Raw genomic sequence first — 56,296 nt, 5'->3', positions numbered from 1 at the left:
GGCCGGACGGCTCAGGCTGCGGCTGCGCGACGGCGCCTGTCCGCTGCTGCAGGCGACCGGCGGCAGGCTGAAGGACTCCGACGACCCCTACCAGCTGACCGTCGAGTCCGACCGCTACGGCGTCGCCGAGTACGTGGCGGACGAGGTGCGGGATGCGCTGACGCTGGAGCAGGTGCCCTCCGAGCCGGTCGACCGCTATCTGCTGCCCGGCCCGTCCGTCCCGCTGTCCGTGTCCGCCGGGGACGGCACGGCGAGCTTCGACGGCGAGCAGGTGCGCCTGGAGTGGAACTGGAAGACGGAGAGCGCGAAGGAGGCCGCGGGCCCCCGCACGCTGCCCGTCGCCGACATCACCGCCGTGGAGTGGCAGCCGGCGGTCGGCCTGGAGAACGGCTGTCTGCGCTTCACCGTGCGCGGCGCCGAGACCAAGGCGCCGCCCAAGTACGACCCCAACGCGGTGGAGCTGTGGGGTTTCAGGAAGGACCCGCTGATGGCGCTCGTCGCGGCGGCCGTCCAGGCCCGGCTGCCGCACCCGGCGGCGCCCGTGGACGCCGTACCGCCGCCGAAGGAGCTGCCCGCGCCCGCCCGGGGCGCCGCGGAGAACGAGCACGACGCCCTGCTGCGGCGGCTGCGGGAGCTGGGCGAGCTGCACCGCGCAGGGGTGCTCACCGACGAGGAGTTCGCGATGGCCAAACAGGCGGTCCTCAGGAGGATGTGAGGACCGCCCGCCGCGGGGTCTCGCTACTTGGCCCGGCGCGCCACCGTGAAGTGGTCGATGCGGTCACCGGTCTCGGCGATGCCCGAGACCCTGAGCTTGGCGTAGTGGCCCCTGGACGCGGGCTCGACGTCCACGCGCAGGAACGAGTAGTTGAGGTAGCGCACCCGGGACCAGGCGACGGTCTCGTTGACCTTGCCGTCCTTGGTGTTGATGAAGGAGGCGACGGAGTCGACCTCGTGCTCGTGGCCCTCGTAGGAATCCGGCGCGCTGAACGCGTACAGGCTGCGGCCCGCTGCGCCCGCCGTCACGTAGACGACGCCCTCGGTCTCGGGGTAGGCCGTCTCGCCGATCGGCAGCTTCTTGGCGACCTTGTCGCCCTTGATGACGTCGGTGCGCTCGTACTGGTGGTTGTGGCCGTTGATGACCAGGTCCACCGTGTACTTCTCGAACAGCGGCACCCACTCCTGTCGCACGCCCCCCTCCGAGGCGTGCGCCGTGGAGGTGCAGTACGCGCAGTGGTGGAAGAACACGATGATGAAGTCGACGTCTTTCGACGCGCGGTACTTCTTGAGCTGCGCCTCGAACCACGTGGTCTGCGTGCCGCCGGAGATGCCGAGGTTGGCCGGGATCTCGAAGGAGACGTCGTTCGGGTCCAGCGAGATGATCGCGGTGTTGCCGTAGACGAAGGAGTAGACGCCCGGCAGGTTCTTCTTGTCCGGCCCGTTGTCGGGGAGCGTGAAGCGGGCCTCCTCGCCACCGTAGCCGTTGGGCGAGTACCAGGCCTCCATGTCGTGGTTGCCGTAGGAGACCATCCACGGCACGGACTTGGCGACCGACTCGGTCTGGGCGAGGAACTGGTCCCACACCCGCGAGTCGAAGCCGGTGTCGGCGGTCTTGCCGGCGCCGGACGGGTCGGCGTAGGCGATGTCGCCGGCGTGCAGGTGGAAGACGGGGTCCTGGCCGAGGATCAGGCTGTCGTTGGCCAGACCGTGGTAGCTGACGCCCTGGTCGCCGAAGGCCGTGAAGGTGAACGGCTCCTTGTGCGCGGGGGCGGTGGTGAAGGTGCCGAGGGTGCCCAGCAGGTGGCGCTCGGCCGGGTCGAAGCCCTGGTGGCCGACGCCGTAGTAGTACGTCCTGCCGGGGCGCAGGTGGGTGAGCTTGGCGTGCAGGTAGTACTGCGTGTGGTCGCCGCTCGCGCCGACGCCCGCCGGGGTGTAGAGGGTGCGGACCTCGGCGGGGATCTTGCGGGACAGGTCCCAGGGGTGGGCGCCGATGCGGATGAACGGGTTCTTCACGGCGACCGGGACCTGCCAGGAGACGGTGATCTCGGTGCGCGGGTCGTTGCCGAAGGCCAGATGGCGGCCGAAGGGGGCGACGAGGGAGCCGTCGACGGTCTCGACGGCGGGGGCGGTGCCCTGGGTCGGGACGGCGGCCTGGGCGGTGGCACCCGGTACGAATGCGCCACCCGCGACGGCGCCCAGGGTGACGGCACCGCCTCTGATCATCGTGCGCCGGGAGAATCTCGCGCGCAGGTACTCGTGCTGCTCCGCCATGCTCATGCGGGCCGCGAGCTTCTCCGGTACTCCCATACGAGGTATGTCCATGTGGCCAGAAGTTCCTCCACATAATCAACGTGGCGCAGGACACAGGGTGGACAGAGGTCGAACGGCACGCCATAAGAAATCCAACAGGCATCTGCCCGAAATCGGGCACGATTCTTGCGATTCCGGCGCTCGTACCTCAGGATCTACCGGGTGCACGACGAACTTGTTGATCATCTGACGCGGACCACGCCCCTCGGCCGGGGCGAGGCGCTGCGCGTGGTCCAGGACGTGCTCGCCTACTTCGACGAGACGACCGAGGAGTTCGTCCGTCGCCGCCACCGCGAACTGCAGGGCCAGGGACTGGTGAACGCGTCGATCTTCGAACGGATCGAGGCGGACCTGAGGTACCGCGCGGTGGCACCGCCCGAGCTCACACTCCGGCAACTGAGGCGCATCGTGTACGGCTGAGTCCACGACTTCCACGACTGAGCCACCGGACGACTGCCCCATCCATACGGGGTCAAAAGGGACTTAAGGAAACATATGTGCGGAATCGTCGGATACATCGGTAAGCGCGATGTGGCCCCGCTCCTGCTGGAGGGTCTGCAGCGGCTGGAGTACCGCGGCTACGACTCGGCGGGCATCGTCATCACCTCGCCCAAGTCGGCCGGCCTGCGGATGGTCAAGGCCAAGGGCCGGGTCCGCGACCTGGAGGCCAAGGTCCCCGCGCGCTTCAAGGGCACCACCGGTATCGCCCACACCCGCTGGGCCACCCACGGCGCCCCCTCCGACGTGAACGCCCACCCGCACCTGTCGGCCGACAACAAGGTCGCCGTCGTCCACAACGGCATCATCGACAACGCCGCCGACCTCAGGAAGAAGCTCGAGGCCGAGGGCGTCGAGTTCCTGTCGGAGACCGACACCGAGGTCCTCACCCACCTCATCGCCCGCTCCCAGGCCGAGAAGCTGGAGGAGAAGGTCCGCCAGGCGCTGCGCCTGGTGGAGGGCACGTACGGCATCGCCGTGATGCACGCCGACTTCCCGGACCGGATCGTCGTGGCCCGCAACGGCTCCCCGGTCGTCCTCGGCATCGGCGAGAAGGAGATGTTCGTCGCCTCCGACGTCGCCGCCCTCGTCGCCCACACCCGCCAGATAGTCACGCTGGACGACGGCGAGATGGCGACGCTGAAGGCCGACGACTTCCGCACCTACACCACCGAGGGCACCCGTACGACGGCCGAGCCCACCACCGTGGAGTGGGAGGCCGAGTCGTACGACATGGGCGGCCACGACACGTACATGCACAAGGAGATCCACGAGCAGGCCGACGCCGTGGACCGGGTGCTGCGCGGCCGCATCGACGACCGGTTCTCCACCGTGCACCTGGGCGGCCTGAACCTGGACGCCCGCGAGGCGCGGCAGATCCGCCGTGTGAAGATCCTCGGCTGCGGCACCTCCTACCACGCGGGCATGATCGGCGCCCAGATGATCGAGGAGCTGGCCCGCATCCCGGCCGACGCCGAGCCGGCGTCGGAGTTCCGCTACCGCAACGCCGTGGTGGACCCCGACACGCTGTACGTGGCGGTGTCGCAGTCCGGTGAGACCTACGACGTGCTGGCGGCCGTGCAGGAGCTGAAGCGCAAGGGCGCGCGGGTGCTGGGCATCGTCAACGTGGTCGGCTCGGCGATCGCGCGCGAGGCGGACGGCGGCATGTACGTCCACGCGGGGCCCGAGGTGTGCGTGGTGTCCACCAAGTGCTTCACGAACACGACGGTGGCGTTCGCGCTGCTGGCGCTGCACCTGGGCCGCACCCGGGACCTGTCCGTCCGGGACGGCAAGCGGATCATCGAGGGGCTGCGGAAGCTGCCCGAGCAGATCTCCGAGGTCCTCAAGCAGGAGGAGGAGATCAAGAGGCTGGCGGAGCAGTTCGCGGACGCCCGTTCGATGCTGTTCATCGGGCGTGTGCGCGGCTACCCGGTGGCCCGTGAGGCCTCGCTGAAGCTCAAGGAGGTCTCCTACATCCACGCCGAGGCCTACCCGGCCTCCGAGCTCAAGCACGGCCCGCTGGCGCTGATCGAGCCGGCCCTGCCCACGGTCGCGATCGTGCCGGACGACGACCTGCTGGAGAAGAACCGCGCGGCCATGGAGGAGATCAAGGCCCGCAGCGGCAAGATCCTCGCGGTGGCCCACCAGGAGCAGGAGAAGGCCGACCACACGATCGTCGTGCCGAAGAACGAGGACGAGCTGGACCCGATCCTGATGGGCATTCCGCTGCAGCTCCTCGCCTACCACACGGCGGTGGCCCTGGGCCGGGACATCGACAAGCCGCGGAACCTGGCGAAGTCCGTGACGGTGGAGTAGTCCGAGTCGGCCGACCGCGCCGCGATCTCGCGGGTTCGAACGCCGGCAACCCCCTGTGTGCCACCACCACAGGGGGTTGCTCTTTCGGAGGGGCCGGGGCCGCCCAAACCCCGGCCCGGTCGCTGCCTCAGCCGGCGGCCGTCACCCCCCGGCCGGCAGCGCGTCGCGGAAGGGCGGTCGGCCAGTGGGCGAGGGCCGCGGTCGCCGCGTACCAGGCCACCGCTCCCGCCGCCACGGCGAACCAGCCGCCGGCCTTGCCGAGCGCGTCGCTGCCGGCGAGACGGCCGATGGCGAGCAGCAGCAGCGAGACGAAGAACAGCCCGTAGGCGCCCTGGTCGAGGAGACCGCCGGACGCTCCGAGCGCCAGGCTCAGGGTGACCAGGGCGAACAGCAGGAGGAAGAGTCCGGCGGCGTGGTCGGACATCTGGTTGCCGGCCGTGACGGCCCAGGTGAACCACAGGGCGCCGAGCGCCGAGAAGGCGGTGCCCGTGGCGGTGTCACGGTCGCGGAAGGCGAGCAGGCCTGCGACGAACAGGGCCACACCGCCGACGTAGTGGGCCAGTGACACGGCGTCGGCCGTCGTCACACCGTCGATGACCTTGGTGGATCCGAGCCCGAAGGCCAGCAGCGTGATGCCGAGCGCGAGCCGGCCGACGATGGTGGTGGTGCCTCCCGCAGAGACGTCGTTGTCCACGGCGGGCTCCCTTCTTGTCCTGCGTGTAGGGTGCGCGGTGACCGATATATGCCCTTCACAAGGGCACAAACACCTCCGCGGACGAAGAATTTGAGGGGCCCGGAAAAGCGGGCCTGCCCTACCCACTCCACATCTCACCTGGGCCGACGGGGAGTTGCGGTATCACAACGGCGGGGGCACGGGGTGGGGGCGTACGCGGTGTCCCTGGGGGGCGCGGGGTGGCTGTAAATGCACGCCGGGCGGGGAGTTGACGGGGGCTCGGCCTTGGGGTGACCGCAAGTGGGCGTCCCCAGGGGGTGGTTGACGCAGGCGCGGTCTCGGGCGGGCGGGGTACGCGGCATGGCGTGATCAGGCGGCGTGCGGGGGCGTCGGAGAGAGAGTGGGCGCGCGCGAGTGTGGGCGCGTGAGTGCAGGACGCGCGAGAGGGCGTGCGGCACGAGTTCACGGTCGCGGTCACCCGGCCGTGCGAGGCGCGGTCGCGGTCACCCGGGGCGGTCGCGATCAGCCGGGGCGGTCGCGATCAGCCGGGGCCGTGTGAGGCGCGGTCACGACCATGCGGCGCACCGCCGCTCGACGCGACGCACGATCAGGCGACGCGCCGTTGCCGGGCGCGTGCGGCGGCACCCGTGCCGTGGCGACGCCCGTAACGGGGGCCGGTCAGGGAATGACGATCACAGGGCGCTGGGCGCGCTTGGCGAGGCGGCCGGCGACCGAGCCGAAGATGCGGCCCACGATGCCGTGCGTGGAGCCGACGACGATCGCGTCGGCCTCGTACTCCCGGCCCACCTCCTCGAGTTCGTGGCAGATGTCGCCGCCACGCTCGACCAGGATCCAGGGCACGTCGGCGAGGTGGTCCGCGCACGCCAGCTCGAGCCCCAGGACCTCCGTACGATGGTCCGGCACGTCCACGAAGACCGGCGGCTCGCAGCCCGCCCACACCGTGGTGGGCAGCCGGTTGGCGACATGGACGATGATCAGACCGGATCCGGAGCGGAACGCCATGCCGACCGCGTAGGCGAGGGCGCGCTCGCTGGAGGTCGACCCGTCGAAGCCGACGACGACGCCGTGCTTGAACGCGGGATCGCACGAAGGACGTGGCTCTTCCGCCGCCAGGGGATCGGCCGCCGGGTCGGCGACCGGCCGCTTGCGGTCCGCGGGTTCGAAGAATTCGTGACCGGCCATGGCTGTCTCGGCGATGTGATCCTTTGTCGGGGACGACGGTGTGCGGCGGAGCTGTGTCCGGGAATCGTCTTCCCGTCCCCATACCCCCAAGGGTACGGCGGCACGCCTCCTTAGCCCAGATCCCGCGCAGGCCGCACGGGGTTCCAGGGAGCATGCACGAGGGAACACCCGTAACGCAATGGTTGCTGCCCCGTACAGGCGGTTTGCACGGCGTTCACCCACGCGCCCGAACGGACCGCGCACCAGGGGCAACAGCAGTGACCGACCGGTCGGACCCGCGTTGAATCCGGTGACCACCGCCGGAGGGAGCACACAGTGTCCGGACCCCGCACCGCCCCCCGGAAGCGCCCCGCACCGAACAGGGTGAGCGATGTGACCCGCTGGGCCGCCTTCTGCTGCGTCCTGGTCCCCGTCGTCCTCGTCTGGTACGGCACCTCGATCGCCGCCGCCATCAGCACCGCGCTCGGTCTCCTGGCCGTCACCCTCACGTGCGGCGCACTGCTCAGGCAGTCCGAGCGGGGCGCCGCGTGCCTGCGGGCCGAGGAGATCGCCCCGCACCGAGGGCGCCACAGCAGGACCGGGACGGGGGCGCACAGGGGCGGACGTCACACTGGTGGAAACACTCCGGTCGACTGACCGGTTTCCGCGCACGCCCCCGTATCTTTTCAGCCAACTTCTCAACCCCGTGCATCACACCGCCGAACGGTCCCCCACCCCCCGTTCGACCTGCGCCGAAAGGGTCCCGGACGGCGCGCGCACCCTACGTGGATTGGCCACCGGGACGAGGCGCACTTCCCTGCACGCCCGACGAGTGCGACGCTTCGTGATCGAATGCTTCACGCCAAGTTGCCATGTCGACAATGTGCCGGATCGTGAACTGGTCACGCCGGCACCGCGGGACACAGTAGATTCGATCATGACTGTCTACGGCGGGGGACTCGTGCAGGACCGAGGGGAAACGTGCAGGAGCGACACAACCGAGGAGCCGCGACCACCGAGGGGGGCTTAGCAGGATGAGCCACGACTCCACTGCCGCGCCGGACGCCGCGGCCCGGAAGCTGTCCGGGCGACGCCGCAAGGAGATCGTCGCGGTGCTGCTGTTCAGCGGCGGCCCCATTTTCGAGAGTTCCATTCCGCTTTCGGTGTTCGGGATCGACCGCCAGGACGCCGGAGTGCCGCGCTACCGCCTGCTGGTGGCAGCCGGCGAGGAAGGCCCGCTGCGGACCACAGGGGGCCTGGAACTCACCGCGCCATACGGCCTGGAGGCGATCTCGCGGGCGGGCACCGTCGTGGTGCCGGCCTGGCGGTCGATCACCTCACCGCCGCCGGAGGAGGCGCTCGACGCTCTGCGCCGGGCGCACGAGGAGGGCGCCCGCATCGTGGGGCTGTGCACCGGCGCCTTCGTGCTGGCCGCCGCCGGGCTGCTGGACGGCCGGCCGGCCACCACACACTGGATGTACGCACCGACGCTGGCCAAGCGCTATCCGTCGGTGCACGTCGACCCGCGCGAGCTGTTCGTGGACGACGGGGACGTCCTGACGTCGGCCGGTACGGCGGCCGGCATCGACCTGTGCCTCCACATCGTGCGCACGGACCACGGCAACGAGGCGGCGGGCGCGCTCGCCCGACGCCTGGTGGTCCCGCCGCGCCGCAGCGGCGGGCAGGAGCGCTACCTCGACCGTTCTTTACCCGAGGAGATCGGCGCCGACCCGCTCGCGGAGGTCGTCGCCTGGGCGCTGGAGCACCTCCACGAGCAGTTCGACGTGGAGACGCTGGCGGCGCGCGCGTACATGAGCCGGCGGACGTTCGACCGGCGCTTCCGCTCGCTCACCGGGAGCGCGCCGCTGCAGTGGCTGATCACCCAGCGGGTGCTGCAGGCGCAGCGGCTGCTCGAGACCTCCGACTACTCGGTCGACGAGGTCGCCGGGCGCTGCGGCTTCCGCTCCCCGGTGGCGCTGCGTGGCCACTTCCGGCGCCAGCTCGGCTCGTCGCCCGCCGCCTACCGGGCCGCGTACCGGGCACGCCGCCCGCAGGGCGACCGGCAGACGGACGCCGAGAGCCCCGGCGGCCCGCCCGTGCCGCAGCCCCCGCCGGAGTCCGCCCAGGTCCCGATGCAGACCCGGCGGACGGCGGCGTCGAACGGCATCGGCCCCTCGGCGCCCCTGCCCCCGGACCACCCGGGCAAGCACGTGCCCGAGCTGTACGCGGCGAGCCGCCAGAGCGTGCCCGGGCCGCGCAGCGCGCCGTAGCACCACCGCCGCACCGGCGTACCGGCCCACCGGCGAGCGCGGGCGGGATCAGGGGTCGTACGACCCCGGGTCCCGCCCGTCGCCGTATCCGCCCGTGCACACGTCACATGCACGGGCGGTCCGTACGCCAGGCCCTGGCCATAAGGTGGGACACATGAACGATCGCATGGTGTGGATCGACTGCGAGATGACCGGACTCTCGCTGTCGGACGACGCGCTCATCGAGGTGGCCGCCCTGGTCACCGACTCCGAGCTGAACGTACTCGGCGAGGGGGTGGACATCGTGATCCGGCCGCCGGACGCGGCACTGGAGACGATGCCGGAGGTGGTGCGTCAGATGCACACCTCCTCGGGACTGCTCGACGAGCTGGCGGCCGGCACGACGCTCGCCGACGCCGAGGAGCAGGTCCTGACCTACGTACGGGAGTGGGTCAAGGAACCGGGCAAGGCCCCCCTGTGCGGCAACTCGGTCGGCACGGACCGCGGCTTCCTGTCCCGCGACATGCCGACGCTCGAGGACTATCTGCACTACAGGATCGTCGACGTCAGCTCGATCAAGGAGCTGGCCCGGCGCTGGTACCCGCGGGCCTACTTCAACAGTCCGGAGAAGAACGGCAACCACCGGGCCCTGGCCGACATCCGCGAGTCGATCGCCGAGCTGCGCTACTACCGTGAGGCGATCTTCGTACCGCAGCCGGGCCCGGACTCCGACACGGCACGCGCGATCGCGGCCAGGCACGTCCTGCCCGCCCGGTAGCCGCCTGGACAGGGCCCGAGGGGACCGCCACGCCGACGCGGCGGAAACGCTGGCGCGAGCACCCCTTCGGACCCTGTACACTTTTTCTCGGCCGGTGGGGGAAACCACTGCGAAAACACCGGTCATGGTGGGTGTAGCTCAGCTGGTAGAGCACCTGGTTGTGGTCCAGGATGTCGCGGGTTCGAGTCCCGTCACTCACCCTACGAGATAGGCCCGTGACCTGCGGTAACGCAGGTCACGGGCCTATCTGCCGTTTGGCCACGGCCTAACCACGGCCCATCCGCCCGCGATTCGAGTCGTCCGGGAAGGAGTGACAGCCGTAAGTACACATGGAACCTCACTTAAGGCATGCACCGAGTCGCACACTGTGCAGTTTTTCGTGCATCGATCCGCCGCTGAGTGACGGGTTCTGACCTGAGCCATGGGCCCGTCCACGTTTCGAGGTCCAGCAGCCGAGCCACCGCGGCTGCGGCCGACAGGGATGTCGGGCCTCCGCGCTGACCCCGTTCCGTGGAGCGCCGAGGCAGGAGTGCGATGAGGAAACGCCGCTGCGCTGGCGCCGGCGCATCACGAGGGAACTACAGGAGCTGGGCGGCCCCGAGCGGGCAGCACGACGTGAAGTCGACCGCCCGCACCATCTGGCGGGGATCGACTGGCGACAGTTACTCGTGGAGCAGACCCGCGACGGGACACAGCGCACGTGGTGGCTGCCGCGCGCGGTGGTCAGGCTGCTGAATGCGGCCGAGCACGCCGAAACGCAGTGGGTGCAAGCCGCGCGGACCCGCCAGGCAGGCGCAGCCGCCGTCGAGTCGCCCTCCCACCCCCGGCAGGCCCGAGCCGCCGGCGGTCGGCAGACGACGAGCCCCGGGGCCCCCACCGCCTCACTGCGCCCGTACAACAAAGAACTCGAAGGCCAGCTGTACTCGGTGCTCACCAGGAAGCCCGGTACCTCCCGCAGGGTGGCCGGGTGGGCGTGCGCCGTCTGCCGCACCGCGCCCGCCACCGTCCTCGACCACTGCCACGAACACGGCTACGTCCGCGCCCCCGTCTGCCAGTCCTGCAACACACAGGAACGCCCCGACCACCTGTACAGCAACGACATCCGCGTGGCCAACCGCTACACACGCCTCTTCCACACCGACACCGACGACTGGCTCCGCCACTGGCACCGCTGCCCCGGCTGCCGCGCACGCACCACCCTGCCCCTGCCGCACCTCGCCGCATGGACCGCCCACATAGCCCGCCGATCGCTGCGCCCGAGCCACCGCGCCCCCCGCGGGCGCAAGCCCTGCGGGATCCTGCGCGTGTCCTGGACCGGCAGTCAGAACACACCCCGTTCCTGCCTGCTCACCGTCGCCGTCGACGCCTGCCCCTCCGGCGAACACCGCGTCCTGACACAAGTCCCCTACCGCGAAGCCGCCGAACGGTTCCGTGCCTGGTTGGCCGAGACGGCCCCCGCCGTGGCCGCCGCGGCCGGCCCCGACCGCCTGGACGGCCTCCCCGCCCAGTTCCGGCCAGTCATCGCGGACACCAGCGGTGAGGACCTGGAACTGTTCTGAGCGGGCACCGAAGCCGTCGAAGATCTACGGATTACTCCCGGTACATACTCGTTGACGTGGTATCGGGCGTTTCGATGAGTTGATCAGTCCGTTGCGGGCGAAGCCGGAGCGGCGGCATCGCACCTGAACGAGCGTCAGCGTCGTCTGCCGTACGGGCACCGCCATACCCGACGGAGAGATCGCCCTGGAACTCGCCGAACTCCGCCGCGCCCTCGAAGTCGGGCTCGCGCGCATCGACGGCCAACTCGCGCTCCTGGTCCAGCGTTCCGACCAGATCGACAAGGCTATCGAGGAGCTGGACAGCCGCGTCACCGCCCTCGAGCGCTCCCGCTGGCCTCTCCCAGCCATCAGCGCTCTCACTGGTGTCGCTGCGTTCGCTGTCGCTGTCTGGTCGGCACTCGTCCGGTGACCCTGTCGTGGTGCAGTGATCAAACCGAGTCGGTGCGTGACGGTAATCACGCCCTTGCTCGGAGCAACGCTTTCTTACGCACATGCCATGAGATCACGTGTTCGATAAGTTGTGCGGCGACCACCATTTCAGTCCCAGGGGGAACAACTTTGCGTGCACGCAAGAGACTTGCGGCCCTCATGACCACCGTGAGTCTGGGCATAGCCATGCCGCTCACCGGAGCGGCACCGGCCGAGGCGGCCCCTCCAACGACCGCCTGCAACACCGTCTACAGTGCCCAGATCATCTTCTGGGCCATGACGTGCAGCCGACCGGGCCAGCCCGTTATCGGAGGCTTCGCCACCTGGCGGAACGTACCGATCACCTACGACCAGGTCAGCGCCGACGCGACCGTGCAGACGGCGAACTACTCGCCAAGGTCATCTCCCTGCCCACCTGCAGCAGCAGGGACAAGCCGCCGTACTGCTTCAACAGCAAGCTGACGGACAACACGAACTTCACGCAGTGGACAGTGAGCAAGCCACGCAAGCCGGCTGCCTCCGTCGCCGCCACGCAGGCCGCAGACGACCCGACGTCGTGGGCTTCCCTGCTGGAAATCGAGGGCGTACCGGCCACCTTCAACGGCGTCGACCAGAAGGCCCTGTCCGCGTGCCTGGACCAGGACCCTGACAGCTGCCTGCAGACGGTTCCCGGCCTGTCCGAGTGCGTGCAGACCGCCCAGGTGTGCAACGCCGTCGCCCTACAGGCCAAGCCGCAGGCCATGGCCGCCCGCACCGCCAGCGACACGCCCAGTGCAGAATCCCTCCGCGAGCGCGCCGCGCACTCCTTCGCCGTCGACCCGCAGCACGTGGACCTCACCCGGTCGTCAACCACCGCAGTGCGGGCCCTGGATGCCGGGACGACGCCGACCTGGACCGTCAGCTCCCAGCAGACGACGCCGGGACTCGAGCACGACCACCGGCGCTACCGCGGCTTCACCGCCGTCTACTCCGCTCAGACCGGCCAGCTCCTCGAAGCGTGCTGGGGCGAGATGTGCCGTTCCTGACCGGACGGAACCAGTAAGCCTCCGTCCGCCACGGCCACCACGAGCAATTCCGGCCGACGCCTTCCGAATCCGAGACTTCGCAGTGCTTCACAGGGAGCAGCTCCGCATGCAGCACCTCAACCACCGAATACGACTGGTCCGCTGGGCCCGCAGAGCGGCAGCCGCCTGCGCCGTGACCCTCCTGACCACGAGCGCAGCGACCGCGGCACCCGATCAGGCTCGCACCTCACCACACGCGACAACTGCAGGGTTCATCGACGCCGCGTCCGTTCCCAAATCCGAGCTCCAGAAAATGAACCACCCGGTACCGTTCGCGGCCTACCAGCGTTCACACGGAGAGCAGGCACCGCTCGGGCACGCAGTCCGGCGCGCACCCGCCGACGAACAGACCGACCTGCGCCAGCAGTGCGAGAAGCAGGCGGCAGCCGCGAAGACCCAGACCGGCTGGATCAAGAGCCGCTTCGAGAGCTGCCAGAAGAAGCCGTATGACCTGATTCTGCGCGACAAGAAAGGCACCGAGGCCATCGGTCGTCTCTGGTTCGACATGTGGACCCTGGGCTTCGCCTATGACGGAAGCCGCAGAGTCGACTACGTCGCCAGCGTCGAGAACATCCGTGTTCAGACCGCGGGTACCGAGGACGCCACCAAGTGGAGCATCGGGCAGTTCTTCCGAGACAGCATCGACGCCAGCGACAGCGATCCCAACCCGCAGATCACCGCTCCCAGCACGGTTCAGCGTGACGAACTCCTCGGCGCCTGGAACAACAAGCCCACGTGGACGCTCACGTACACATCCCCCGACCTAGGCGCCCAGTTCAACAACGGCAACCAGCAGAAGGTCGCGGCGACGGTCTTCCTGGACATCAACGTCCAGTCGCCCAGCGTCTCCCCCTACCAGGAGGTCGACGCCTACCACTCCGCCGTCCGCTTCGACTACGCCGGACCCGTGGCAGGCAAGCACAAGGGTACCGTCTTCACCGGAGCCCGCGTTGAACTCGTTATGAGCCGCAAGGACCCCGAGGTCAAAGAGAGTGCACTGCACATCTACGACGCTTTGAATCACCCGGAGCGCACCTTCCCGTCCTTCGCAGGCAAGACCATCCCTGGGGAGAAGGAGCCCCTTCACCGGCTGATCGACAAAGACAAGCAGGCGGCGAACCGCAAAAAATCCATCTCGCAATGCAGGGCGGTGTGGGGCGACTACTCCGGGACCGGCCTGGAGTGCGACGAGTACCCGTTCGCCAGCACGAAAGAAGGGTCGACCAAAGGTGACAACCGGTACTCCGTCCGCCTGATCAGCGGCACGGACAACGGCAACGGTGGTAACCGGATCGACGCGATGTACACCCTCAACCGCGTCCTGGACGGCGACCCCTTCTATGTGAAGCTCACCGACTGACAGAGAGGCATCCCATGGCGCTCCTCGCCGAATACAGCGTCACCGCAACCCCCGACCGTCGAATCGTCGAGATCTATGACGCCGACGCCTACCTCGGCGACCAAGCAGCCCTGAGCGCCGCTCAGGTACAGGTGGTGGCAGGCAACGGCTACCACCTGTACCTGCTCAGCCGCCAACCCGACATCGACGTGCGGGTCACCGTCCGCATCTGGGACACGCCCCCAAGGCCTCCCGCCGACGCCGAGGGCCACGTCCCGGTCAGCATCGAGTCCGAGACCGGCACTCTCGTCGTCAACCAGCTGACCATGGGGCCTGCCGGCGAGATGACCCTGCCCCGCCCGGGCATGTACGAGGGCTACGCGTGGTGGGCCGGACGGGACGCGGCGTCCGCCTACTACGACGAGGTCCTGAGAAGCATCAACGACGACTGGTCCCCGGAGCAGATCGGGCAGGCCTGGTCCCGGTGCCCCGCTGACGAACGTTACGTCCTTGATCTGGCCTTCATCCGGGAGCCTGAACCGTACGACGAGGATGACGACTGACAGCCCGCGTTTGTCGTGCACCGGGACTCCACGCTACGAGGGGAACATCACCGTTCGGACGGCGACGGAAGCATGGAGGGCAGGACGGCCCTATCCGGTGTACAGCGCAGGAAGGTACGAACCCCCCGCCTTGCGCGCACCCGCAGTCCTCAACGGGAGCGTTTGGCCATGGCCAAACCGGATGCCGCACAGCGTCATCCAGCGCCATCACCCGTCACCTGTATGCCCGGATTTGCCTACGTGGGCAGCAAAGACGCAGGTCACGATAGCGATACGAAACAGGTTCGAGTCCCGTCACTCACCCTCTGCGAAGAGGCCGATGATCCGGGTAACGGAGCATCGGCCTCTTTCGTTCCCCGGCCTCTTTCGTTCCCGGGCCCTCGGGTCACTTTCGTCGGGGCCTTGGCAGCTCATCGATCGCACCGGATCTCCCGGCTGCGGCGGGACGGCCGAACCGGGCGGGACGGCCGAGCCGTTGCCGGCGGCCGTCAGCACCTGATGTCACAACGTCTTGGCCTGGCCGCCGTCGATCGTGAACTCGGCTCCTGTGATGTCGCCGGCGAGCGGGGTCGGTGGTCGCGCCGGCACGTGCGGCCGACCCGCTTCACCCTCTACGCGAGCAGACGCTCGGCCAGCAGCAGGGCGCCGATCAGGATCATCGCGGCGCCCGAGCAGCGGGTCACCGATCGGGCGACGGTCGGGCGTGTGCGCAGCACTCGTCGCGCGGCGGCGCCGACGCCCGTGTAGACCACGGCGCAGTTGGCCGTGTGCACGAGGCCCAACAGGGCGATCTGTACGGGGAACGGCCAGCTCGCGCCGTGTGTGAGGAACTGCGGCAGGAGTGCCAGGAAGAGCAGCAGCGCCTTCGGGTTGAGGCCGCTGATGCCGGCCCCCTTGGTCGCCCGCCTCACCCAGGAGCCGACGCTCTCCTCCGCGGCGGCCTGTGGTGTCGACGGGCGGGCCACCGTGGTTGCCCCGAGCCAGACCAGGTACACCGCGCCGGCCGCTGTCAGCACGGTCAGCACCAGGGGGGAGCGGGCCACCAGTGCGGCCACCCCGGCGGCGACCGCCGCGGTCAGCGCCAGATAGCCGGTGAGCAGGCCGCCGACGGCGGGCAGGACCGTACGGTCGCGCAGACCGGCCGCGATCGCATAGGCCCAGTCCGCACCCGGGACGAGCACCAGCAGGAACGACACTGCCCAGAAGGCGGCGATGCTGCCGATCGCCATGGTTCCACCTCCGTCCTTGGACCGGGCTCGTCGAGCCCTCGGCCTCCTGGAGGGGAGATTAGGCGGGTTTACGGAGAATGTGTTTCCAACTTTTCCACGGTGGGTGCGCAGTAGTGGAAGAATGTTCCCCGTGGACGACGTGGACAGGAAGATTCTTGCCGAGCTGCAGCGCGACGGGCGGCTGACCCTGACCGAGCTGGCCGAACGGGTCCGCCTCAGCGTGTCCCCCTGCCACCGCCGCCTTCGCGCCCTGGAACGCTCCGGCGCGATCAGCGGCTATCACGCCCGGCTCGACGCCGGCGCTCTCGGCCTGACCTTCGAGGCGCTGGTCTTCGTGACCATGCGCTACGAGGACCGGGAGACCGTCGCCGCCTTCGAGCACGCCGTGGCCGACGTCCCCAACGTCCTGCAGGCCCAGCGCCTGTTCGGCGACCCCGACTACCTCCTGCGCGTCGTCGCCCGAGACCTGGCGGCCTATCAGCAGCTCTACGACGACCGCCTCGCCACTCTGCCCGGCGTCCAGCGCCTCAGTTCCACCCTGGTCATGAAGAGCGTCGTGGAAGCCCGCCCCTTGCCTTTGTGAAGGGTGCGGACGGGCGCGCGCCGCAGGGGCGGCGCCTGGGGCCGACCGGGTGGCTCCGGCCAATCCGCCCGGGCCTGCGTCAGCGAGGCATCCACGTCAGCAACCGACGCCTCGGCACGGTGCTCCAACGTCGGCGCGCCGAGCGCGACCGAGAGCCCGAACCCTTGTGCCAGGTTCGGGCTCGACTCATATCAAAGGTTCAGGCACGACCCATGGACCTTGACACTGTCGGTTCGGATACAGGAGGTGCCGGCGGTGTACTTGCCGCCGCGGTCGAAGACCTGGATCACCGATGGCTCATCTGCTTGCCACCACGAAGCGAAGGCCTCGGCGATGTACTGGGACTGCTCTTCCAGGGCGAGGGTCTTGTCAGCGGCGCCATCGGCTTCGTAGTCGACCGTCGGGTAGTCGGAGGCCACCTCGATGGCCGGGTACGCCTTGCGGGAGTACCCCCGCCACTTCTTCAGGTGCTGGACCGCCTTCTTCTGCTCGGTGGTCCCGTGCTCCGCGACGAACTTCTCGAACTGCGCCAGGGTGCCTGGCGTGTCGACGATGTCCGCGAGGCTCATCGTGACCTTCTTCGGCTCCTGCCGGGCGGGCTTCGACGAGTCGGCCGTGACGCTGACGGAAGGGCTGGGATCGGCCTTTGACGCGGTATCCGACTTGCCGTCGTCGCCCCCGCACTGAGTCGCCACCGCGAGGATGAGGGCGACGACCGCGAAGACACCGCACCCCATGGCCGTCTCGTTCATGCTCTTGCTCTTGCTGCTGCCCACGTACACGATCTCCGTCGAGTGCCGGAGGGATCACCGACAGACGTCACCGCAGGTAGGTGCCCCCCTCATCCAGTGACGCGTGATCGTACATGTGACCGACCTGTGAAGAGATCGCACCCCTGACATGGAGGGGCCCGAAAGGGCCTGACGGAATCACCCTCTCCGCACCCGGATCCTCGACAGGATGGCGCCATGCAGGCAGAGACGTTGGCGGGGCTGATGGGTCTCACCGGTGCCGTGGTGGGCTCGGGGGTGTCCATGGAAGGGGTCAGCCGGCAGCAGCGGAAGACCGCTCGCCAGGCCGAGCGCACACATCTGCCGGGTCTTTCCGAGGTGGCCGCAGGAACCCTGGGCTACTTCGGCATGACCATCCCCTGGTCCGTCACGGTGTAGCTCCCCATGCACGTCGGGAACGCCGAGCTGTCTCCCGGCTGGCCCCGCATCTGGGAAGAGTTGCAGAACTTGAAGAGGATCTGCTGCTTCTGCTGGTACGTCAGCCCGGCAGGCCGGCTGTTCTGCGACTGGCCGTCCGTCTGCCCCTGCACCCACGCGTCCGGGGAAGCGGCGCCCCCATCAGAGCCCAGAACCGCACCGCCCAGGAAGAATGAAGCGACAGCGACGGCGACGACACCGCCCCACAAGGCCGCCGGCCGCTTCCACCAGGGCGTCTCCATCCTCGCCAGGATGGCCTGGTACTCCGGGTCGTTCTCGTACTCGTCCCGCCACCGGACCCGTCTCACGGCAACCCCCCTCAGCCCCGACCGGCACCTGGAGCGTGCGCGACGAGTCGGGCGCCACAGAGTAGGCACGAGTTATAGATGGGATCTACACATAGGTCCCCGTCGTGATCTAGCTGTGAGCTTTGTCGATCGGTCGGCTCTCGCACCGCTCAACGAGACGGCGCCGGCCTTCGATCGTCAGAGGGGCATGGCGATGCACCATGGGTCGCGAACCCCTCATTCGTGCGCGTTGGCGCGGTAGGCGGCCACGCCGAGGAGCAGGCCGAGGACCGCCAGGGTGGCCGCGAGGGCCGTGGCCGCGGGGCGAATGCCCCATCCACTGACGGCGTATCCGGTGGCGACGGTGAGGATCGCGGCGGGGAGGTAGGCGCTGATGTTCAGTGCAGCGTTGGCCTCGGCGCGCCGATTGCCCTCGACGTGGTGGGCAATGAGCCGGAGGCCGCTGAGCTGGCCGAGTCCTTGCCCGCTGCCTGCGAGGACGGCCGAGGCGACGAAGAGTGCTGGGTTTTTGGTGAAGAGAGTGACCACGACGGCGCTCATCGCAAGGACGGTGCCGGTAGTCCCCAAGGCGAACAGGCGATGCACGGCAAGCCTGGTGAGGGCGATCTGCGATCCGGTGGCGGCGAGGAACATCACGCATGCCGCGCCGCCGGCCAGGAGCGGCGAGGTGTTCCCGACAGCGAGCATCAGCAGGGAGGGGCCGAGGGACAGCACGAACGACGTGGCGGTCAGGCCGGGGGCGAAGACCGCCGCACCGCTGGCGACTTGCATGCGATTCCGCGCGGGCACACGGGGAAGACGCGGCCACAAGAACCCTGACGCTTGGCCCGATGGACGTTCCAGCGGCAATCCGATGTACCCGAGCAAGGCGACGACCAGCAGCACGATGTTCACAGTGAAGACCCATCCGACCGGTCGGGGTGTGGCCTGGTAGACGATCCCGCCCAGGAGTGGCCCGAGACCGGCGCCGAAGACCATAGCGATCGAGGCCAGCATCGACGTCACATGACGGCGGTCCTCCCCACCGAGGTCGACGACCGCAGCCATGCCGGCGGACACAACAATGCCGACCGCGACGCCGACGAGCAGCCTCGCTACGACCAGGGCCGCGACGCTCCCGGCAGTCATGAACAGCAACGCCGAGACCAACGCAATCAGAATCCCCGGGACGACCACCCGCTTGCGGCCGTACCGGTCGGCCGCGCGTCCCGCGACGAGCAGCGTCACCACCAGACCCGCGATGTAGGCGGCGAAGACGAGTGTCAGGGTCCCTGAGGAGTACTTCATTTCACGCTGCCAGTACACATACAACGGAGTCGGTGAGTTGGACAGGGCGAACACGGCCGTCACCGCCCATGCCGCCCTGACGAGCTGCCATCCCGCTCCGGCCCGCACCCGGACCTCATGCACGACTGCCACTGCCAACCCCCTTGTACGAGAAAATTCGTACAGGACCGTAGCAGTACGAGAATCCTCGTACAACTCGCTAGGATGGCCGCATGCCTGACGCCGTAACCGGGACCGAGAGGCCGCCGCTCCTGCCAGAGCCGCCCGTTGATGCGCTACGACTCGAGGTCGTGATGGGTGCGCTCGCCGACCCGCTACGCATGACGGTGGCGCGTAAGCTCCTGCTGGACTCCGATGAGTTCGACCATCCCTGCGGCTGGTTCGGCTTCAACCGCCCGAAGTCCAGCCTCACTCACCACTTCAAAGTCCTGCGCGAAGCCGGCGTGATTCACCAGAGGCAGTACGGACTGGAGCGGCGCAGCCGCCTTCGGGTCGACGACCTCAACCAGCGATTCCCCGGCCTTCTCGACCTCATCGCCTCAACGGGCCAGGACTGACAGCGGATCACGTAAGGCTCATGATGCCCGCCGGGGCTGACTAGAGCCGCCCCCATCCTTGGTCGGGATGGGGGCAGACGCTACCGGAGCGGAACACAGACACGCATTCCACGACAACGGCGTCGGCCGCAACGGTTCGCCTACGAGGAACCGGCGGGTCGGAGGCCGTACTCGGCCAACCACCCGAGCAGTTCCCGCCGAGAGGTCCGCACGAGGCGTCCTCCGGTGAAGCGGGCGTCATCGGTCACCTCCGCCACGCACCCGGCAGGCGGCACGAAGGACCGCGCTTCCTCGTCGGTGGTGAACTCGGCCTCGGCGAGAACCAGGCCCTGAAGGTGACCGTCGAAGACGTCGACTCCCAGAGGGGGGACGCTGAGACGGGTCTTGGACAGCAGCACGGCCGGCAGCGAAGCGAGCGCGTCGTACTCGGCCGGCGACAGGTACATGTTCGTGATCAGTCCCTGGGTGGCGCCGGGCCGAGGGACCGGGACCTTCTGGGTGAGCTTGAGCTCCCGATGGCCGTCCGGGTGTTCGGCCCGCCGTAGTCTCAGGCGCGTTCCCAGCAGATACCGGTCGGTGATCACCCGGGTGACGGTCACTGACGACGGTGCGGGCGCTTCGGCCATCAGGAACCGTCTCTCCCGCTCGACCCGTGCGTACTTGCCCGGGCGAACCGGCCGGCCTTCGAAACCGCCTGTCTCGTCTGCCATGAGGACAGGTTCTCAGCCGTGCCGGAGGGGCACCGGCTGGGCTGCCTTCCGCCTTTCCACGCCCCCGGTGTCACAGCGTCCCGATGAGACCGGGCCGGCTCAGCAGATCGGTGCTGTCCGCCCACTGGTCCACGCCCCCGACCAGGGGCAGGGCGCGGAGTTCCGCGTCCGTGACCGTGCGGGCCAGTGCCTGTGCGAAGCGCTCGGCGCGCAGGACGAGGAAGGGACGCGAGTGGTAGGGGCGACGCTTCGGATCCACCGGGGTGGTCAGTCCGGAGGCGTTCTGCAGGGACGCCACCGCTTCGTATGCGTCGCACAGGTGTTCTTCACGGGCCGGGTAGTCCGTCGCCGCCAGCGCACCGCGCAGTGACGGGGCGAGCGACGCGGCCACGGGCAGTCGGCCGAACGTGCTGCCGAGCCACTTGCCGTACGGGGCGTACCGGCGCTCCAGCAGCAGGCACAGCCGCATCAGGTCCCGTACGAGGCGCGCGGCCACGACGGCCGAGCCGATGTCGTCGCCGACCTCCGCGCAGCGGCCCACGAACGCCTCTTCCTGCGAGATGCGCTGCCACTGGCACGCCAGGAGGTACCGCCACACCTGCTCCGGGTACCAGGCCAGCCGACGCCGCGCGGCGGTGAGGGTGCCGAGCCCGTCGTGGAACACCGCGCCGCCGGTGGTCTCCGCGAGCCGTTGCTGGGGCATCGCCAGCCAGGCGCGCACGCTCGGTTCCGTGTCGGCCGGCCGCAGCCCGAGCCGCTCGGCGAGCCAGCCTTCGACGTCGTGCACGTCCACACGGTGGTTGACCGGCCCGTCGGTCGGTCCCATGCGGCCGACGGGGTCGAGCGGGTCGTCGCTCTCCTGGAAGTGGGTGGGCCAGCCGCGGAGCTGCTTCGGCAGCCGCTCGGCCAGCAGACGGCGGATGGCGTCGCCGTGCCGGGCCCGGTCCTCGGCCGTGAGGAAGAGCTCCAGCCGGGGACCCCACTCGTGATCCGCCGAACGGGGCGTGTCGAATCCCAGCACCTCCGAACCGCCGCCGATCCGCGCCGCCGCGTACCGCAGTCCCGGGAAGGTCTCGTCAAGGAGCGGCCGTACGGCCTCCTCGTACAGGATTCCGGACAGCTTCAGGCCGGGCATGAACCGGGCGTCGGAGGTCGCCATGGCCTCACTGTGCTCGACCGGCGCGCGTCGGGGCCACCGGTTATCCGCGGACGTCCGCCGGACGCCCCGTCAGGCCTTCAGGTCCGTCCTGTCGCCCATCACCACGACCGGGTGCTGCTTCGGGTCGAGGGTGCGCAGCAGGTACCGCATCGCCGGCTCGGGCAGGCTCACGCACGCCGATGTGCCGCTGCCGTGGTCCATGTGCAGCCAGATGTCGCCGCCCTTCGACTGGCCCAGGGGCCGGGCCGGGTCATCGGGCGGGGTGCCCCTGACCCGGTTGTAGTCGATGGCGATGACGTAGTCGAAGTCGTGCCAGTAGGACCTGCTCCAGGTGTGGGGCGCCTGGAACGACGCGGACCGGGTGTACGGCAGCTTGGACCCCGGGTCGGCCAGGACCCCGCCCGCGTCGCTCAGCGTGAACACGCCCACGGGGCTGCGCCGGTCGCCCTCGTGGTGGTCCGTCGTCCAGCCCTTCCGCCCGTTGTGCGCGGCCCAGGAACGTTCCTGCTTCCAGGTGGAGCCCTGCTCGGCGAAGAGCACGACGGTCGAGTCGGGCGAGTTGCGGCCCGCGCCGTAGACGGCGACCACCTGGCGGGAGTCCGTCGGCACGCGCCGCCACAACCGGTCCCCTATGCCGGGTATGCGCGTCATGTCCGTGTGGCGCGCTGGGGCGCGGTCCGCCCAGCCGCCGGCCGCGGAGGCACGCCGGTGGTCCGAACTCCCGCACGCTGCAAGGGACATCGTCACCACACCGCAGGCCGCGACCACGACCGCCCGTATCGCACCGCTTTTTCGCATGCGCCCCATGGTCGCAGCCCGTCCCCGAACGGCTCCGCAGGCCCCCGCACGCGGCCGGCGGCGACGACTTCGGGCGCGTCAGGACGAATCCCGCGCCACCAGTTCCGTGGGCAGTACCACCTGCCGTCGGTCCAGTGTGCGGGAAGCCGCCGGGCGGTGGTCCGCTATCTCGTCCAGGAGCAGGTCGATCATGGCCCGGCCCATCTCCTCGATCGGCTGGCGCACGCTCGTCAGGGGCGGGTCCATGTGGCGGGCGATCGCCGAGTCGTCGTACCCCACCAGCGCCACGTCGTCCGGGATGCGGCGCCCCGCCTCCCGCAGGACCTGGCGCGCGCCCGCCGCCATCACGTCCGACTCAGCGAACACCGCGTCCAGGTCGGGGCGGCGCGCCAGCAGTTCCGCCATGGCGCGCCGGCCGCCCTCCTCGGTGAAGTCGCCGGGCAGGATCAGCGCCTCGTCCACCGCGCGGCCCGCGTCCCTGAGCGCGTCCCGGTAGCCGTCGATGCGCCGCTGGGCTCCGTACACGTCGAGGCGTCCGGTGATCGTGGCGATGCGGGCACGCCCTCGCGCGATCAGGTGTTCGACCGCCGAGCGGCCGCCCCCGTAGTTGTCCGAGTCCACCGACGGCAGGGTCTCCGACTCCGAGCGCGGGCCGCTGATCACCGCCGGGATCTCGAGCTGGGCCAGCAGGTCGGGCAGCGGGTCGTCCGCGTGGACGGAGACCAGCAGGACGCCGTCCACCCGGTGCGCCGCCAGGTACTGCGCCAGCCTGCGCCGCTCCCGGTCGCTGCCCGCGAAGATCAGCAGGAGCTGCATCTCGGTGTCCGACAGCGCGGACCCGACGCCCGTCACCATGTCCGAGAAGTACGGTTCCGCGAAGAACCGCGTCTCCGGCTCGGGGACGACGAGCGCGATCGCGTCCGTACGGTTCGCGGCCAGCGCCCGGGCCGCCGTGTTCGGCACGTAGCCCAGCTCGGCGACCGCCGCCTCGACGGCCGCGCGCGTGGCGTCGCTCACCCGGGGTGAGCCGTTGATCACCCGGGAGACCGTGCCGCGGCCCACGCCGGCCCGGGCGGCGACCTCCTCCAGGGTCGGCCGCCGGCCACTCCGGCCCCGCGTTCCGTGGCCTGTCATGGTCGCCTCCCGTCACACCGCGCGTCGCGCGCCTGGCCTGGAATGTAACAGTCCCGCGCCGCCGAGCCACCGCTGCCGGGCCCGACCGCCGGGCCGACCGCCGGACCCCGCGCCGGGGCCGGCTCCGCCCGGGCGCCAGTTAACGTCCCGATAACTGAACGCTTCTGACACCGCCCTCTCCCTTGACACCCCCGCCCGGACCCACGACTCTTCAACACATCACTTGTGGGAGCGCTCCCACGGTACCCGCCCCATACACATCCCGCACGTTCCCCGCCCGAGCCGCAGCGATAAGACACGGGCCCAGCAAGGAAGTTGGCCGGGGGGTCGGCACGTCAGGGCAACTGGAGGACGACATGCGAGCACGTATCCTCCCCCACTCTCGACTTCGCTCGAGCGGGGGGACCCCCATCGGCCACAAAGCGGTGGCCTTCGCGGCCGTCGCCGTGCTGGGCGCCGGGCTGCTGGCCGGCTGTGCCGACGACAGCGGCGGGAGCGGCAGCGGCGGCAGCGGTTCGGGTGGCGACAGCAAGGGCAAGACCACGATCACGCTGGGCCTGTTCGGCACCCAGGGGTTCAAGGAAGCCGGTCTGTACACCGAGTACGAGAAGCTCCACCCCAACATCAAGATCGAGGAAAACGTCGTCGAGCGGAACGAGAACTACTACCCGGCCCTCGTCAACCACCTCACCACGGGCAGCGGTCTGCAGGACGTCCAGGCCGTCGAAGTCGGCAACATCGCCGAGGTCACCCAGACCTTCGCGAGCAAGCTCGTGGACCTCTCCAAGGTCTCCGGTGTGAGCAAGAGCAACTGGCTGGACTGGAAGTGGCAGCAGGCCACCACCAAGGACGGCCAGACGATCGGGCTCGGCACCGACATCGGCCCCATGGCCATCTGTTACCGCAAGGACCTCTTCCAGCAGGCCGGCCTGCCCTCCGACCGCGACAAGGTCGGGCAGCTCTGGGCGGGCGACTGGAGCAAGCTCGTCGCGGCCGGCGAGACGTTCAAGAAGAAGGCGCCCAGCGGCGTGTCCTTCATGGACTCCCCCGGTGGTCTGCTCAACGCGATCATCAGCAGTGAGCAGCAGAAGTTCTACGACTCCTCCGGCAAGGTCGTCTACAAGTCGAACCCGGCCATCAAGAACGCCTTCGACCTGACCGCCAAGGCGGCACAGGAGGGGCTGGTCCAGTCGCAGACGCAGTTCCAGCCGGCCTGGGACACGACGATCGCCAACAGCAAGTTCGCCGCGATCGCCTGCCCGCCGTGGATGCTCGGCTACCTCAAGGGCAAGTCGAAGCCGGACGCGGCCGGCAAGTGGGACGTGGCCGCCGCGCCGAAGGCCGGCAACTGGGGCGGCACCTTCCTGACCGTGCCCAAGAACGGCAAGAACGTCACGGAGGCCGAGAAGCTGGCCGTCTGGCTGACCGAGCCCGCCCAGCTCGCCAAGCTGTTCAGCGTGCAGGGCAGCTTCCCGAGCACCCCGGGCTCCTACAGCCTGCCCCTGGTGACGAACGCGAAGAACGAGATGACCGGTGACTCGCCCATCGGCAAGATCTTCGCCGAGGCCGCCAAGTCCATCCCGACCCAGGTGATCGGCCCGAAGGACCAGATCATCCAGCAGGGTCTGACGGACAACGGCGTCATCCTCGTCACCAAGGGCAAGTCGCCCGCCGAGGCCTGGCAGACGGCCACCAAGACCATCGACAACAACCTGGAGAAGTGACCGGCATGGCAACCCGGCACGACACCGCCGCGCCCCCCGCCAAGGAGGGGGGCGCGGCCCCGGCCCGCCCGCCCGCCGTACCCACGGAGGCGGAACTGCGGCGCCGCGCCCGGCTCTCCCGTCGCTGGCAGCGGGACATCCGCTGGAGCCCCTACGCGTTCATCTCGCCGTTCTTCCTGCTGTTCATCGCCTTCGGGCTGTTCCCGCTGATCTACACCGGCTGGGCCTCGCTGCACACGGTGGAGCTGACCGCACCCACCGACATGCAGTGGTCGGGCCTGCACAACTACACCCGGATCTTCGACGACGACTTCTTCTGGAACGCGGCGAAGAACACCCTGACCATCGGCATCATCTCGACGGTCCCGCAGCTTCTGATGGCGATGGGCCTCGCGCACATCCTCAACTACAAGCTGCGCGGCTCGACGTTCTACCGCGTCGTGATGCTCGCGCCGTACGCCACCTCGATCGCCGCGGCCTCCCTGGTCTTCGTGCTGCTCTTCGGCCGCGACTACGGCATGATCAACTGGGCGCTGCACTTCGTCGGCGTCGACAAGATCGACTGGCAGAACGACAAGTGGCCCTCGCAGATCGCGGTGTCGTCGATCATCATCTGGCGGTGGACCGGCTACAACGCGCTGATCTACCTGGCGGCGATGCAGGCGATCCCGAACGACCTGTACGAGTCGGCCGCCCTGGACGGCGCCTCGCGCTGGCAGCAGTTCTTCCATGTGACGCTGCCGCAGTTGCGCCCGACGATCCTGTTCACCTGCGTGGTGTCGACGATCGGGGCGAGCCAGGTGTTCGGCGAGCCGCTGATCTTCGACGCGAACAAGGGCGCGTCGGGCGGCGCGGAGCACCAGTTCCAGACGCTCGGTCTGTACCTGTACGAGCAGGGCTGGGTGAACCAGCACCTGGGCCGCGCCTCCGCCATCGCCTGGACGATGTTCCTGATCCTCATCCTGATCGGCGTCGTCAACTACGTCATCTCGCGCCGGCTGCGCGCCAGTAGTTAGGAGACCCGGCCGTGACGACGACCCTGACCCCTCCCACCGACGCGGCGGCTAAGGAGCCGAAGCGCGTACGGCGCCCCAGGTCGGCCCGCGCGGGCGGGCAACTGCACGCGGGCCCGATCGCGTACGCCGTCCTCGTCCTGTTCACCATCGGCTCGCTGTTCCCCCTGGTGTGGACGGCGATCGCCGCCTCCCGCACGACCAACCGGCTGGCGCAGACGCCACCGCCGTTCTGGTTCGGCGGGAACCTCTTCCACAACCTCGACGTCGCCTGGAACGAGGCGAATCTCGGCAAGGCCTTCCTCAACACCACGATCGTGGCGGGGACGTCGGCGGCGACCATCGTCTTCCTGTCGACGATCGCCGGGTTCGCCTTCGCCAAGCTGCGCTTCAGGGGCCGCAACATCCTGATGCTGCTCGTGATCGGCACCATGATGGTGCCGCCGCAGCTCAGCATCATCCCGCTGTACATGATGGTCGCGAAGCTGGACTGGACGGACCAGTTGCAGGCGGTCATCTTCCCGTCGCTGGTGAGCGCGTTCGGCGTGTTCTTCATGCGTCAGTACCTGCTGCAGGCGCTGCCGGACGAGATCATCGAGGCCGCCCGGGTGGACGGCGCGAGCAGTTGGCGCGTGGTGTGGCACGTGGTGTTCCCGGCGGCCCGCCCGGCGATGGCCGTACTCGGCATGCTGATGTTCGTGCAGGCCTGGAACGACTTCCTGTGGCCGTTCCTGGTCCTGACCCAGAACGGCAACCCGACGGTGCAGGTCGCCCTCAGCGGTCTGGGGCGGGGCTTCACCCCCGACCAGTCCCTGATCATGGCCGGAGCCCTGCTGGGCACGCTGCCGCTGCTGCTGGTCTTCGCGGTCTTCGGCAAGCAGATCGTGGGCGGCATCATGCAGGGCGCCGTCAAGGGCTGACGCCCGTACCGGAATCCGACCACGGGAATGCCCCACCCCAGGGGCCGGGTCACCGCCGCCTCGGCCCCTTCGTCCCTCTTCCCCCTCCACCTCCGGTCTCCCCGGACATGAAATGGGAGCGCTTCCATGCCTGAGTCCGCCACATCGGTGACGCCCGTGACCTTTCCTCCCGCCTTCCTCTGGGGCGCGGCGACCTCCGCCTACCAGATCGAGGGGGCGGTGCGGGAGGACGGCCGCACCCCCTCCATCTGGGACACCTTCAGCCATACTCCGGGCAGGACCGCCGGCGGCGAGACCGGTGACATCGCTGTCGACCACTACCACCGCTACCGCGAGGACGTCGCGCTGATGGCCGAGCTGGGCCTGAACGCGTACCGCTTCTCGATCTCCTGGTCGCGCGTGCAGCCGACCGGGCGGGGCCCCGCGGTCCAGCGCGGCCTGGACTTCTACCGCCGTCTGGTGGACGAACTGCTCGCCCACGGCATCAAGCCGGCGATCACCCTCTACCACTGGGACCTCCCGCAGGAGCTGGAGGACGCGGGCGGCTGGCCGGAGCGCGACACGGCGTACCGGTTCGCCGAGTACGCGCGGATCGTGGGCGAGGCGCTGGGTGACCGCGTGGAGCAGTGGATCACCCTGAACGAGCCCTGGTGCAGCGCGTTCCTGGGCTACGGCTCCGGGGTGCACGCCCCGGGCCGCACGGACGCGGCGGCGTCGCTGCGCGCGGCCCACCACCTGAACCTGGCCCACGGCCTCGGCGCCGCGGCCCTGCGGTCGGTGATGCCGGCCCGCAACGCGGTGGCCGTCAGCCTCAACTCCTCCGTGGTGCGCACGGTCTCGCAGGACCCGGCGGACCTGGCGGCGGGCCGGAAGATCGACGACCTGGCGAACGGCGTCTTCCACGGCCCGATGCTGCACGGGGCGTACCCGGAGACCCTGCTCGCCGCGACCTCGCCGGTGACGGACTGGTCGTACGTCCGCGACGGCGACCTGGCGGCGATCCACCAGCCGCTGGACGCGCTGGGGCTGAACTACTACACGCCCACGCTGGTCTCGGCGGCCGAGGAGAAGGTGAGCGGCCCGCGGCCGGACGGTCACGGCGCGAGCGACTACTCGCCCTGGCCGGGCGCGGACGACGTGACGTTCCACCAGACGCCGGGCGAGCGCACCGAGATGGGCTGGACGATCGACCCGACCGGCCTGCACGAGCTGATCATGCGCTACACGCGGGAGGCGCCGGGCCTGCCGCTGTACGTCACGGAGAACGGCGCGGCCTACGACGACAAGCCGGACCCGGACGGCCGTGTCCACGACCCGGAGCGGATCGCGTACCTGCACGGGCACCTGTCGGCGGTGCGCCGGGCCATCACGGACGGCGCGAACGTACGGGGCTACTACCTGTGGTCCCTGCTGGACAACTTCGAGTGGGCGTACGGCTACGGGAAGCGGTTCGGGGCGGTGTACGTGGACTACACGACCCTGGAGCGCACCCCGAAGTCCAGCGCGCACTGGTACGGCCGGGCGGCGCGGACGGGGGAGCTGCCGCCGCTGCAGGACTGACCACCGAGGTCACGGGATGCGGGGCGCGGCACGGGAGGGGGGTGCCGCGCCCCGCAGGTGGTGGCACCGTGGGGGCCCCGCGGGGTCGCCCCCGCGGGGCACCGGGGGGACTACTTGTAGGCGCCGAACGCCTTGGAGAACGCGAACGTGTCCTGGGTGATCGAGCTGCACGTCGGGTCCGCCGTCGGCTTGGGGCCGCCGGCGCACTGCTTGTCGCGTGCGGCCGACCACATCGACAGCCCGCCGATCCCCTTGGACCTGGCGAAATTCACCAGTTGGGTGGCGTCGTCGACCTTGAAGACCTCGGAGGAGACGTCGTTGACGCCGATCATCGGGGTGACCGCGACCGTCTTCCAGGCCGCGCTGTCGGTCAGACCCAGCACGCTCTTGATCTGCGCCTGAGTCGCGGTCGCCGCCTGCTCGGCGTAGGTGCCCATGTCGCCGCTGTACGCGGGGCCGTAGTCCATCGCCATGATGTTGACGGTGGAGATCTTCACGCCGTGGGACTTGGCGTCGGTGAGGAGGTTCACTCCGTCCTGGGTCAGGCCCTCCGGCATGACCGGGAGCGTGAACGAGACGTCCAGGCCGGGGTGTTGCTGCTGCAGCTTGGCGATGGCCTGGGCGCGGCGGGTGTTCGCGGCCGTGTTCGGCAGCGCGCCGCCCTCGACGTCGAAGTCGACCTTGGTGAGTTTGTACGCGTCCACGACCTTCCCGTACGCCGCCGCCAGCGCGTCCGCTGAGGAGCAGGTCGTGGCCAGCTCGGAGCCGGAGGCGCCGCCGAAGGAGACCCGGACGTCGCCGCCCTTGGCCCGCAGGGCGCCGATCTGCGCGGCCACCGCGTCGTTGCCGAGGTCGGAGACGCCGCCCCACTTGGGGGTGCAGCCGCCGCCGTCGGTCACGAACGCCAGGTTGTAGTTCTTCACGCCCGTCGCGTCGGCCGCGGCGACCAGGTCGAAGGCCGGGTAGAGGGACGTGTCGACGTACGGGGAGAAGCCGGCGTTCGTGGTGGATCCGGTGCCCGTGCCGCCTCCCGTGGTCTGCGTGGCGGTGGGCGAGGGCGTGGCGGTCGGAGTCGGGGTGGTGGTCTGCGTCGGGGTGCTCGGGGTGGGGGTGGCGGTCGGGGTGGGGGTGGCGGTCGGGCGGCCGCTCGGCTGCGGGGTCGGGCCGTCGTCGGCGGAACACTTCGCGCCGTCGATGAGACAGCCGGTCGGGTCCCCGGAGCCGCTCACGACGAAGCCGACGGTCACGGACTCGCCCGCCGCGAGCCCGTCCTTGTCCCAGGACGGCGGCTTCACGGTGACGTGCTGCCCGCTCACCGTGGAGGTGCCGTCCCACAGCGAGCTGAGTTTGGCACCCGAGGGCAGGTCGAACTGCAGCGTCCAGTCGTTCTCGGCCTGACCGCTGTCGTTCGTGATCACGTACTGCGCGGTGTAGCCGGTCGACCAGGAGCTGGTCTTCGTGTACGCCGCGCCGACACCGGCCGCGTGCGCGGTACCGGTGAGCACCAGGGCGCCACCGCCGACCACGACGGCGGCGACCATCCCGCCGATCGCCTTGTTCCTGCCGCTGATACCGCGCCGGTGCGCCTTGCTCATCACGTGCCTGCCTTCGCTGGTACGGGGGGTGAATGCGGCAGCACGCTAGCGAGGCGGGAACGGGCAAAACGCCTGATCCGGGCGGTGGTTGGGGATCTTAGGGTGCGCTTAAGGGAGGGATCGGGGGCGGTTAAAGGTAGAGACCAATATGTGTCGGCGCCGGCGCCGGACGCGGTGCCCCCGCCGTATCGGGGCCCGTCCGTCCAGTTGGAACCAGATCCGCACCTCCGTGCCGCCCAGCACCGAGGAGCCGATCCGTACGTCGCCGCCGGTCGACTCGGCGAGCCGGCGCACGATGTCCAGGCCGAGGCCCGTCGAGCCGTCGCTGCCCGAGCCCCGGCCACGGGCCATCGCCGCCTCGGGGTCGGTGATGCCGGGCCCGGCGTCGGACACCAGCACGATCACCGCGTCCTCCGCGTTGTGCACGTCGACCGCGAACGCCGTGCCCTCAGGGGTGTGCCGGAAGACGTTCCCGAGCAGGGCGTCCAGCGCGGCGGCGAGGTCGGCCCGGGCGACGGGTATGCGGACCGGGCGGTCGGCCCCCGCCACCCGCCACTTGCGGCCCTCGTCCTCCGCGAGCGCCGACCAGAACTCCATCCGCTCGCGCACCACCTCCGCCGCGTCGCACCCGGCGCCCGGTCCGGCCGCCACGGTCTGCGGCTTGGCCTCGCGCGCGGTGCGGATGATCGTGTCCACCTCGCGCTCCAGTTGCGCGACCGCCTGACGGGTCTGCTCGGCGGCCGGCCCGTCGCCGAGGGAGGCCGCGTTCAGCCGCAGCACGGTCAGCGGCGTCCGCAGACGGTGGGACAGGTCCGCCGCCAGCTCCCGCTCGTTGGCGAGGAGTTGCACGACCTGGTCGGCCATCGAGTTGAACGCGACCGCCGCCGCCCGCAGTTCGGCCGGTCCGTCCTCGGGGACACGCGCCCCGAGCTGCCCCTCTCCCAGGTCGTGCGCGCTCGCGGCCAGGCGCCGCGCGGGCCGCACCATCCGCACGCCCAGCCGGTCGGCGACCGCCACCGAGCCGATGACCAGCGCGACGCCGACCGCGGCGAGCACCGCCCAGGCCGTGCCGACGCCGTGCGTCACCTCGGACTCGGGCACGTAGACCTCGATCACGGCGATCGCCCCGGAGCTGAGCGCGGTGGGCTGGAGCAGCGTGGAGCCGCCCGGGACCTCGGTGGTGGAGGCCCGGCCCAGCCGGCGCGTGGCCGCGATGTCCTGGGCGGCGGCCCGCCGGCGGCCGATGTCGAGCGCCTTCGTGCCGTCCCCGGCGGGGATGTGCACGGCGATGCCGTCGTCGGAGCCCGCCGAGGCGACGACCCGCTCCAACTGGTCCCGGTCGGTGGTGATGGACAGCGCGGGCGCGATCGCGGCGGCCTGCCGCTCGGCGTTCGAGAAGGCGCGGTCGCGTGCCATCTCCTTGACGACGAGCCCGAGCGGAACCGCGAAGGCGACCACCACCATCGTGGTCACCGCCAGGCACACCTTGACCAGTGCCCACCTCATGGCAGCGGCTCCGTCCCCGGCGGCTCCAGCTTCACCCCGACACCCCGCAGGGTGTGCAGATAGCGCGGCCTGGCCGCCGTCTCGCCCAACTTCCGCCTGAGCCAGGAGAGATGGACGTCGATGGTCTGGTCGTCGCCGTAGGACTGCCGCCACACCTCGGCGAGCAGTTCCCTGCGCGGCACGACGACGCCGGGCCGGCCGGCGAGGAAGGCGAGCAGGTCGAACTCACGGCGGGTCAGGTCCAGGGGTGTCCCGTCCAGTTCCGCGTGGCGGCGCAACGGGTCGATGGCCAGGCCGCCGACCCGGATGACGGCCGGGGACGCGGTGTCGGCCGCGGCCGTGCGGGCGCGGCGCAGCACCGCGGCGATCCGTGCCGAGAGGTGCTCGACCGAGAACGGCTTGGTCAGGTAGTCGTCCGCGCCCGCGTTGAGCAGGCGGACGATCTCCGTCTCGTCGTCGCGTGCGGTGGCGATGATGACCGGCACGTCCGTGATGCCGCGCAGCATCTTCAGCGCCTCCGAGCCGTCCAGATCGGGCAGTCCGAGGTCGAGGATGACGACGTCGAAGGGGACGTGCGCGACCTCGCGCAGCGCCTCCAGCGCGGTGCCGACGCTGCGCACGGTGTGTCCGGCCTCCGTCAGATGCCTGATCAGGGCCGAGCGTACGAACTGGTCGTCCTCGACCACGAGCACACTTGCCATGGGCGGCACCGTACGCCATGCGACCCGGGCCGTTCGGGGGCTGTGGACAACTCCCCGCGCCACAACGGAAGAAACGGAACTGTGTGCGAGCCTTGAGACACCGGTGGGACTGGTGAGGCAGTATGGCCGGGATGCTCAGAGGACTCCTGCACGTACTGGCGTGGACGCTCGCCACCGGAGCGGCGGCCGCGCTGTCGTGGTGGGGCGTCCACACGGTGCTGGCCGGCACCGCGTACGACCCGCCGCGCGCCCTGCCCGTCACGGCGGCCGGCGCGACGACGCAGGGGTCCAGGCCGCTGACCCCCGCGACGCACCGGCCGGCCCCGTCGCGGAGCCCGTCCCCGACGCCCGGCACCAAGGCGCCGAAGCCCACGCCCGCCCCGCCCCGGACCACGAAGCCCAGCCCGTCCACCACCGCGTCCGGCCAGGTCAAGAGTTACGACACCGCCGGCGGTCGCGTGGCCTTCGCCCTCGGCACCACGTCCGCGACGCTCGTGTCGGCCACCCCCGGCACCGGCTGGTCGATGCAGGTCTGGAAGACGGAGACGTGGATCCGCGTGGAGTTCACCTCCGGCGCCGACCGGGTGTCGGTGTTCTGCACCTGGCACGACGGCCCGCCGCACGTGGACATCGGGAACTACTAGCCGCCTACCGGGGTGGCGGCCCCGGGCCGTTCAGCGGAAGACGGACGGCGGGGGCGCCGGGGACGCCACGGCGGCCGCGTCCGTGACCGCCGCGGCGCCGCCCGTGAAGTCGGTCAGCGCCCTGCCGTGCTCCACGCGCGCGGGGTGCGGGTCCGAGGCGGCGCGGCGGGTCAGTTCGGCGAGCGGAAGCGGGTGGGCACAGGCGGCCAGGACCGCGTTGCCGAAGCGCTTGCCGCGCAGGACGGCCGGATCGGCGACCAGCGCGAGTTCGGTGAAGACGGCCGCGGCCGTCGATATCTGGCCGCGCAGGTGGGCGAGCGGAGGGCCGTCGGCGAGGTTGGCCGCGTACACACCGCCGTCCTTCAGTACCCGGCGGACGTCCGTGAGGAACTCGACCGACGTCAGGTGCGCCGGGGTGCGCGCCCCGCTGAACACGTCCACGATGACGAGGTCGGCCCAGCCGTCCGGCACCTTGGCGAGCCCTTCCCTGGCGTCCGTGGAGCGCACCCGGATGCGGGCGTTCGGGTCCAGGGGCAGGGCCCGGCGCACGAGTTGGACGAGCGCCGCGTCGCGCTCCACGATCTGCTGGGTGGAGCGTGGGCGGGTGGCGGCGGTGTAACGGGCGAGGGTGAACGCACCGCCGCCGAGGTGCACGGCGTGCACGGGACGGCCGGGCGGGGCGGCCAGGTCGATGACGTGGCCGAGCCGGCGCTGGTACTCGAAGGACAGGTACCGCGGGTCGTCGAGGTCGACGTGCGACTGCGGGGCGCCGTCGATGAGGAGGGTCCAGGCGCGCGCCCGGTCCCGGTCGGGTATGAGCTCGGCGAGTCCGCCGTCGACCGTCTCGACGACGGCCTCGGCTCCCTGCCCGCGCCGTGCGTTCCGTGACCTGCCCATCCCGCCATTATCGGGGGCGGCGCGAAGGGCGGCCCATCCGCGGCCCATCGGCGGCTCACCGGAGCTGCCGGGCCTAAGAGCCCGACCCGGGGTGTGGGCGGAGGCCTACCGACAGTTGTCGGCGGCCTCGATCATGCGGGCCGCCTCGCCGAGGGCCACGCGCAGGACCGCCGGGTCCGTGGCCGGTTCCGCCTCACCGGGCGGCAGCAGCCAGCCCGAGGCCGGGGGCAGCGGGGTGACGAGGCTCATGCCGCGCCCGTCGGTCTTCGTGCACGTGCTGCCGGGGACGTCCCAGGCGTCCGCCGTGCCGGGCGGTACCAGGAAGCCGAGGGTGTCGCAGTCGTCGTCGTGCAGAACCGGCCCGACGCGGTCGCCCGCGCCGCGGCGGAGGATGTCCACCGCCTCGAGCCCCTGCCGGGCGGGCACGGTCACGAGGTCGGGGGCCCGGTGCGGCGGTGCGGCGCACTCGGGGGCCGGCGCGGTGGTGGCGGCCTGCGGCCGTGTACGGAACTCGGTGCTGTACGGGGTCTGCGTCCCGGTGTCCACAGCGGAACCCTCCTCGGCGGTGAGTTGGGTCGGGAGTTCGGGCGGCTCCCGGTCCGCAGGGTTCAACGCCCCGGGAGCGTCAACGGCAACGGCGCAACACTGCCGCAAAGGATGGCAGTTCATGGCAGATCACGCATGAGATATCCGGTTTGTAGCCAAACCTCGCATGACCACTCCTGCGAGGAAGGTACGTTCTTGCACCGCCGGACGCAGGGAACCAACTGCCATCACGCGGACAAGCCACCCCAATCCGGCATGGTTCGACGGTTCGCACGAGAGGGCCCGGCCATGACCTCGTCCCAGACCCCCCGGCCACCACGGCCGAACCTCGCCTTCCGGCAGTTGCGCGGATCACGCTCGCCGGGCGAGTTCGCCGCGGCGGTCCGGCGCGCCGCACGCGAGATCGGCGAGCGGGTGAGCTGTGACGCGCGGTACATCGGACGCGTCGAGGCGGGCGAGATCCGTTGCCCCAACTACGCCTACGAACGAGTGTTCCTGCACATGTTCCCCGGGCGCACGCTCGCGGACCTGGGTTTCGCGCCGCGCTCGGCGGTGCGCGGCCGGGGGGCGCGCACCGCCGAGGAGGCGCCCCCAGAACACACCAGCCGCCGTCCGTATGCCTCCGGTGAGCACCATCGGGCGTACGAGACGTATGACCCATCGGATACCTACGAGTCGCACGAGTCGTACGGCACCCACGCGTACGACGCACAGAACCACGAGGAGAGCGACGTGCAGCGTCGCGCATTCATGACCGGCGGCACCGTGACGGTGGCCGCCGCCTCCCTGGGCCCGTTCGGGCTCACCTTCGGCGGCCCGGCAGCGGCCGCCGAACGCCCCGTCCACCGTGCGGGCTCGGCCGAGGCGAGCGCGCTCGAGGAGGCCGTACGCAAGATCCGCCTGCTCGACGACCGGCACGGCGCGGACGGCCTGTACCGGCGCGCGGCGGCCCCGCTGCGCGCCGCGTACGCGCTGCTCGACGCGGGTACGACCCGGCAGGCGGTCGCCGACCGGCTGTACTCGGGCGCGGGTGAACTGGCCATCTCCGTGGGATGGCTGGCGCACGACTCCGGACGCTTCGACGACGCCCGCTCGCACTACGCGGAGGCGCTGGCGACGGCCCGGATGTCCGGGGACCCGGGCCTGGAGGCGCACGCGTTCTGCAACACGGCGTTCCTCGCACGCGACGCGGGCCGGCCGCGGGAGGCCGTACGGGCGGCGCAGGCGGCGCAGCGTGTCGCGCGCCCGCTCGGCTCGCACCGGCTGATGTCGCTGCTGGCCCTCAGGGAGGCGGGCGGCTGGTCGGGGCTCGCGGACCGGGCGGGCTGCGAACAGGCGCTCGCACGGGCGCAGGCGCTCTTCGAACGGGGGCCGTCGGACTCGGACCCCGAGTGGATGACCTTCTACGGCGAGGCCGAACTGGAGGGCCTGGAGGCGCAGTGCTGGTCGACGCTGGGCGACTGGGCTCGGGCGGCCCGGCACGCGCGGCGCGCGGCGCACCTGCAGGATCCGCACTTCACCCGGAACATCGCCCTCTACACGGCGGAACTGGCCGACGACCTGGCCCGCGGGGGCCGTCCCGACGAGGCGGCGGAGGCCGGGCACCGCGTGCTGGATCTGCTGGACCAGGTCCAGTCCTCCCGGGTCCTGACCATGCTGGCGGGCACGGCGAGGGTACTGCTGCCGCACCGGCGGGCGTCGGGGGTGTCGGCGTTCCTGGACCGGCACGCTTCGCTGCCGCGCGGTGCGTGAGCGGCCGTCGTAGCTGCGGGCAGCCGTCCGCCGCCGCGGGCAGCCGTGCCTCCCCCAGTGCCTCGACGGCCTGGAAAATCCCCGGGGCGGCGCGGGTGGGCGCTGGAACACCCCGGCTCGAAGCGGCTTGGGGGACGCACCCCGTCGGCGCCGGGACGCACGGCCGACCCCAGGCGGCGGCACCGGGTGGCTAACCGGCCAGGTGCCCCAAGTCGTTCCACGACTCGATCGCCGGCTCGCCGTAAGCCCACCCCAGCACCGAGAGCGACGTCGGATTCAGCCGTATCCGCGCCGCGAACTCCAGCGGCAGCCCCAGCCACCGCGCCCCGATGGACCGCAGGATGTGCCCGTGCGCGAACACCAGCACGTCCCGGTCCTCCGACCGCGCCCAGGCGACCACCTCGTCCGCGCGCGCGGAGACCTCCGCCAGGGTCTCCCCGCCGGGCACGCCGTCCCGCCAGATGAACCAGCCCGGCCGGATCTCCTGGATCTCGGCCGGCGTCATCCCCTCGTACGCCCCGTAGTCCCACTCCACGAGCGTGTCCCAGACGCCCGCCCGCTCGCCGAACCCGGCGAGTTCACACGTCTCACGCGCGCGTGCCAGTGGACTGGTGCGCACCTCGACCCCGGGCAGTCCGTCGAACGGCGCCCGGTGCAGCCGCTCCCCGAGCAGCTTGGCGCCCCGCCGGCCCTCCTCCAGCAGTGGCACATCGGTCCTGCCGGTGTGCTTGCCGGACAGCGACCATTCCGTCTGTCCGTGCCGGGCGAGCAGGATGCGCGGTGCCATGAGAGACCTTTCCGGGAGAAATGAGCCAGACGTCACTCCATCATCGCCCACCCGGTCCCGGGGCAACCCGGGGGGCGATCTCTGCGTCTTTGAGGGCCGGGGCACCCCACGGGGGCGGGCGTCCGCACCGTAAGGTGGCACGACCGGACCGCCGGGAGCCGTGACCAGGATCAGAAGGGGAGGGTCGATCGGATGCCGCAGGCCGAGACACCAGGCATCGGGGTGCGCCCGCTGACCCTCCTGCGCTGGTGGACCGAACTGCCCCTGATCCTGGTGGTGTACGCCTCGTACTCCGCGGGCCGGCTGCTCGCACGGGGCGATGTCGCCGGCGCCGTCGACCACGGCCTGGCGATCCTGCGCCTGGAGAAGCTCCTCCACATCAACGCCGAGCACCCGCTGAACCGTCTCTTCACCCGCGAGGCCTGGCTCGGCGTACCCGCCGACTTCTGGTACGCGTCGCTGCACTACCTGGTCACCCCCGCGATCCTGGTGTGGATCTTCCGGCGCCGCACGGAGCACTACCGGGCGGCCCGCACCTGGCTGCTGACGTCCACGTTCATCGGTCTGATCGGGTTCTCCCTGATGCCGACCTGCCCGCCACGCCTGCTCTCCGCCGGCCACGGGTTCGTCGACACCATGGCGCAGTACAGCTCCTACGGGTGGTGGGGCGCCGAGGCGAGCGCCCCCCGGGGCCTGGGCGGGATGACGAACCAGTACGCCGCCATGCCGAGCCTGCACGTCGGCTGGGCGCTGTGGTGCGGAGTGATGCTGTGGCGGCACGGCCGCTCCCGGTGGGCCAGGGCGGCGGCGGTCGTGTACCCGCTCGGGACCACGTTCGTCGTGATGGGCACCGCCAACCACTACTTCCTCGACGCGGTCGCGGGGGTCGCCGTCATGGGCGTCGGCTTCCTGCTGAGCCGGCCGGTGATGCGGGCGGCGGACGCGGTCAGGGCCTGGCTGCGAGCGCGCTTCGCACCCGTCGCGGAGCCCTCACCTGCCGCCGGTTCCTCAATTGTCAGTGCGGGATGCCAGACTTCGGCGGGTGAGCGAATTCCCCGACAGTCCCTCTCCCTCCCCGGACCGGGAGCCGGGCCGGGTGCCGCTCCCGCGGACGCGGGGGACGACGCCGCGGCTTGGGATCTCCCCCGCTCGAGCGAAGCCGAGAGTCTGGGGAAGGCTCGCTGAGCTGCGCGGACCGTCCGTACCGCCCAGGGCGCTGGACGCGCGCGCCCTCGCCGCGCTCGCCGCGAACCCGGGGTGCCGGCGGCGCGCGCTGCTGGACGGCGCCGGGGTCGACAAGGCGGCGCTGGCCGGTGCCCTGGGCGCGCCCTCTGCGTTCGGGCAGTCGCAGTTCGCCTTCATGCGGGGCAACGCGTTCGAGGCCCGGGTCAAGGCGGACGGCGGCGCCGAGCTGCTGCGTCTGGTCCGCGAGAAGCTGGACCCGACCGCCGACGCCCCGGAGGGGGCGCTGGTTCCGGACCTGACCGCGGTCGGACCCGAGGGGCGTGCGGAGCGTACGGCGCTGGCGCTGCGGGAGGCCACCGAGGCACGCGGCTGGGCGCTGCTCGACCATCCCCTGCTCGCCCTGGACGTGGCCGGCTCGCCCGCGTTCCTGGAGCCGGACGCGGTGGTGGTGCACCCCGACGGCGGCTGGACGGTCGTGGAGATCAAGTCCTTCCCGCTGCTCGACGGTTCGGCGGACCCGGCGAAGGTGGGAGCGGCGGCCCGGCAGGCCGCGGTGTACGTGCTGGCACTGGAGGAGGTCGCCTCTCGTCTCGACCCCGCGCCCGTGGTGCGCCACCGGATCCTGCTGGTGTGCCCGAAGGACTTCTCCAACCTGCCCACCGCCTCGCCCGTGGACGTGCGCAAGCAGCGCGCGGTCACCCGACGCCAGCTCAGCCGCCTCACCCGCATCGAGGAGATCGCGGACACCCTCCCCGAGGGCACGTGCTTCGCGCCGGACCTCCCGCAGCAGGAGCTGCGGGACGCGGTCGAGTCGGTTCCGGCGGCCTACGCGCCGGAGTGCCTGGCCGCCTGCGAGCTGGCCTTCCACTGCCGGGACCGCGCCCGGACGCAGGGCGCGGTGGCGGCCCTGGGCCGGTCGCTGCGGGCCGAGCTGGGCGGGCTGAACACGGTGGACGACATCCTGGCCGCCGCCCACGGCACGGCCGGGGACCCGGACGACCCGGCGGTGGCGGCCCTGCGCCGGGCGGCGCGGCTGCGGGCGGAGGCACTCGCCGGACGGGAGGGCGCCGCATGTCCCTGATCACCACCCTCGCCCGGCTGGAGGCCGTGCGGACCGGCCGGGCGCAGCCCGCCGCCACCGTCCGCCACCGCCACCTGTCCGAGCGGCCCCTCGTCTTCGTCCCGCTCGTCACCGCCGGCGAGGCCGGGGCGCCGCTCGGCGCGCTCGTGGGCACCGACCGGGACGCCCCCCGGCTGCTCGTGGTGCCGCAGCCCCGCGACCGCGACCTCCGGTTCGCGTTCCTCGCCGACCTCGCCGACGTCGTCCTGCCCTACATCGACGCGTGCGCCGACGCCGTGGAGCCCGCCGAGCGCACCGAGACCGACCCGGAGACCGGCAAGCGGGTCAAGGTGGAGGTCGAGCTGTGCGCCGACGCCCCGCAGCTCATCGTGCCGAGCCGGGCGGGCATCGACTTCGTACGGCTCCTGGGCCGCTCCATGCGGTTCCGCCGCACCGCCGAACAGGACCCGGAGACCCCGCACCCGGCGCCCCCGCGCGTGCCGCTCCTCGGCCGCTGGCTCACGCACTTCGGCGAGCGCGCCCGCGTCCCCGGCTCCTCCCTGCTGCTCGCGCTCACCGATCTGCTCGGGCGGCACTGGGCGACCGGACAGTCGAACCTGGAGGACCAGCATCTGGGCGCGCTCCTCGCCTGGATCGACCCGCCCGAGGGCACCTCCGGTGCGGACGCGGCGTTGCGGGCCGAGCTGGCGCGGGACGCGGACGGCCAACTGCTGTGCCCGCCCGCCGGACCGGCCACCGACCCGGCGTTCGACAACCAACTGCTCGCCCCCGCGATCGAGCGCTACGACCGCGCCCGCACCCGGCTCGCCGCCGCCGAGGACGGCGTGGAGGCGGACGACCGCTTCGGTGAACTCACGGCCGCCGAGCGGGAGATCCGCGCCCTGGTGGAGGGCCGTACCCGCCCGACCTGGGACGCGGTGTGGCGGGGGCTGGACCTGCTGCGCGCGCTGCCGGAGGGCGCGCATGTCGCGGACCGCTGGACGCGCGACCGCTGGTCGTTCACCGGGCACCGGGACCGGGTCGCCGCCGGGGAGCCGCCGCAGCCGCGCCACGACGACGCGGTCACCGCGGCGAACAAGCTCGCCACGCGCGAGCGCGAACAGGCCCGTCTGGACGCCCAGGAGGCGCTGGACGACCCGCTCGTCATGGCCGGGCGCCGGCTCGCCGGGGAGGCGTTCGCGGGCGAGGTCACGGAGGTCGTGATGGCGTACAGCGAGGGCAAGCGCCCCAGTCCGCGCCCCCTGGTGACCGTGCGGACCGAGGACCGGCCGCACCTCGGGGAGCGCACGAAGGTGTACCGGTCGCTGGGCGGGAAGCCGCAGGCGGCCGAGTTCGTGGGCCACGAGGGGGACGGCCTGGTCGTGCTGCGGATCGTCGACAAGATGGGCCGCGGCAAGGAGCCGGAGGCCGGGTCGGTCCCCGAGAAGGGCGACCACGTGTGCTTCACGCTCTTCGAACACGAGCAGCGCGGCGGGGCGAAGCTGCCCGACCCCGAGGACACGCCGTGGACGCACGGCGGGCCGCCGGGTGAGCCGGACGCGCTGCCGCAGCCGGATCCGGTGACCGAGGAGGACCTTCTGTGACCGTGTTCGCCGTGCCGGACAAGGGCTTCGACCCGGGGGCCGCGGCCGCCCGCGCCACGGAGGCGATCCTGCGCGACACGCTGCACGGCACGCACCGCGGAGTCGTCGTCGACTCGCCGCCGGGCGCCGGGAAGTCGACGCTCGTCGTCCGGGCGGCGCTCGAACTCGCGTCGGCCGGGCGGCCGTTGATGGTGATCGCGCAGACCAACGCGCAGGTCGACGACCTGGTGCTGCGACTGGCCGAGAAGGAGCCGGACCTTCCCGTCGGGCGGCTGCACAGCAGCGACCCGGACCCCTACGACAAGGCGCTCGACGACCTGCCGAACGTCCGCAAGTCGGCCAAGGCGGGCGACCTGGCGGGCCTGGACGTGGTCATCTCGACAGCCGCCAAGTGGGCGCACGTGAAGGACGTCGAGCCGTGGCGGCACGCGATCGTCGACGAGGCGTACCAGATGCGCTCCGACGCGCTGCTCGCGGTGGCGGGCCTGTTCGAGCGGGCGCTGTTCGTCGGCGACCCCGGGCAGCTCGACCCGTTCGCGATCGTCGGCGCGGAGCAGTGGGCCGGGCTGTCGTACGACCCGTCGGCGTCCGCGGTGACGACGCTGCTGGCCCACAACCCGAAGTTGCCGCAGCACCGGCTGCCGGTGTCCTGGCGGCTGCCGGCGTCGGCGGCACCCCTGGTGTCGGACGCTTTCTACCCCTACACGCCGTTCCGCAGCGGTACCGGGCACGGGGACCGGCGGCTGACCTTCGCGGTCGCGTCGGACGGCTCGGGGCCGGACCGGGTGATCGACGAGGCGGCCGAGTCCGGCTGGGGGCTGCTGGAGCTGCCCGCCCGGCACACTCCGCGCACCGATCCGGAGGCGGTGCGGGCGGTCGCCGTGGTCGTACGTCGTCTGCTGGACCGGGGCGGGGCGGCGGCCTCGGAGCGGGCGGACGAGCCGGTACCGCTGACCGCGGACCGGATCGCCGTCGGCACCGCGCACCGGGACCAGGCCGCGGCGGTGCGCTCCGCTCTGGCGGACCTGGGGGTGCCGGACGTCACGGTGGACACGGCGAACCGGCTGCAGGGCCGCGAGTTCGATGTGACGGTGGTGCTGCATCCGCTGTCGGGCCGCCCGGACGCGACGGCGTTCCACCTGGAGACCGGCCGCCTGTGCGTCCTGGCGTCCCGCCACCGGCACGCGTGCATCGTGGTGTGCCGCGCAGGGGTGACGGAGCTGCTGGACGACCATCCGTCTACGGAGCCGGTGCAGCTCGGGGTGACGGTGAAGTTTCCGGACGGGTGGGAGGCGAACCATGCGGTACTCGCACACCTGACCGAGCACCGGGTGGCGTGGCGCCCCTGACCGGCCCCGGTCCAGGTCCGCGTCGCCCCGCCGCCCCTTCCCCTCCCGTCCCCAGGGGCTCCACCCTCCGGCTCCCCGCTCCTCAAACGCCGGAAGGGCCGACTTCAAGCGCCTGTCGGCAGGAAACAGCCCGTCCGGGCGCCGCACGCGCTCGTGGCCCGGCGCCCTTGCGTCGGCGCGCGACAATGGACGGTGGCCCACCCGAACGGGGCGCCACCCGAACCGTACGAGGAGGACAAGACATGGCGGAGCCCACGCCGCGTCGGAACGAGCCGCGGCTACGCCCCGCGCCCCTGCTGTTCGAGCCCGCGGAGGCGGGCTCCGACCCCGAGCACTTCTTCGACCTGGAGTCGATCGACGACCCGCGGGAGCTGCTGGCACGGGCCACGGAGCTGACGCAGGCGTTTCGCGCGGCCACGGACCGGGCGGTGGAGTACCAGGCGATCGCCGCGGCCCAGCTCGCCGACCCGCGCCGCTTCGACCGGCTGACGCCGGCGGCGATCGCCGAGCGGGCGGAGTGGACCGAGGACTACGCGAAGAAGATGGTGGAGTTCGGGCGGGACCTGCTCACCGGGGTGGACTCGAACGGGCCGGAAAGCCTGGGCTGACCGGCCCGGCGCCGTGCAGCGCCGATGACATCGAATGATCATGCGGCATATGCCGCGGCGCACCTTACCCCCTCTCAACCCCTTCCGTCCCCGTTTTCCGCAACTCTCGGGGACCGACCGCTCACCCCCGGTAGACCTGACCGTCATGAGCAGTCGAACGCCGTCCATCGAAGCCTCTCGCGACGTCTGCGGTGTCACCTCCGAGGGCGCCGCCTGGCTCGCCTCCGCCGGAACGAATCCGCGCAGCACCCTCGCCCACTGGGCGGAGCGCCCCACCGCCCCGGTCGTCCTGCCGTGCGGCACCGCGTTCGACGTCGTCAACGCCCCCGCGATCTTCGGGCGGCGGATGCTCGACCGGCTCTGGGACGAGGGCCCCGGCTCCGGACCCGTCGCCGTCCACAGGGGCCGCACCCTGCTGTTCACGGCCCCCGGCACGGCCCGGCGGCTGCCGGCACTCCTCGACTGGGAGGAGTGGGGCGGCCGTACCCCCAGGATCCCGCCGCTGCTGTGCCATGGGGTCGGCGACGCGGTGACGGTGCCCGCCGTCCACCCCGCCGACCCCGCCGACCCCGCCGCCACCAGGCTCGATTCCCGCTGGCTGGTCGCCCCCGACACTCGTCACCCCTGGCTGCCCGGTCCGGAGATCGTCCTCTGGGCGGCCGTCCGAGCCGCCCGCGCGGCGGCCTCCGGCCCCGTACGCATATCGATTTTTCCTCCCGCCGACCAGGGTGCTAAGGTCTACGACGTCAGCAGGCGCCGCTAGCTCAGTTGGTTAGAGCAGCTGACTCTTAATCAGCGGGTCCGGGGTTCGAGTCCCTGGCGGCGCACGATGGCGATGGCGAGGCGTGTTCGCAGAAAGCGCGAACCGGTCTCGCCATCTCTGTTTCTGCGCGGCTTCGCCGCGCGCTGTGGGGGCTTCGCCACCCACACCCCCCTTCAGGTCGGCCGCCGTCGCCGTCCGGCACATACGGCACCCGATCCGCGCACGCCCCAGTCCCCGGCCCCGCCCCGCGCCACACCTTCCTCAGGGGCCCCACCCCTTGGTGACCCGCACCGTCCACCCCCCGGAAGCCGTCCTCTCCTCCACCTCCACCCGCACCCCCTCCCCCGACACCGTGAAGGTCTCCCCCTCCCGGATCGGCGCGTCCGCCAGGGGCGGGTAGACCGACGTACCGACGCAGGCCGAACTGTGCGGGTGGGCGTCCAGGACCTCCACGGGCCCCCCACCGGACTCCGTCTCGCCGCGCACCCGGTAGACCAGGACCCCCTGCGTGCAGGCCGCGCTGTCGTTGCCCACCGCCCCGCGCGCCTCGATGGCGATCACACTGTCGGTCCCCGTCCGCACCACCGCCAGCTTGGTGCCGTGCCCGGAACCGAACGCCTCCACCCCGCGCCCGAGGGCACCCGCCGCCCCGGCGTTCACCGGCGCCTGCGGCACCCCGCTCGGCCCCGCAGCCACCGGCTCCAGCGTCAGCCGGGTGCTGCCCGGCGCCCGCACGCACACCACCTGGCGTTCGTCCAGCCACCCCAGCTTCCACTTGTGCCAGGCGAAGAGATCCGGCGCCAGTCCGAACTGGCTGCCCATGAGGTCCCAGTCGCCGACATAGGTGTCCCAGTCCCCCTTGCCGTCGGTCGGGCGGTGGTAGAGGTCGGGCAGGTCGAACACATGACCTGTCTCATGGGCGAGGACGAGCCGGTCCGGCGGGTGCTTCTCGAAGACCGTGACCACCCGGCGGATGTCCGTACCGTCGGCCCGCAGCGGGGTGTCCAGGTTCACCACCTTCGTGGCGTCCGAGTCGACGCCCGGCGCGTCCGGGTCGGCCACGAAGTACACGATGCCGTACCGGGAGAAGTCGACGTCCTTGTCGGCCGCGGCGAGCGCGTCGCGCAGATACGCGGCCCGGCTCTCGGCGCTCCAGTCGCGCCGTATGGCGTAGAAGGTGGACGGGTGCGGCATCCGGATCCAGTGGTCCACCGGATGCGGGCGGAGCGTGAACCGGCCGTAGGAGGCGCGGTCGAAGAAGCGGCTGGTGTCCGGGAAGTAGTCCGCCGTCAGTTCGGTCGGCGTGGTCGCCGGGGGCGCGTCCGGGAAGGACAGGAAGACCAGGACCGCGTCCAGTGCGCGGGTGGGGCGCGCATAGGCGGAGTTCCACGTGTCGACACCCTCCGAGTGGTGCGCCCGGCTGCGGGCGAGCCGGCAGGCCGCCGCCAGGGGTTCGGCCAGCGCGGGCCCCGTCACGAGCGAGGTCGCGACCAGCGCGGTCATCGACGTGGCGAGGGCCACGGTGCTGCGCAGAACGGGTGACGCGCCCCGGACGAGCCCCTTCAGGGTCTCGCGGGTGAGCCCCGTGAGGGGCAGCGGACGCGGCACGTCGACCTCCGGGTGCGGTTCTCGGACTCCACCCCCAGCCTGGTCTTATTTGTATGATTACGCCCTGTTTGTCTGCCCCGGAAGGGTGAGAGGCCATCAGCCGGGGGATGAGCCAGGAGGAAACCGGCACGGCCACGGGAGGGGCAGTGCGGAGCGGGAGCGCGCAACGGCGCACGAGCGCCAAGGGGGCGGTCGACGTGCGCCGACACCCCCAGTACTCACGGAACGTCACAGCCGCGGGTGGCCTGATAGACCGGTGTCAGGCGCGGGCAGAAACGATCTGTCAGAACACGTGCTCGCCGCGGGACACTGGACATCGGCTGGAAGGCCTCTGGGCCAGCCTCTATGATCGGCACACTTTCCTGCACGAACACGGCTTGTACGGCCGCCCGCCTTGCGGCCGTCGACCCCGACGAGACCCAAGAGATCCGTACGAAGAACGAGTGCACTGCGGGAGCGAGCGGTGAGCGGAACGTCCGATGGGCCGGCGCCCGCGGCAGACCTCGTCGGCCCGGCCGTCACAGACAGTCACGACACCACGTCATCCGGTGCGTCCGCCGGGCCCCAACCCGTCTCGTTCGGTGCCGCGTTCACCGCCGCGCCGCTCGCCATGGCGGTCGTCGACCGGGAGGGCCTGGTCGTCACCGCCAACGAGACGATGGGCTCGCTGCTCGGCACCGGCGCGGAAGCGCTGGTCGGCAAGGTCGCCGCCGACCTGCTGGACCTGTCCTCGGACGCCCGCACCTGGCACGCCTACCGCGAGGTGCTGCGCGGACGCCAGGCCAAGCTCCGCTGCACGCGCCGCGTCAAACACCCCGACGGGCACTCGCTGTGGGTCCAGGTGACCGTGACCCCGCTGCCCGAGTCCGAGAAGGCGATCCTGCTCTCGGTCGCCGACATCAGTGTCCGCCGTGAACTCCAGGCGCGGCTGCGGCACTTGCAGATGCACGACCCGGTGACCCGGCTGCCCAACCGGGCACTGTTCTTCGAACGCCTGTCGGCCGCACTGGAGGCGGATTCGTACGAGGAGAGCGGCACCGGCCGGATCGGGCTGTGCTACCTGGACCTCGACGGCTTCAAGGCCGTCAACGACACCCTGGGCCACCGCGTCGGCGACCGGCTGCTCGCGGCCGTCGCGGAGCGCCTGACCCGCTGCGCGGACGAGGCGGGGCTCGGGCGGCCCAGGACTCCCCTGGTGGCCCGGCTGGGCGGCGACGAGTTCGCGCTGCTGGTGGAGGACTCCACGGGCACCGAGCAACTCGCCGAACTGGCCGAGTCCGTGCTCAAGGCGGTGCAGGAGCCGTTCGACCTGTCCGGACAGCGGCTGTCGGTGTCGGCGTCGATCGGCGTCGTGGAGCGGCACGCGGCCGGTACGAGTGCGACCGGTCTGATGCAGGCGGCCGATACGACGCTGTACTGGGCGAAGGCCGACGGCAAGGCCCGCTGGACGCTGTTCGACCCGGAACGCAACGCCCACCGGATGACCCGTCAGGCGCTGTCCTCCGGTCTGCGCCCGGCCATCGAACGGGGCGAATTCGCCCTGGAGTACCAGCCGTTGGTCGGCATGGAGGACGGACGGGTACGCGGGGTGGAGGCGCTGGTGCGCTGGCACCACCCGCAGTTCGGCACCTTGACGCCGAATCGGTTCATCGGACTGGCGGAGGAGGACGGCTCGATCGTCCAGCTCGGCCGCTGGGCGCTGAAGACCGCCTGCCGGCAGGCGCGCCGCTGGGAGCTGGAACGCCCGGACGAGCCGCCGCTCTTCGTGAGCGTGAACGTGGCTGTGCGTCAGGTCTGGGACTCGGACCTGGTGGCGGACGTGGCCGAGACGCTGGCGGAGACCGGACTGGCCCCGCATCTGCTCCAGTTGGAGCTGACCGAGTCCGCGGTCATGGGTTCGGCCGGCCGCCCGCTCCAGGCGCTCCAGGCGCTCAGCGAGATGGGGGTGCGGATCGCGATCGACGACTTCGGCACCGGATACTCCAACCTCGCCTACCTCAGCCGGCTGCCGGTGTCCGGGCTGAAGCTGGACGGGTCGTTCGTCCGGGGCTTCCAGTACGAGGGCACGGACGCGCATCCGAACCCGGCCGACGAGGTCATCGTGGAGGCCATGATCCAGCTCGCCCACCGCCTCGGCCTGACGGTCACCGCGGAGTGCGTGGAGACCTCGGCCCAGGCCACCCGCCTGCGCCGCATCGGCTGCGACACGGGACAGGGGTGGCTGTACTCCCGCCCGGTGCCGCCGGACCGGATCTCGGAACTGGTGGAGGGGGAGGGCTGCCGCTCGTGAGCCCGTCCGGGGTCCCCCCTGCTCGAGGGGTTCGGGGGGCCTGAGGACGAGGCCGTCGGGCCGACGGGGGTCTGGGGCGCAGCGCCCACGGGGACGGCGCCCCCGGCACCGGTGCTCAGGCCGCCGAAGGCAACCCGTACGCGTTCGCGATCAGCTCGTAGGAGCGTAGGCGTACGTCGCCGCTGTGGGCGTTGGACGTGAGCATCAACTCGTCGGCGCCCGTGCGCTTGTGGAGGTCGTCCAGGCCGGAGCGGACCTCGTCCGGGGTGCCGTGGACGACGTTGGAGTTCCAGGACCCGATGAACTCCTCCTCCATGGGGCTGAACTCGTACGCCTCGGCCTCCTCCGGTGTGGGGACGAGGCCGGGGCGGCCCATCCGCAGCCGGAGCATGTTCAGGGCGGCGGCCCGGACCTGGCGGCGGGCCTCCTTCTCGTCCTCGGCGGCGAGCGCCGAGACGCCGATGAGGGCGTACGGGGCGTCGAGGACCTCGGACGGGCGGAAGGAGTCGCGGTACAGGTCGAGCGCCGGGATGGTGTTCTGCGCCGAGAAGTGGTGGGCGAACGCGAACGGCAGGCCGAGCGTGCCGGCCAGGCGGGCGCTGAACCCGGAGGAGCCGAGCAGCCAGACGGGCGGCCGGTGCGGGGACTGGACGCCGCCCGGCGAGGTGGCCTGGACGGGGCCCGGCACCGCGTGGATTCGGGCGTAGGGGTGGCCGTCCGGGAAGTCGTCGTCGAGGAAGCGGGTCAGCTCGGCGAGCTGCTGCGGGAAGTCGTCGGCGCCCTCGTTCAGCCGGTCGGTGCGGCGCAGCGCGGCGGCCGTGGCGCCGTCCGTGCCGGGGGCGCGGCCGAGGCCCAGGTCGATACGGCCGGGGGCCATGGCCTCCAGCGTGCCGAACTGCTCGGCGATGACCAGCGGGGCGTGGTTGGGCAGCATGACGCCGCCCGAGCCGAGCCGGATGCGGTCGGTGTGGGCGGCGAGGTGGGCGAGGATGACCGCAGGCGAGGAGGAGGCCACGCCGGGCATGGAGTGGTGCTCGGCGACCCAGTAGCGGTGGAAGCCACGGGCCTCCGCGAGCCGGGAGAGGGCGACGCTGGTGCGCAGGGCGTCGGTGGCGGTGGTGCCCGCGCCGACGGTGACCAGGTCCAGTACGGACAGGGGGACGGGGGCGGTGCCCTGTGCCGTGCCTCGGATCTCGTCCACTGCTGTGCCTCCTGCATGAGCGTCGCGTGTCTCACCCGCCTAACAGGAGACGCTCTCCGGTTATTCCCTCCCCGCCCCCAGATCGCGGCCCCGGGCAACCCCGCCCGAGCGGTCCCGGCCCAGCGTCCCCACCCGAGCGGTCCCGGCCCCGCATCCCCGTCCGGTGGGGGCCCGGGTGTCCCGCACCACCCGGAAGGCCGGGCCCCTGAGTCCCCCGACTCCGGGAACCCCACCCCGGGAAGGCCGGCCCCACTGCCCTGCCCCCGCTACACCTGCACCACCGGTTCCCTGGTGAACAGCGTCCCCAGGTTCGGGGCGTTCACCCGGCGGTCCACCAGGCGCAGCGCCTCCCACACCGTGACCTGGTTCGCGGTGAGGACCGGTTTGCCCAGATCCTTCTCCAGGGCCGTCAGGTGCGCGGCGGTGTGGAGGGCGGTGTCCGGGACGAGGATCGCGTCCGCGTCGGCGTGGTCGCCCGCGCGGGCCAGCGCCAGCACCTCGTCGGCGCCCCACGTGGCCACCTCGGCCGCCGCTCCGGCGTCCGCGGCGTGGACCGCGGCCACCTCCACGCCGGCCGCCCGCAGGAAGGAGGCGAACTCCCGCGCCACGTCGTCCGGGTACGTGGCCGCGACGGCCGGCCGGCGCGCCCCGATCTCCCGCAGGGCGTGCACGAAGCCGAACGCGGTGGAAGAGGCCGGCATCCCGGCGGCGCGCGCGAGGGCACGCACCTGCTCGTGGGCGCCCTCCCAGCCGTGCAGGAAGCTGCCGCTGGTGCACGCCCACACCACCGCCTCCGCGCCCGTGAGCCGCAGCTCCTGGGCGCTCGACGCGAGCCGCTGCGGCGACCCCATCTCCCTCAGCAGGTCGGTGCGGTGCGCGGCCTCACCGGCGTCGGTGTGCACGAGCTCGACCCGGATGTCGCCGGCCAGCAACTGCTCGATGCGCGGATAGTCGTCCTCGGCGAAGTGGCCCGGGTAGAGGAATCCGAGTGCGGTCATGCCCAACCTTCCTGTTCGTCCGGCGGTCGAGGTCCCGGTGTGCTGCCGCGTCGGGCGGAGCCCGCCGGTGGCCCATGGCGCGGGTACCCAGATGAGGCGGAGCCGTCCCCCTCATCACCTGGTCGGCTGTGTTGACGGCACCGTGCCGGGGTGCGACCGTGGTCAATCCGCGCACGTCGGACGCCCCGTCGGCCGCTGTCGGCCGCCGCCGAACTCGAGGAACGGTTCCGCATGACGGCTTCCCGGCCCTGCCCGACCGTGCTCGTCCTGGACGCGGACCCGCTCCTCCGGCTGGGCCGGCTCACCGGGCGGGCGCGGATCGAGCATGTGGACGCCTCCACGCTCGCCGCCCGGCTGCCGGACGCCGATGTGCTGCTGGTGTGGGACGTCGCCTCGCACGCGGTGCGCGACGCCTGGCCGGGCGAGGGGCCGCGCCCGCGCTGGGTGCACGTGGCGAGTGCGGGAGTGGACCATGTCCTGTGTCCCGAACTCGCCGCGTCCGACACGGTCGTGACGAACGCGCGCGGCGTGTTCGAGCAGCCGGTCGCCGAGTACGTGGCCGCGCTCGTCCTCGCCCTGGCCAAGGACCTGCCCCGCACCTGGGACCTGCAACGGAAGCGGGAGTGGCGGCACCGGGAGGCGCTGCGGGTGGCGGGCACGCGCGCGTGCGTGGTCGGTTCCGGGCCGATCGGGCGGACGATCGCCCGTACGCTCAAGGCGCTGGAGGTGACCACGTCGATCGTGGGCCGGGTCCCGCGCACCGGCATCCACGGGCCGGCCGACCTGGACCGGCTGATGGCGCGCGCCGACTGGGTGATCGCGGCGGCTCCGCTGACCGAGCAGACGTCCGGCATGTTCGACGCCCGCCGCTTCGGCGTGATGCAGCCGTCGGCCCGGTTCATCAACGTGGGGCGCGGGCGGCTCGTCGTGGAGGAGGCGCTCGCGGAGGCGCTGACGAAGCGGTGGATCGCGGGCGCGGCCCTCGATGTCTTCCGCCGTGAACCGCTCGGCCCGGACAGCCCCTTGTGGCAGGTTCCGGGGCTGCTGGTGTCCCCGCACATGAGCGGCGACACGGTCGGGTGGCAGGACGAGCTCGGCGCCCAGTTCCTGGCGCAGTACGACCGCTGGACCGCGGGTAAACCCCTGCTGAACGTGGTGGACAAAAAACGGGGATACGTTCCCGGCCACTGAACCGCCGACCGGTCACCGTCACCGCTGGTCAGCACCCCGGCCGAGGGCGGTGGCGGCCTGGCCCCCGGGCCGCCGACGGGCGATCGGGGCCGGAACTGGCCTGAATACATCGCATGGTCCCGGGTAGCTGCGCGCCCATGGCTCCCCCACGGACGAATGCACGGACGTACGACCCGGAGAAACCCGGAACCACCCGCCGGTCGCTGCTCGCCGGCGTGGCCGCGGTCGGCGCGCTGGGCGCGGCCGGCTGCAGCCGTGTCGCGGCGGCGTCGTCGACGCCCGGCGGCGATCTGCTGACCAGGCTCAGGGCGCAGGGCGTCGTCCGCCTCGGCATCGCCGGCGAGATCCCCTTCGGCTACATCGACAAGAACGGCGAGCTCACCGGCGAGGCCCCGGAGCTGGCGAAGACCGTCTTCAAGCGGCTCGGGGTCGACCGGGTGCAGCCCGTGCCGACCGAGTTCGGCTCGCTGATCCCCGGCCTGAACTCCCAGCAGTTCGACGTGGTCTCCGCCGGGATGTACGTGACCCCCGAGCGCTGCCAACAGGTCATCTTCGCCGACCCCGACTACCAGATGCTCGACGCGTTCATCGTGCGCAAGGGCAATCCGATGGGCCTGCACAACTACAAGGATGTCGTCGCCAAGAAGGCGAAACTGGCCACCGGCACCGGGTACGCGGAGATCCAGTACGCCGCCGAGGCCGGCTACAAGCAGAGCGACATGCTGATCGTCACCGACCAGGTGGCCGGCCTGAACGCCGTGGAGGCCGGCCGCGTCGACGTGTTCGCCGGGACCGCGCTGACCGTCCGCGAGGTCGTCAAGAAGTCGGGCAAGGCGGAGGCCACCCAGCCCTTCGCGCCCCTGGTCAAGGGAAAACCGCACGTCGACGGGGGTGCCTTCGCCTTCCGGCCCACCGAGACCCGGCTGCGGGACGCCTTCAACGCCGAGCTGAGGAAGCTGAAGGCGAGCGGCGAGCTCTTCCGGATCCTGCGCCCGTTCGGCTTCACCAAGGCCGAGATGACCGATCTGACCGCGAAGGAGCTGTGCCGCGGATGACCTCGGGACTGTGGGAACTCGTACTGAAAGGCGTCTGGACGACGATCCAGCTCCTGGTGCTCGGCGCCCTCCTCGCGACGGCCGTCTCCTTCGCCGTCGGCATCGCGCGCACCCATCACAGATGGATCGTCCGCTTCCTCGCCGGCTTCTACACCGAGGTGTTCCGCGGCACCTCCGCCCTGATCATGATCTTCTGGGTGTTCTTCGTGCTGCCGCTCGCCTTCGGCTGGCAGCTCGTGCCGCTGTGGGCGGGCACGCTCGCGCTGGGTCTGACGTACGGGGCGTACGGTGCGGAGATCGTGCGCGGGGCCCTGAACTCGGTGGATCCCGCGCAGCGTGAGGGCGGGATCGCGCTGAGCTTCACCCCGTGGCAGCGGATGCGGAAGATCCTGCTGCCGCAGGCGGTGCCGGAGATGATCCCGCCGTTCTCGAACCTGCTGGTCGAGCTGCTCAAGGGAACCGCACTGGTGTCGATCATGGGCATGGGCGATCTGGCGTTCAGCGGCAACCTGGTGCGGCTCGCGCTGCAGGAGAGCGCGGGGATCTACACGTACGTGCTGCTCATCTACTTCGTGATCGCCTTCCTGATCACCCGGCTGATGCGGGGCCTGGAGCGCCGTCTGAAGGCCGGTGTCGGCAAGGCGCCCCGGCCCACGGCCGCCGTGCGGCAGCCCGTCGGAGGTGGTGTCCGATGACCTGGGACTGGGGCGCGGTCCGCGCCTTCATGCCGCACTTCCTGGACGGCCTGCTCGTCACCCTGGAAGCACTGGCCCTCGGCTCTGTGATCTCGTTCGTCGTGGGTCTGGTGTGGGCGCTGCTGATGCGTGCGCCGACCCGGTGGGTGCGCTGGCCGGTGGGCGTCGTGACGGAGTTCATCCGGGACACCCCGCTGCTGGTGCAGTTGTTCTTCCTCTTCTACGTGCTGCCCGAGTGGGGCCTGACCTTCTCGGCGCTGACCACCGGCGTCGTCGCGATCGGCCTGCACTACTCCACGTACACCATGCAGGTCTACCGGGCCGGTATCGAGGCGGTGCCCGCCGGCCAGTGGGAGGCGGCCACCGCGCTGAGCCTGCCCATGCGGCGCACCTGGACGGCGGTGATCCTGCCGCAGGCGATCCGCCGGGTCGTGCCGGCGCTCGGCAACTACGTGATCTCCATGCTGAAGGACACGCCGATGCTGATGGCGATCACCGTCCTCGAGATGCTCGGCCAGGCGCGGCTCTTCTCCCAGCAGCACTTCCAGTTCACCGAGCCGCTCACCGTCATCGGTGTGGCCTTCGTCCTGATCTCCTACCCCGCCTCCCTCCTCCTGCGAGCCCTGGAGCGACGCCTTGTCCGCTGACACCCCCCTGATGAAGCAACCCGACGCCCATCCCCACCCGCAGGCGGCCGCCGGCGAGCTGATCCGCCTCGAGAAGGTCACCAAACGGTTCGGCGACCACACGGTCCTCGACCGGCTCGACTTCTCGGTCGACGCGGGCCGGCACGTGACGCTGATCGGCCCGTCCGGCTCCGGGAAGACCACGATCCTGCGGCTGCTGATGACGCTGACCCGGCCCGACGAGGGCACGATCACGGTCGACGGGCAGCGGCTGTACCCGGCGCCCGAGAAACAGGTCCGGGAGATCCGCAAGAACATCGGCATGGTGTTCCAGCAGTTCAACCTGTTCCCGAACATGAAGGTGCTGCGGAACATCACCGAGGCCCCGGTCACCGTGCTCGGCCTGTCGAAGGACGAGGCCGAGGAGCGGGCGCGCGAGCTGCTCGACCTGGTCGGGCTGAGCGATCACCTCGACAAGTACCCGAGCCAGCTCTCCGGCGGCCAGCAGCAGCGCGTGGCGATCGCCCGCGCCCTGGCGATGCGCCCGCAGGTGCTGCTGCTGGACGAGGTGACGTCCGCGCTCGACCCGGAGCTGGTCGCCGGGGTCCTCGACGTGCTGCGTGACATCGCTCACAGCACGGACATCACCATGCTCTGCGTGACCCACGAGATGAGCTTTGCGCGGGACATCTCCGACCGGGTCCTGATGTTTGATTCCGGCCAAGTCATCGAGGCGGCCCCACCGGAGAAGATCTTCAGCGATCCCGAGCACACACGCACGCGGGAATTCCTCAGCGCAGTGCTCTGACTACAGGAAGTGAACGCCGCGGCCCTTTCCAGGTCCCGCCACAGAGGACATGACCTCGGCATATGCCAGGATGGCGCGTTCCTGCTGAGCGGGGTGAAGCCGCCGCAAAGTTCGGCAACACCCGCTCCCCGACGCGCGTTTGAGCCGTATCGTGGAGGCAGCCAAGCCGCCTCGAGGATGGCCCAAAAAGCGCAGGGGGAGACCGTGGCGCTGACCCATGAGCCGACCGCCCCGTACCACTCGGCCCAGGACGCCCTGCGCGTCCTGGAGACCGTGGCGCGGCACTCCACCGGTGTCACCGACGCCGAGCTGGCCCGCCACACGCGCCTCGGCACCCAGCGGCTGACCCCGGTCCTGCGCATGCTGCGCCGGGAGGGGTACGTCGAGCAGACGATCGACGGCGCCTACGTCACCGGGGCCGCCCTCAGCCGGCTCGGCTCCGCCCAGGGCCATGAGCAGGCACTGCGCGAGCAGCTCCAGCGGACCCTGGACCGGCTGCGCGACTCGGTGGGCGCCGCGGTCTACATCAGCCGCTACATCGACGGCGAGGTGCGGGTCACCCAGTGCGCGGCGAGCGCGCTGGCGCCCGCGGTGCACGAGTGGGTGGACTTCCGCTCCTCGGCGCACGCCAGCGCGGTCGGCAAGAGCCTGCTCGGCCAGCTCGACGTGAACGGCCGGCGGGACCACCTCGCCCGCTACAAGATGGCCCGGCTCACCTCGCGGACGATCACCAGCGAGAAGGTGCTGCTGTCCCGCCTGGACGCCCACCCGCCGACGGTGCCGGTGCTGGACCTGCAGGAGTACGCGGTGGGCACGGTCTGCGCGGCCGTCCCGATCACCGCGGGCTCCGCGGTCGGCTGCCTGGCCCTGTCCCTGCCGGTCCAGCACGCCCACCGGCTACGGCAGGCGGCGGAGCGGCTGAACAAGGGGGCGGCGCCGGTGGTCCTCTCCCTCACGATCTGACCGCCTCGGCCGATCTGACCGCCCGACCCGGCCGGTCCGACCGATCCGCCCGGTTCGATCCCCTCCGAGGGTGGTCACGAGCACCCCTGCGGACCAGGTAGTATTTCTTTTGTCGCCGGGGGCGGAAGCCGAAAGCGACAGAGTCTGCGCCGCTAGCTCAGTTGGTTAGAGCAGCTGACTCTTAATCAGCGGGTCCGGGGTTCGAGTCCCTGGCGGCGCACTGAAGAGGGGCTCCTCGCGAAAGCGAGGAGCCCCTTTTCGATGTCCTGGGGCGGCTGGCGCCCGGCAGCTCCCCCCCGCCCGTAAGCCCGGCACCGGACGTGAGCCGTGCCACATCCCCGTCGGTGAGCCGCCGACGGGGGACCCCCCGGGGGGCGAGGAGCCGGGTTCAGAACGTGACGTCCGCGCAGGAGTAGAACGCGTTGCCCGTGTCCGCGATCGTCCACACGCCGAGGATGACGTGGTGCCCGCTCAGCCCGGTCGGCAGGGTGCCGGTGTGGGTGAGCGTGGAGGGCGGGCGCTGACCGTTGTACGGGACCGTCAGGAAGGGCGTGAGGTCGAGGTCGGCGCGGGTCAGGGCGTGGTTCTGGTTCCAGCCCGGTTTGGTGACGTAGTACCGGAAGTCGGTGGTGGCGTGCGAGGCGGTGAACTGCCAGCGGAAGGTGTAGCTCCGCCCGCCGGTCACCTTCGTCGTCGGCCAGGCCGCGCCGGAGGGCGTCCTCGGCTGGTCGAGCGCGGCGAAGTTGGTGTGGTTCGCCGAGCAGATCCGGCCGTCGTCCGGGCCGGCGGCCGGGAAGCCCTTGGGGCCCTCGACGCTCTGCGGTTCCCATTGGATGTCGCCGCAGCCGGTGACGATGCCGCCGTTCGCGGCGCACATCTTCTGCCTGCTGAGGGGCTGGTCGGTGTAGCCGTGGGCGCTGGCACCGCCGGTGGAGAGCACGAAGGCTCCCGCGGTCGCGAGTCCCACCACGGCGGCGTACAGCCTGGTCCTGGTGCGCATGCTGCCGCTCCTTGTGAACGTGGGGAGTTCAGTGAGCCGTGCAGGTCTAGACCAAGCCCCAGATTATTGCCGCACGTTGAACATGTCCATACCAATCGCGGGGTGTGGGCCGGGACCGGGGGGGGGGGGCCCCCCCCCCTCTCCGCCCCCCCCCCCCCCCCGCCCCCCCCCCCCCCCCCCCCCCCCCCCCCCCCCCCCCCCCCCCCCCCCCCCCCCCT

Annotated in this window: 53 protein-coding genes and 3 tRNA genes (1 of these 56 only partly in view); 35 read left to right on the top strand and 21 right to left on the bottom strand. The window is 71.3% G+C overall.

From position 1 onward, the window contains the following. On the top strand, positions 1-715 hold the 3' portion of the coding sequence (locus ACZ4SW_RS14380) for a DUF4429 domain-containing protein (protein ID WP_468242271.1). Its footprint begins 164 nt before the window's first position; only the last 715 of its 879 coding nucleotides appear in the window; its start codon lies beyond the left edge, outside the window; its stop codon occupies positions 713-715. 23 nt (positions 716-738) lie between these two features. Here the strand turns inward: ACZ4SW_RS14380 and ACZ4SW_RS14375 are convergent, their stop codons facing one another. Next, positions 739-2,304, bottom strand: a complete 1,566-nt coding sequence (locus ACZ4SW_RS14375) for a purple acid phosphatase family protein (protein WP_468242662.1) — start codon at positions 2,302-2,304, stop codon at positions 739-741. Between the two features lie 165 nt (positions 2,305-2,469). Between ACZ4SW_RS14375 and ACZ4SW_RS14370 the strand changes: the two genes are divergently transcribed. Both ACZ4SW_RS14370 and glmS read left to right on the top strand, forming a co-directional pair. Beyond that, positions 2,470-2,727 (top strand): hypothetical protein, encoded by a 258-nt coding sequence (locus ACZ4SW_RS14370; protein ID WP_468242269.1) that lies wholly within the window; start codon positions 2,470-2,472, stop codon positions 2,725-2,727. Between the two features lie 75 nt (positions 2,728-2,802). Beyond that, positions 2,803-4,620, top strand: coding sequence for a glutamine--fructose-6-phosphate transaminase (isomerizing) (gene glmS, locus ACZ4SW_RS14365; protein ID WP_468242267.1), 1,818 nt, complete (start codon positions 2,803-2,805; stop codon positions 4,618-4,620). A gap of 127 nt (positions 4,621-4,747) precedes the next feature. Here glmS and ACZ4SW_RS14360 read toward each other — a convergent pair whose 3' ends face one another. Continuing rightward, positions 4,748-5,314, bottom strand: coding sequence for a GPR1/FUN34/YaaH family transporter (locus ACZ4SW_RS14360; RefSeq protein ID WP_468242264.1), 567 nt, complete (start codon positions 5,312-5,314; stop codon positions 4,748-4,750). A gap of 657 nt (positions 5,315-5,971) precedes the next feature. Continuing rightward, positions 5,972-6,496 carry a universal stress protein gene (locus tag ACZ4SW_RS14355; RefSeq protein WP_468242262.1) on the bottom strand — a complete coding sequence of 175 codons (525 nt, stop codon included), beginning with the start codon at positions 6,494-6,496 and terminating at the stop codon, positions 5,972-5,974. Positions 6,497-6,868: 372 nt separating this feature from the next. Between ACZ4SW_RS14355 and ACZ4SW_RS14350 the strand changes: the two genes are divergently transcribed. From ACZ4SW_RS14350 to ACZ4SW_RS14315, 8 genes are all read left to right on the top strand, one after another. Then, on the top strand, positions 6,869-7,132 hold the full coding sequence (locus tag ACZ4SW_RS14350) for a hypothetical protein (protein WP_468242259.1): 264 nt from the start codon (positions 6,869-6,871) through the stop codon (positions 7,130-7,132). A 377-nt stretch (positions 7,133-7,509) separates the two neighbouring features. After that, entirely contained in the window at positions 7,510-8,745 is a 1,236-nt protein-coding gene (locus ACZ4SW_RS14345; protein WP_468242257.1) for a helix-turn-helix domain-containing protein, read from the top strand. A gap of 154 nt (positions 8,746-8,899) precedes the next feature. After that, on the top strand, positions 8,900-9,502 hold the full coding sequence (orn, locus tag ACZ4SW_RS14340; protein ID WP_468242254.1) for an oligoribonuclease: 603 nt from the start codon (positions 8,900-8,902) through the stop codon (positions 9,500-9,502). A 127-nt stretch (positions 9,503-9,629) separates the two neighbouring features. Next, positions 9,630-9,702, top strand: a tRNA-His gene (locus ACZ4SW_RS14335). A gap of 468 nt (positions 9,703-10,170) precedes the next feature. Further along, a complete protein-coding gene (locus tag ACZ4SW_RS14330; RefSeq protein WP_468242252.1) occupies positions 10,171-11,061 on the top strand; it encodes an endonuclease domain-containing protein in 891 nt (296 codons plus the stop codon). A 920-nt stretch (positions 11,062-11,981) separates the two neighbouring features. Next, complete coding sequence (locus tag ACZ4SW_RS14325; RefSeq protein WP_468242249.1) at positions 11,982-12,515, top strand: hypothetical protein; 534 nt, start codon at positions 11,982-11,984, stop codon at positions 12,513-12,515. Positions 12,516-12,621: 106 nt separating this feature from the next. Continuing rightward, positions 12,622-13,914, top strand: coding sequence for a NucA/NucB deoxyribonuclease domain-containing protein (locus ACZ4SW_RS14320; protein WP_468242247.1), 1,293 nt, complete (start codon positions 12,622-12,624; stop codon positions 13,912-13,914). A 14-nt stretch (positions 13,915-13,928) separates the two neighbouring features. Then, positions 13,929-14,456 carry a hypothetical protein gene (locus ACZ4SW_RS14315; RefSeq protein WP_468242245.1) on the top strand — a complete coding sequence of 176 codons (528 nt, stop codon included), beginning with the start codon at positions 13,929-13,931 and terminating at the stop codon, positions 14,454-14,456. A 611-nt stretch (positions 14,457-15,067) separates the two neighbouring features. On the opposite strand, the gene ACZ4SW_RS14310 is transcribed toward ACZ4SW_RS14315, so the two are convergent. Further along, positions 15,068-15,685: a LysE family translocator gene (locus tag ACZ4SW_RS14310; protein ID WP_468242242.1), complete on the bottom strand. Its 618-nt coding sequence runs from the start codon at positions 15,683-15,685 to the stop codon at positions 15,068-15,070. A 130-nt stretch (positions 15,686-15,815) separates the two neighbouring features. Between ACZ4SW_RS14310 and ACZ4SW_RS14305 the strand changes: the two genes are divergently transcribed. Further along, entirely contained in the window at positions 15,816-16,268 is a 453-nt protein-coding gene (locus ACZ4SW_RS14305) for an Lrp/AsnC family transcriptional regulator (RefSeq protein ID WP_468242240.1), read from the top strand. Between the two features lie 191 nt (positions 16,269-16,459). Here the strand turns inward: ACZ4SW_RS14305 and ACZ4SW_RS14300 are convergent, their stop codons facing one another. Next, positions 16,460-17,044, bottom strand: coding sequence for a hypothetical protein (locus ACZ4SW_RS14300; protein ID WP_468242238.1), 585 nt, complete (start codon positions 17,042-17,044; stop codon positions 16,460-16,462). A gap of 192 nt (positions 17,045-17,236) precedes the next feature. Here ACZ4SW_RS14300 and ACZ4SW_RS14295 point away from each other — a divergent pair, with 192 nt between their 5' ends. After that, complete coding sequence (locus tag ACZ4SW_RS14295; RefSeq protein ID WP_468242236.1) at positions 17,237-17,437, top strand: hypothetical protein; 201 nt, start codon at positions 17,237-17,239, stop codon at positions 17,435-17,437. On the opposite strand, the gene ACZ4SW_RS14290 is transcribed toward ACZ4SW_RS14295, so the two are convergent. Continuing rightward, positions 17,398-17,784: a hypothetical protein gene (locus ACZ4SW_RS14290; protein ID WP_468242234.1), complete on the bottom strand. Its 387-nt coding sequence runs from the start codon at positions 17,782-17,784 to the stop codon at positions 17,398-17,400. The genes ACZ4SW_RS14295 and ACZ4SW_RS14290 overlap by 40 nt on opposite strands. 216 nt (positions 17,785-18,000) lie before the next feature. Further along, the gene (locus ACZ4SW_RS14285) at positions 18,001-19,203 is read right to left on the bottom strand and encodes an MFS transporter (protein WP_468242232.1); all 1,203 of its coding nucleotides are present in this window, start codon (positions 19,201-19,203) and stop codon (positions 18,001-18,003) included. An 80-nt stretch (positions 19,204-19,283) separates the two neighbouring features. On the opposite strand from ACZ4SW_RS14285, the gene ACZ4SW_RS14280 reads away from it, so the two are divergent. Then, on the top strand, positions 19,284-19,628 hold the full coding sequence (locus tag ACZ4SW_RS14280; protein WP_468242229.1) for an ArsR/SmtB family transcription factor: 345 nt from the start codon (positions 19,284-19,286) through the stop codon (positions 19,626-19,628). A gap of 140 nt (positions 19,629-19,768) precedes the next feature. On the opposite strand, the gene ACZ4SW_RS14275 is transcribed toward ACZ4SW_RS14280, so the two are convergent. From ACZ4SW_RS14275 to ACZ4SW_RS14260, 4 genes are all read right to left on the bottom strand, one after another. Next, positions 19,769-20,338, bottom strand: a complete 570-nt coding sequence (locus ACZ4SW_RS14275; RefSeq protein WP_468242227.1) for a CYTH domain-containing protein — start codon at positions 20,336-20,338, stop codon at positions 19,769-19,771. A 70-nt stretch (positions 20,339-20,408) separates the two neighbouring features. Next, a complete protein-coding gene (locus ACZ4SW_RS14270) occupies positions 20,409-21,497 on the bottom strand; it encodes a DUF4037 domain-containing protein (protein WP_468242225.1) in 1,089 nt (362 codons plus the stop codon). A 69-nt stretch (positions 21,498-21,566) separates the two neighbouring features. Beyond that, positions 21,567-22,295 (bottom strand): L,D-transpeptidase family protein, encoded by a 729-nt coding sequence (locus ACZ4SW_RS14265; protein WP_468242222.1) that lies wholly within the window; start codon positions 22,293-22,295, stop codon positions 21,567-21,569. 78 nt (positions 22,296-22,373) lie between these two features. Then, a complete protein-coding gene (locus tag ACZ4SW_RS14260) occupies positions 22,374-23,429 on the bottom strand; it encodes a LacI family DNA-binding transcriptional regulator (protein WP_468242220.1) in 1,056 nt (351 codons plus the stop codon). A gap of 356 nt (positions 23,430-23,785) precedes the next feature. On the opposite strand from ACZ4SW_RS14260, the gene ACZ4SW_RS14255 reads away from it, so the two are divergent. The 4 genes from ACZ4SW_RS14255 (at position 23,786) to ACZ4SW_RS14240 (ending at position 28,646) form a co-directional block, all read left to right on the top strand. Further along, a complete protein-coding gene (locus ACZ4SW_RS14255; RefSeq protein WP_468242218.1) occupies positions 23,786-25,153 on the top strand; it encodes an ABC transporter substrate-binding protein in 1,368 nt (455 codons plus the stop codon). Between the two features lie 5 nt (positions 25,154-25,158). Continuing rightward, on the top strand, positions 25,159-26,169 hold the full coding sequence (locus ACZ4SW_RS14250; RefSeq protein WP_468242215.1) for a carbohydrate ABC transporter permease: 1,011 nt from the start codon (positions 25,159-25,161) through the stop codon (positions 26,167-26,169). 11 nt (positions 26,170-26,180) lie between these two features. After that, entirely contained in the window at positions 26,181-27,086 is a 906-nt protein-coding gene (locus ACZ4SW_RS14245; RefSeq protein ID WP_468242213.1) for a carbohydrate ABC transporter permease, read from the top strand. Between the two features lie 126 nt (positions 27,087-27,212). Further along, the gene (locus ACZ4SW_RS14240) at positions 27,213-28,646 is read left to right on the top strand and encodes a GH1 family beta-glucosidase (RefSeq protein WP_468242211.1); all 1,434 of its coding nucleotides are present in this window, start codon (positions 27,213-27,215) and stop codon (positions 28,644-28,646) included. Between the two features lie 110 nt (positions 28,647-28,756). Here the strand turns inward: ACZ4SW_RS14240 and ACZ4SW_RS14235 are convergent, their stop codons facing one another. The 3 genes from ACZ4SW_RS14235 to ACZ4SW_RS14225 form a co-directional block, all read right to left on the bottom strand. Beyond that, positions 28,757-30,241 carry a glycoside hydrolase family 18 protein gene (locus tag ACZ4SW_RS14235; RefSeq protein WP_468242208.1) on the bottom strand — a complete coding sequence of 495 codons (1,485 nt, stop codon included), beginning with the start codon at positions 30,239-30,241 and terminating at the stop codon, positions 28,757-28,759. Between the two features lie 108 nt (positions 30,242-30,349). Further along, a complete protein-coding gene (locus ACZ4SW_RS14230) occupies positions 30,350-31,747 on the bottom strand; it encodes a sensor histidine kinase (protein WP_468242206.1) in 1,398 nt (465 codons plus the stop codon). Then, on the bottom strand, positions 31,744-32,448 hold the full coding sequence (locus ACZ4SW_RS14225) for a response regulator transcription factor (RefSeq protein ID WP_468242204.1): 705 nt from the start codon (positions 32,446-32,448) through the stop codon (positions 31,744-31,746). Before ACZ4SW_RS14225 ends, ACZ4SW_RS14230 begins: the two co-directional genes overlap by 4 nt. Before the next feature lie 131 nt (positions 32,449-32,579). Between ACZ4SW_RS14225 and ACZ4SW_RS14220 the strand changes: the two genes are divergently transcribed. After that, positions 32,580-33,092 carry a hypothetical protein gene (locus ACZ4SW_RS14220; RefSeq protein WP_468242202.1) on the top strand — a complete coding sequence of 171 codons (513 nt, stop codon included), beginning with the start codon at positions 32,580-32,582 and terminating at the stop codon, positions 33,090-33,092. 30 nt (positions 33,093-33,122) lie between these two features. Here ACZ4SW_RS14220 and ACZ4SW_RS14215 read toward each other — a convergent pair whose 3' ends face one another. Then, complete coding sequence (locus ACZ4SW_RS14215) at positions 33,123-33,989, bottom strand: spermidine synthase (protein WP_468242200.1); 867 nt, start codon at positions 33,987-33,989, stop codon at positions 33,123-33,125. A gap of 105 nt (positions 33,990-34,094) precedes the next feature. Then, the gene (locus ACZ4SW_RS14210) at positions 34,095-34,535 is read right to left on the bottom strand and encodes a hypothetical protein (protein WP_468242660.1); all 441 of its coding nucleotides are present in this window, start codon (positions 34,533-34,535) and stop codon (positions 34,095-34,097) included. Positions 34,536-34,823: 288 nt separating this feature from the next. On the opposite strand from ACZ4SW_RS14210, the gene ACZ4SW_RS14205 reads away from it, so the two are divergent. Then, positions 34,824-36,287, top strand: coding sequence for a hypothetical protein (locus tag ACZ4SW_RS14205; RefSeq protein ID WP_468242198.1), 1,464 nt, complete (start codon positions 34,824-34,826; stop codon positions 36,285-36,287). A 190-nt stretch (positions 36,288-36,477) separates the two neighbouring features. Here the strand turns inward: ACZ4SW_RS14205 and ACZ4SW_RS14200 are convergent, their stop codons facing one another. Next, positions 36,478-37,074 (bottom strand): histidine phosphatase family protein, encoded by a 597-nt coding sequence (locus ACZ4SW_RS14200; RefSeq protein WP_468242196.1) that lies wholly within the window; start codon positions 37,072-37,074, stop codon positions 36,478-36,480. Positions 37,075-37,266: 192 nt separating this feature from the next. Between ACZ4SW_RS14200 and ACZ4SW_RS14195 the strand changes: the two genes are divergently transcribed. From ACZ4SW_RS14195 to ACZ4SW_RS14165, 7 genes are all read left to right on the top strand, one after another. Further along, the gene (locus ACZ4SW_RS14195) at positions 37,267-38,259 is read left to right on the top strand and encodes a phosphatase PAP2 family protein (protein ID WP_468242195.1); all 993 of its coding nucleotides are present in this window, start codon (positions 37,267-37,269) and stop codon (positions 38,257-38,259) included. Next, a complete protein-coding gene (locus ACZ4SW_RS14190; protein WP_468242194.1) occupies positions 38,171-39,340 on the top strand; it encodes a hypothetical protein in 1,170 nt (389 codons plus the stop codon). The genes ACZ4SW_RS14195 and ACZ4SW_RS14190 overlap by 89 nt, the downstream gene beginning before the upstream one ends. Further along, positions 39,331-40,923, top strand: a complete 1,593-nt coding sequence (locus tag ACZ4SW_RS14185) for a hypothetical protein (protein WP_468242193.1) — start codon at positions 39,331-39,333, stop codon at positions 40,921-40,923. The genes ACZ4SW_RS14190 and ACZ4SW_RS14185 overlap by 10 nt, the downstream gene beginning before the upstream one ends. Further along, a complete protein-coding gene (locus ACZ4SW_RS14180; RefSeq protein ID WP_468242191.1) occupies positions 40,920-42,272 on the top strand; it encodes an AAA domain-containing protein in 1,353 nt (450 codons plus the stop codon). The genes ACZ4SW_RS14185 and ACZ4SW_RS14180 overlap by 4 nt, the downstream gene beginning before the upstream one ends. 242 nt (positions 42,273-42,514) lie before the next feature. Beyond that, positions 42,515-42,880, top strand: a complete 366-nt coding sequence (locus ACZ4SW_RS14175; protein ID WP_468242189.1) for a hypothetical protein — start codon at positions 42,515-42,517, stop codon at positions 42,878-42,880. A gap of 145 nt (positions 42,881-43,025) precedes the next feature. Next, positions 43,026-43,643 carry a bifunctional DNA primase/polymerase gene (locus tag ACZ4SW_RS14170; RefSeq protein ID WP_468242187.1) on the top strand — a complete coding sequence of 206 codons (618 nt, stop codon included), beginning with the start codon at positions 43,026-43,028 and terminating at the stop codon, positions 43,641-43,643. After that, a tRNA-Lys gene (locus ACZ4SW_RS14165) sits at positions 43,634-43,707 on the top strand. Before ACZ4SW_RS14170 ends, ACZ4SW_RS14165 begins: the two co-directional genes overlap by 10 nt. 197 nt (positions 43,708-43,904) lie before the next feature. Here the strand turns inward: ACZ4SW_RS14165 and ACZ4SW_RS14160 are convergent. Continuing rightward, entirely contained in the window at positions 43,905-45,251 is a 1,347-nt protein-coding gene (locus ACZ4SW_RS14160; protein WP_468242185.1) for a M6 family metalloprotease domain-containing protein, read from the bottom strand. Between the two features lie 463 nt (positions 45,252-45,714). Here ACZ4SW_RS14160 and ACZ4SW_RS14155 point away from each other — a divergent pair, with 463 nt between their 5' ends. Then, complete coding sequence (locus tag ACZ4SW_RS14155; RefSeq protein WP_468242183.1) at positions 45,715-47,541, top strand: putative bifunctional diguanylate cyclase/phosphodiesterase; 1,827 nt, start codon at positions 45,715-45,717, stop codon at positions 47,539-47,541. 115 nt (positions 47,542-47,656) lie between these two features. On the opposite strand, the gene ACZ4SW_RS14150 is transcribed toward ACZ4SW_RS14155, so the two are convergent. Both ACZ4SW_RS14150 and ACZ4SW_RS14145 read right to left on the bottom strand, forming a co-directional pair. Next, positions 47,657-48,742 (bottom strand): LLM class flavin-dependent oxidoreductase, encoded by a 1,086-nt coding sequence (locus tag ACZ4SW_RS14150; protein ID WP_468242180.1) that lies wholly within the window; start codon positions 48,740-48,742, stop codon positions 47,657-47,659. A 266-nt stretch (positions 48,743-49,008) separates the two neighbouring features. After that, the gene (locus ACZ4SW_RS14145) at positions 49,009-49,740 is read right to left on the bottom strand and encodes a maleate cis-trans isomerase family protein (protein WP_468242178.1); all 732 of its coding nucleotides are present in this window, start codon (positions 49,738-49,740) and stop codon (positions 49,009-49,011) included. A gap of 231 nt (positions 49,741-49,971) precedes the next feature. Between ACZ4SW_RS14145 and ACZ4SW_RS14140 the strand changes: the two genes are divergently transcribed. The 7 genes from ACZ4SW_RS14140 (at position 49,972) to ACZ4SW_RS14110 (ending at position 55,298) form a co-directional block, all read left to right on the top strand. Beyond that, positions 49,972-50,931: a D-2-hydroxyacid dehydrogenase gene (locus tag ACZ4SW_RS14140; RefSeq protein WP_468242176.1), complete on the top strand. Its 960-nt coding sequence runs from the start codon at positions 49,972-49,974 to the stop codon at positions 50,929-50,931. 137 nt (positions 50,932-51,068) lie between these two features. Beyond that, positions 51,069-51,986 carry an ectoine/hydroxyectoine ABC transporter substrate-binding protein EhuB gene (gene ehuB, locus ACZ4SW_RS14135; protein WP_468242173.1) on the top strand — a complete coding sequence of 306 codons (918 nt, stop codon included), beginning with the start codon at positions 51,069-51,071 and terminating at the stop codon, positions 51,984-51,986. Next, positions 51,983-52,681, top strand: a complete 699-nt coding sequence (ehuC, locus tag ACZ4SW_RS14130) for an ectoine/hydroxyectoine ABC transporter permease subunit EhuC (RefSeq protein WP_468242171.1) — start codon at positions 51,983-51,985, stop codon at positions 52,679-52,681. The genes ehuB and ehuC overlap by 4 nt, the downstream gene beginning before the upstream one ends. Next, positions 52,678-53,328: an ectoine/hydroxyectoine ABC transporter permease subunit EhuD gene (gene ehuD / locus ACZ4SW_RS14125; RefSeq protein ID WP_468242169.1), complete on the top strand. Its 651-nt coding sequence runs from the start codon at positions 52,678-52,680 to the stop codon at positions 53,326-53,328. The genes ehuC and ehuD overlap by 4 nt, the downstream gene beginning before the upstream one ends. Before the next feature lie 10 nt (positions 53,329-53,338). After that, complete coding sequence (gene ehuA, locus ACZ4SW_RS14120; protein ID WP_468242166.1) at positions 53,339-54,115, top strand: ectoine/hydroxyectoine ABC transporter ATP-binding protein EhuA; 777 nt, start codon at positions 53,339-53,341, stop codon at positions 54,113-54,115. A gap of 204 nt (positions 54,116-54,319) precedes the next feature. Beyond that, a complete protein-coding gene (locus ACZ4SW_RS14115) occupies positions 54,320-55,078 on the top strand; it encodes an IclR family transcriptional regulator (protein WP_468242164.1) in 759 nt (252 codons plus the stop codon). 146 nt (positions 55,079-55,224) lie between these two features. After that, positions 55,225-55,298, top strand: a tRNA-Lys gene (locus ACZ4SW_RS14110). A 168-nt stretch (positions 55,299-55,466) separates the two neighbouring features. On the opposite strand, the gene ACZ4SW_RS14105 is transcribed toward ACZ4SW_RS14110, so the two are convergent. Next, positions 55,467-56,078: a lytic polysaccharide monooxygenase auxiliary activity family 9 protein gene (locus ACZ4SW_RS14105; RefSeq protein WP_468242162.1), complete on the bottom strand. Its 612-nt coding sequence runs from the start codon at positions 56,076-56,078 to the stop codon at positions 55,467-55,469. Positions 56,079-56,296 lie beyond the last annotated feature (218 nt).

The sequence above is a fragment of the Streptomyces sp. NPDC028331 genome, from assembly GCF_055565775.1.
This window is presented reverse-complemented; position numbering and strand designations above follow the sequence as displayed.

Coding starts and splice junctions, on each gene's coding strand:
- ACZ4SW_RS14185 (WP_468242193.1), top strand. CDS start 39,331: ATGTCCCTGATCACCACCCTCGCCCGGCTGGAGGCCGTGCGGACCGGC.
- ACZ4SW_RS14105 (WP_468242162.1), bottom strand. CDS start 56,078: ATGCGCACCAGGACCAGGCTGTACGCCGCCGTGGTGGGACTCGCGACC.
- ACZ4SW_RS14215 (WP_468242200.1), bottom strand. CDS start 33,989: ATGGGCAGGTCACGGAACGCACGGCGCGGGCAGGGAGCCGAGGCCGTC.
- ACZ4SW_RS14355 (WP_468242262.1), bottom strand. CDS start 6,496: ATGGCCGGTCACGAATTCTTCGAACCCGCGGACCGCAAGCGGCCGGTC.
- ACZ4SW_RS14320 (WP_468242247.1), top strand. CDS start 12,622: ATGCAGCACCTCAACCACCGAATACGACTGGTCCGCTGGGCCCGCAGA.
- ehuD (WP_468242169.1), top strand. CDS start 52,678: ATGACCTGGGACTGGGGCGCGGTCCGCGCCTTCATGCCGCACTTCCTG.
- ACZ4SW_RS14295 (WP_468242236.1), top strand. CDS start 17,237: ATGCAGGCAGAGACGTTGGCGGGGCTGATGGGTCTCACCGGTGCCGTG.
- ACZ4SW_RS14195 (WP_468242195.1), top strand. CDS start 37,267: ATGCCGCAGGCCGAGACACCAGGCATCGGGGTGCGCCCGCTGACCCTC.
- ACZ4SW_RS14170 (WP_468242187.1), top strand. CDS start 43,026: ATGAGCAGTCGAACGCCGTCCATCGAAGCCTCTCGCGACGTCTGCGGT.
- ACZ4SW_RS14220 (WP_468242202.1), top strand. CDS start 32,580: ATGCTCAGAGGACTCCTGCACGTACTGGCGTGGACGCTCGCCACCGGA.
- ehuB (WP_468242173.1), top strand. CDS start 51,069: ATGGCTCCCCCACGGACGAATGCACGGACGTACGACCCGGAGAAACCC.
- ACZ4SW_RS14200 (WP_468242196.1), bottom strand. CDS start 37,074: ATGGCACCGCGCATCCTGCTCGCCCGGCACGGACAGACGGAATGGTCG.
- ACZ4SW_RS14140 (WP_468242176.1), top strand. CDS start 49,972: ATGACGGCTTCCCGGCCCTGCCCGACCGTGCTCGTCCTGGACGCGGAC.
- ACZ4SW_RS14310 (WP_468242242.1), bottom strand. CDS start 15,685: ATGGCGATCGGCAGCATCGCCGCCTTCTGGGCAGTGTCGTTCCTGCTG.
- ACZ4SW_RS14205 (WP_468242198.1), top strand. CDS start 34,824: ATGACCTCGTCCCAGACCCCCCGGCCACCACGGCCGAACCTCGCCTTC.
- ACZ4SW_RS14230 (WP_468242206.1), bottom strand. CDS start 31,747: ATGAGGTGGGCACTGGTCAAGGTGTGCCTGGCGGTGACCACGATGGTG.
- ACZ4SW_RS14275 (WP_468242227.1), bottom strand. CDS start 20,338: ATGGCAGACGAGACAGGCGGTTTCGAAGGCCGGCCGGTTCGCCCGGGC.
- ACZ4SW_RS14345 (WP_468242257.1), top strand. CDS start 7,510: ATGAGCCACGACTCCACTGCCGCGCCGGACGCCGCGGCCCGGAAGCTG.
- ACZ4SW_RS14235 (WP_468242208.1), bottom strand. CDS start 30,241: ATGAGCAAGGCGCACCGGCGCGGTATCAGCGGCAGGAACAAGGCGATC.
- ACZ4SW_RS14270 (WP_468242225.1), bottom strand. CDS start 21,497: ATGGCGACCTCCGACGCCCGGTTCATGCCCGGCCTGAAGCTGTCCGGA.
- ACZ4SW_RS14265 (WP_468242222.1), bottom strand. CDS start 22,295: ATGCGAAAAAGCGGTGCGATACGGGCGGTCGTGGTCGCGGCCTGCGGT.
- glmS (WP_468242267.1), top strand. CDS start 2,803: ATGTGCGGAATCGTCGGATACATCGGTAAGCGCGATGTGGCCCCGCTC.
- ACZ4SW_RS14240 (WP_468242211.1), top strand. CDS start 27,213: ATGCCTGAGTCCGCCACATCGGTGACGCCCGTGACCTTTCCTCCCGCC.
- ACZ4SW_RS14255 (WP_468242218.1), top strand. CDS start 23,786: ATGCGAGCACGTATCCTCCCCCACTCTCGACTTCGCTCGAGCGGGGGG.
- ACZ4SW_RS14375 (WP_468242662.1), bottom strand. CDS start 2,304: ATGGGAGTACCGGAGAAGCTCGCGGCCCGCATGAGCATGGCGGAGCAG.
- ACZ4SW_RS14250 (WP_468242215.1), top strand. CDS start 25,159: ATGGCAACCCGGCACGACACCGCCGCGCCCCCCGCCAAGGAGGGGGGC.
- ACZ4SW_RS14260 (WP_468242220.1), bottom strand. CDS start 23,429: ATGACAGGCCACGGAACGCGGGGCCGGAGTGGCCGGCGGCCGACCCTG.
- ACZ4SW_RS14175 (WP_468242189.1), top strand. CDS start 42,515: ATGGCGGAGCCCACGCCGCGTCGGAACGAGCCGCGGCTACGCCCCGCG.
- ACZ4SW_RS14315 (WP_468242245.1), top strand. CDS start 13,929: ATGGCGCTCCTCGCCGAATACAGCGTCACCGCAACCCCCGACCGTCGA.
- ACZ4SW_RS14145 (WP_468242178.1), bottom strand. CDS start 49,740: ATGACCGCACTCGGATTCCTCTACCCGGGCCACTTCGCCGAGGACGAC.
- ehuC (WP_468242171.1), top strand. CDS start 51,983: ATGACCTCGGGACTGTGGGAACTCGTACTGAAAGGCGTCTGGACGACG.
- orn (WP_468242254.1), top strand. CDS start 8,900: ATGAACGATCGCATGGTGTGGATCGACTGCGAGATGACCGGACTCTCG.
- ehuA (WP_468242166.1), top strand. CDS start 53,339: ATGAAGCAACCCGACGCCCATCCCCACCCGCAGGCGGCCGCCGGCGAG.
- ACZ4SW_RS14225 (WP_468242204.1), bottom strand. CDS start 32,448: ATGGCAAGTGTGCTCGTGGTCGAGGACGACCAGTTCGTACGCTCGGCC.
- ACZ4SW_RS14280 (WP_468242229.1), top strand. CDS start 19,284: ATGCCTGACGCCGTAACCGGGACCGAGAGGCCGCCGCTCCTGCCAGAG.